Genomic DNA, 53,197 nt, shown 5'->3' on the forward strand with positions numbered 1-53,197 from the left:
AATGCGGAGATGGCAAGCTTGTTGGCAGCGTTAGAGCAAAGTGCATTAGCCACCGAGGTTGATATTGACACTGTGATCACCGAATCCGGATCGCAACGCGCCAACAAACGCTTCACGTTAAGCTTTCGCTTGACCGACTACGTCACACCGCAGCTACCGAAGCCCAAAGGAGTGCAGTCATGATCGCACCCTCTGAGTGGGATTGGCAAAAACTCCCCAGTGCGCCACTCGCCACCCGCGCTATCGTTTGGGCGGTGGTCGCGTTCGCGCTACTCGTTCTCGCAGCTTTGCTGATTTGGCTACCCAACCAAGAGGCGCTGAAGGCAGCGACACAGCGCGAAGCACAACTTAAAGCCGAGTATCGATTGTTGGCCAATCGTGTGGCGGCTCTGCCCGATGTGGAGGCACAAATGCGCGCGTTAAATCAGCAATATGCCACTTTGATTGCCCAATTGCCGGAAGAAGAAGAGCTTTCGGGATTACTCGCTGGGGTCAATGAAGTTGGGATCCGTCATCAGTTGCGCTTCAAAACACTGAAATGGCAACCAAGAAAGCATGGCAGCTGGCTCGATGCTATTCCGATGACGGTTGTGCTGAGCGGTGATTATGCCTCTATCGGTGCATTCAGCGCGGATATTGCTGCCATGACGCGCTTGGTGTCGCTGCAAGATTTTGTCTTAACCCGTACTGAAACCGATGACATTCATGCGCCCTTGCTGCTGTCTGTGTCTGCGACCACATATCGTTATACCGGTGAACGCATTGCCACCGACAAGGAGGCCTTACAGTGAAGCGTCTTTTGGTGTTGTTATTTGGGTTGAGTTTGGTCGGCTGTGATAGATACCACAGTGATATCGAACGCTTTATGCAACAAACCCAAGCCAGTGCGCAAGTCACGGCGACCCGCATTCCCCCTCCGCCAAGTTACCAATCGATAGCCTTTGTCGCTGATCAGCGGGATCCCTTTGTGCTGCCAGCCATCAATACAGGTGGACAGGCTTCAACGGGTGACTGTTGGCAGCCCAATTTACAACGGCCTTTAGAGCCACTTGAGCAATTTCCACTGGCAAGCCTTGCCATGAAAGGCAGCTTAACCAAAGGCGCAGAGCAACAAGCCTTAATTGCACGTCCTGATGGCACCATCACTCAAGTCAGTGAAGGTGCGCATTTAGGCGAGAACCGTGGCCGTGTAGTGGCCGTGAATGCACACCAGGTCGCCATTGAAGAAGCCCTGCCGGATGGCTTGGGGTGTTGGCAGCTTCGCACTGTTACCTTGTCGATGGAATCAACTTTGCCGTAGTTAGGATACCAATATGATGATACGCCCTTACCTTTCCCGCACGTTCTCGCAAAGCGTTCGCCCAGTCTGGTTCATACTGCTGGTACTGATGTTCAGCCTAGGTTCAGTGCAGGTTGCCGCAAAAAGTATGCTGACTGATATTGCAGTGAAGCGTTTAGATAATGGTGATGCTCAGGTCTCGCTGACGTTTTCCGATGCCGCGGTAACGGCTGACTTTCGTCAACCCATCCCTCAGCAAGTCACGTTACGCCTACCGAACGTGCAGCTTAAACAKGCATTACTTGCGGTTCTCGATACTCGCAGTCGTCAGACACCCGTGACTGAGATTGAAACCTTTCAGGCCCCTGAGAGTGCTCGCATCGTACTGCGTGCTGAGCAGGCTGTGGATTTTGATTATCAGCAGCAAGGAAAGGTGTTGACCATTCGCGTCTCTGCGGCAAAAAAAGCGCCTTCTGCGACGGCCTTAGCGCAAAAAGGGGCGGCGATCTCGATTAACTTCCAAGACATTCCGGTTCGTACCGTGTTGCAGCTGATTGCTGAGCAGAATGATTTTAACCTTGTGACTTCGGACTCGGTGCAAGGCAATATCACCATGCGCATTGATGGTGTGCCTTGGCAAGATGTATTGGATGTGATTTTGCGTGTTAAGGGACTGGATAAGCGCCAACGGGGACAAGTGATGCTCGTTGCCCCGAGCGTTGAGCTGATGGCACAAGAAAAGCAAGCACTCGAAATGCGTCAGCAGGCCGATGCCTTACTGCCTCTGACCTCAGAAGTCCTCACGGTGAACTATGCCAAAGCCAGTGATATCGCCGCACTGATTAAAGGTCAAGGCGAAGGGGTCAGCTTACTGTCTCCTCGCGGGGCGGTTTCCTTGGATGAGCGAACCAATGCATTGATCATTAAGGATAATCAAAAGAATCTAGCCCGCATTCGCACCTTGGTCCGCCACTTGGATGTGCCGGTGAAGCAAGTTGAAATTGAGGCGCGGATTGTCACGGTTGAAGAGGGGTCTGTCGATGAGCTGGGGGTGCGCTGGGGGATTTTAAATCGCAACGGCTCAACCAGTATCGGCTCTTCGATAGAAAGTAACCTGATGTGGGACCGTAACATGTACAATTCCGATGATGAGGCATTAACCGGATCGGGCAATGATTCTCTGCCGGTGGACAATTTTTTGAATGTGAATTTGGCCGCCTCCAACCCTGCCGCGTCAAGTCTGGCCCTGCAAGTGGCTAAATTGGGCAGTGATTTATTGCTCGATCTCGAGTTATCGGCGCTGGAAAGCGAAAACAAAGCAGAAATTGTATCGAGCCCGCGCTTAATCACCACCAATAAAAAAGCGGCGTATATTGAACAGGGTACAGAGTTACCTTATCTCGAAGCCTCCTCCAGCGGTGCCGTGGCGGTATCGTTTAAAAAAGCGGTACTCAGCCTTACCGTGACGCCCCAAATTACCCCAGATAACGAGTTAGTGCTGGATTTGAAAGTCACTCAAGATATGCCGGAGAAGTCGGTGGTGGCAGGCAAAGGGGAGGCCATGTCGATCAGCACCAAGCGCATTAATACGCAGGTATTGGCGCGAAATGGTGAAACGGTCGTGCTGGGAGGGATCTTCCAACACACCATGATTAACAAAGAAACCAAGGTGCCATTACTCGGAGATATTCCGCTGTTTGGAAATCTGTTCAAACACCGTCTGAAAGATCATGCAAAACGCGAGCTTCTGATCTTTGTGACCCCTAAAATCGTCACAGGGTAGGTTAGGTGTTGCCAAAGGGGCCACTGTCCTGAGATAATTTTTAGTCTGATCACGAATTATCTGTGAGGAATTGGCGCCTCGGGCTTTTCTACATCAAGCCTGCGGGCGGTGTTGTTTTATTTAACCGCGCGTAAAATTGCTTAAAATGGCTGAAAAACGAAATATCTTTTTGGTAGGCCCTATGGGGGCTGGTAAAAGCACAATTGGTCGTCATCTCGCTCAACAACTTCACATGGAATTTTATGATTCTGACTCAGTGATTGAAGATCGAACTGGAGCAGACATTGCATGGGTGTTCGACGTTGAGGGAGAAGAAGGTTTTCGTCAACGTGAAGAGAACGTGATTAACGACCTGACTGAGAAGCAAGGTATCGTGCTAGCGACCGGCGGCGGCTCTATCATGAGTAAAGAAAGCCGTAACCGTCTCTCTGCTCGTGGTGTAGTGGTGTACTTAGAAACCACTATCGAGAAGCAGCTGGCGCGTACACAACGCGATAAAAAACGTCCTTTGCTTCAAACCGATCAACCCCGTGAAGTGTTGGAATCACTCGCGCAAGAGCGCAACCCACTTTATGAAGAAATTGCTGATTATGTGGTGCGTACTGATGATCAAAGCGCCAAAGTGGTCGCGAATCAAATCATCGAGTTGTTAGAGCAGCACTAATCCCAGACACAGGACCCGACCATGGAACGGATAGATGTTCAGTTAGGGGCGCGTAGCTACCCTATCTCTATCGGCGAAGGGCTGCTGGCAGATGCCAGCTTGTTTGAAAACGTACGTTCGCGTCGGGTTGCTGTGATAAGCAACGAGACAGTGATGCCATTATATGGCGAGAAGCTGGTCTCGACGCTTAAGCAGGCAGGGGCACAAGATGTCGCCTGCCTTAGCTTACCCGACGGTGAAGCGTACAAATCGCTAGAAACCTTCAATACTATCAACACCTTCCTACTTGAAAATAACTACAATCGCGATGTGGTGCTGGTGGCACTGGGTGGTGGTGTGATTGGTGATATCGTTGGCTTTGCCAGCGCTTGTTATCAACGCGGGGTAGATTTTATTCAAGTTCCCACCACCTTATTGGCGCAGGTTGACTCGTCGGTTGGCGGGAAAACGGCCATCAATCATCCTTTGGGTAAAAATATGATTGGTGCGTTTTACCAACCCAAAGCGGTGGTGATTGACACTCAGGTACTCAGCACTCTCCCAGATCGAGAGTTTGCGGCGGGAATGGCTGAGGTAATCAAATACGGCATTATCGCCGACGCGCCCTTTTTTGACTGGCTCGATAGCGAAATGGCGGCCTTGACCGCCTTGTCACCCGACGCGTTAAGTTATGCGATTCGTCGCTGCTGTCAAATCAAGGCTGATGTGGTCGCGCAAGATGAAACCGAAGCCGGTGTACGTGCTCTGCTTAATCTGGGCCACACCTTTGGCCATGCGATCGAAGCGGAGATGGGCTATGGCAACTGGTTACATGGTGAAGCGGTTGCAACGGGCACCGTGCTTGCTGCCCACACGGCACAGCGTCATGGTTTGCTGGACGAACAAAGTGTGTCCCGCATCACTGCCTTGCTCGAAAAAGCGCAGCTTCCCGTGCACGTCCCTGCCCAGATGAACTACGATGCTTTTATTAAGCACATGATGCGTGATAAAAAAGTGCTTTCAGGACAGTTGCGTTTGGTACTGCCAACAGCGATCGGCCAAGCGCAAGTGGTTGCAGATGTTCCACATCAGCTATTAGCCGATGTGATTGATGCCGGTTAACCATTGAATGCATGACAAACACCTTTGATACCTTGGCCTTGGAGCTGGAAAGCCAAACCCAGCTCTTATCACGCCTGCAGTTTCTTACCCGCTTTAGCTCTAACCTTATCCAGGTCACCGGTCCGACTGGCGCGGGTAAAACCTGGCTCAGTGAGCGCTATATGGAGCAATGGGCCGACGCGTCGGTCCACTCCTTATTGGTGTGTCACACGGCACAAAATGATGCACAACGCCGTGCTATTTTGCTTCGTCAAATTGTCAAAGATGGCGTATTTAATGAGGCCGACCCGCTAGTCGATAGCCTGACGATGATGCTCGGCGACAGTGGGTGCGATGCATTAATTGTCATTGATGATGCCCACCGTCTTAGCCCGAATTTATTGTCTGAACTTTGGGCACTGGTTTTACAGGCACAAAACCAAGATCATTGGCGCATCAATGTGGTGCTTTTTGCGTTGCCCGGAGAGTTGAACAAGTGGCTTCGTCAGGTGTCATATGGCCAAGGCCAAAAGCCGTTAGAGTTAGAAGTCTCGCCCTTAAATGAGGGGGAGGAAGAAATGTTTATCGATGTGTTGGCGGTGACCCGACGCATTGATGCGACCAAGAAAAAACAATGGCTGGCCAAGTTGGCCAATCAAACCCTCTATCCGGGCATGATCATGGGCAAGGACAATCAGGAGACAGGCACAGTGAGTGACGAGAAGAAAAAGCCCTCGCGTAATAAACCCTTTACCATGCTGGTATTGGCCGTGGTGCTCATGGTCGTGGGTGCTGGTGTGATTTGGTGGTACTTCCCGAGCCAAAGTGATGATCAGTCCTCGGGCATGGTATTGCCAGAAGGGTTAAAGAATCTTGATGACTTACTCCGCGAACAGCAGGGCGAGCCAGAGAGCGCCGTGACTGCTGGCCAAAGCACCGAGAAAGGCATGGACCAAAACCCAGCCAGTACTTCAAACCGCACCAGCCAGTCAGGCTCGGTGACTGAAGATACAGTCTCATTGCCAGAAGAGGTTAATGGCGAAGGCTTGACGGTTGGCCGCGGAGATGAAGGCAAACGCGTTGTCGTGCCTGATGACGTGGTCGATGCCATGATTGAAGAGCAGGATGCGGGTGGTGATGGTACTGAGGCCGTTGACGAACCCTTGATCCCTGAGCTGGCACAAACACCGCCCACACCGGCGGCACCAGACAGCCGTCCAGAGCCTGCTGCTCCTCGCCAAACAGCGCAACCGGAAGCTGCATCTCAGCCAGCGTCCGCGAACCAGACCTTGCCGTTAGATGCCCAAGCTCTACTGGCGGTGCCTGCACAGCGCTATGCGTTACAGCTGGCCGCCTTACAATCGCGCCAAGATGCGGTTGATCTGATTGCGAACTATCAACTGGAGGGGCGTGTTCAGGTTTATCAAACTCGCCGTAATGGTGGCACTTGGTACATGGTATTGCTGGGCGATTATGAGAGTGTCACCGCGGCGCGTCGCGCAGAACTCACGCTGGCCGACAATGTCCGTGCGCTGCAGCCATTCGTGAAATCATTTAGCCAAATTCACCGTGAAATCAATCGTGCTAATGGGCAGTAAAATCCGCTGATTGATGAAACAAAATAAGGTACAATCCGCCCCCTTTCATATCGCGGAGAATGACAAGGGGCAATGAAAAAGCATCGCGCGTTTCTAAAGTGGGCTGGCGGGAAGTATTCGCTGGTCGATGATATTCGCCGTCATCTTCCCGAAGGGGACACGCTGATCGAGCCTTTTGTCGGCGCAGGGTCGGTGTTTTTAAACACCGACTACGACCGCTATATCTTGGCTGATATTAATCCCGACTTGATTAATCTCTATAACATTATCAAACAAACCCCAGCACGGTTTGTCGATGATGCACGCGCCTTTTTCTGTCAAGACTACAATCAAAAAGCGCAATATTTGCAAGTGCGGGAAGACTTTAATGCCACGCAAGATCCGTATCTTCGCTCGCTCTATTTCTTGTACATGAATCGTCACGGCTTCAATGGCCTGTGCCGTTACAACAAAAAAGGTGGATTTAATGTTCCCTTTGGGTCTTACAAGAAACCGTACTTCCCTGAAAAAGAGCTGTTCTTTTTTGCAGAAAAAGCACAACGGGCAGAGTTTGTGTGTGAAGGGTATGCGGAAAGTTTTGCCCGCGCGAAGCTGGGCGACGTGGTGTATTGCGATCCTCCTTATGCGCCTTTAACCGCGACAGCGAATTTTACCACTTATGCCACCAACGGCTTTACGCTGGATGATCAAGCGTTATTGGCAGAGCATGCAGAGCAGGCAGCGATGGCGGGTGGGATCCCGGTTCTTATTTCAAACCACGACACCCCTTATACCCGCCGTTTATATCGTGGTGCGACCTTCAACGTGGTACGAGTCAAACGTACCATTAGCCGTAATGGGAATGGGCGTAATAAAGTGGATGAGCTGTTGGCACTGTTTGCGCCTCAACCCTAACTGGAAAGCGGCATTAGGTAATCATGCCGACAATGGCAAGCAAGGTCGCGACAAATACACCAATCATCACCACGCCTATCACGATGTACGCAGCAGGTGAGTCTTGAGCAAAATCGCGTTGACGGTTTTGCTCGGACTGCACACCAAAAAGCGCGGCAATCACACTTTTGATGACGTCCCAAACGCCTAATTTTGTTGTCATGATGCCTCCTTTTTTGTCGCTCTTATCCAACCCTAGTTGGCGGTATGTATTTTGTCAGCTGTTCAGGTAGAAAAGCGGGATCGAATAAGACAGCGCGAGCGAGATCGGGTAGAATTGCGGCGACTTTTTGGCAAGTGAGGCGACAACTATGACGGATTTTTTGATCGCGCCATCGATTTTATCAGCAGATTTTGCGCGCTTGGGCGAGGATGTAGAAAAGGTACTCGCCGCGGGTGCAGATGTGATCCACTTTGATGTAATGGATAACCATTACGTGCCTAATCTCACCTTTGGCGCGCCGATTTGTCAGGCGCTGCGCGATTACGGCATTACCGCCCCGATTGACGTGCACCTCATGGTTAAGCCGGTTGACCGCATTATTCCCGACTTCGCCAAAGCTGGCGCCGATATGATAACCTTCCATGCTGAAGCCAGTGACCATATCGATCGCACCTTACAATTGATTAAAGATCACGGCATGAAAGCCGGGCTGGTATTTAATCCCGCCACACCACTGCATTATCTTGATTACGTGATGGACAAACTCGACATGATTTTGTTGATGTCCGTGAATCCCGGTTTTGGTGGCCAATCGTTTATTCCAAGCACCTTGGATAAACTGCGTGACGTGCGCGCACGTATTGATGCCAGCGGTCGAGACATCCGACTGGAAATTGATGGCGGTGTGAAAGCTGACAATATCGCCGAGATTGCCCAAGCAGGGGCAGATATGTTTGTTGCCGGTTCTGCGATTTTTGGGCAACCCGACTATAAAGCGGCCATTGATGAGATGCGAACCGCGCTTGCAACTGTAAATAGGTAAGTAGTATGAGCCTTCGTTATATTGCCTTCGACCTCGATGGTACCTTGGTCGACAGCGTACCGGACTTAACTCAAGCGTTACAGATGATGCTGGCTGACTTGGACATGCCCACCGTGACGGTGGAACAAGTTACAGGTTGGATTGGTAACGGTGCCGATATTATGATCCGTCGTGCGCTGTCGCGTCGTCATGATTTTGCCACTGACTTGGATGCCGATTTGGTCGCTCGTGCCCGCGAGCGTTTTAACTTCCACTACGACAATAACGGCCATGAAAAAACCGTGCTGTATCCGGGCGTGAAAGACACCTTGGTCGCGCTGCATCAGCAAGGTTATCAACTGGGTGTCGTGACAAACAAACCCGTGGCATTTGTGCCCGCCATCCTAGAAGATTTAGGATTAGCCACCTTGTTTACCGATGTGTTGGGAGGCGATAGCCTACCGACCAACAAGCCAAACCCAGAAGGGTTGCACCATTTGCGAGACAAGCATGGCTTAACCAATGCACAAATGTTGATGGTCGGTGATTCAAAAAATGACATTTTGGCAGCCCAGAATGCGGGCATCGCTTCTGTCGGGTTAACCTATGGCTACAACTACGGTGAACCGATTAGCGATAGCCGTCCTGACTATGTGCTGGATTCATTCAGTGAGCTACAAGCCGTGGTCGCCAGCCACCAAGCATAACGATTATATAGCAACATAACTACCGCCCGGTTGGGCAACGCGTAAAGGAACCTAATCATCATGAGTCAATCTTCAAAACCCATTGTACTGAGTGGTGTGCAGCCCTCGGGTGAACTAAGTATCGGTAACTATCTAGGCGCGCTGCGTCAGTGGGAACAGATGCAAGATGATTATGACTGCCAATACTGTGTGGTGGATTTGCATGCGATTACCGTTCATCAAGATGCGGATGCGTTACGCGAAGCAACCTTGGATGCGTTGGCGTTGTGCTTGGCGGTGGGCGTGAGCCCTGAGAAAAGTAACTTGTTTGTACAATCGCACGTGCCAGAGCATGCGCAATTGGGCTGGGTATTGAACTGTTACACCCAAATGGGTGAGCTGAACCGTATGACCCAGTTTAAAGACAAATCGCAGCGTCATGCTGAGAATATCAACGCCGGTCTATTTGGGTATCCAGTGCTGATGGCGGCAGATATTTTGCTGTATCAAACCAATCAAGTGCCTGTAGGTAATGATCAGAAGCAGCACCTAGAGCTTGCCCGTGATATTGCCACGCGCTTTAACAATCGTTACGGTGATGTCTTTACCATGCCTGAGCCTTACATTCCTGATGTGAATGCACGGGTGATGAGCCTGCAAGATCCAACCAAGAAAATGTCGAAGTCGGATGATAATCGTAATAACGTGATTGGTTTGCTCGAAGATCCCAAAGCCATTGCCAAGAAAATCAAACGTGCGGTTACCGACTCGGAAGAGCCACCGCGTGTCCATTTTGATATCGAGCAAAAGCCAGGTGTCTCTAACTTGCTTGGTTTGCTGTCCGGGGCGACCGGTGAGTCGATTGCCGCACTAGAAAAAGCCTACGAAGGCAAAATGTATGGCCATCTGAAAAAGGATACTGCTGAAGCGGTGGTGGCGATGCTCGAACCTCTCCAAGCGCGTTATCATGAGTACCGCGCTGATCGCGCGCTGCTCGACAGTGTGATGCAAAAAGGTGCTGAGCACGCATCGGCACGCGCACAGCAAACCTTGCGTAAAGTGTATGACGCAGTGGGTTTTGTTCCACGCGTGTAGCACACGAATATGACGGAATAAAAAAGCAGCGGCATAGACCGCTGCTTTTTTGATCAGACCGGAACCCAACTCTCACTTCTTATAAGTCCATCAATAGTAACTGTTTCTGATGCGAGCCAAATCACGCCATTCTGTGTATCCATCGTTAATAATGCGCGCGAAATTCGAGTAATCACTCAAACTACGTGAAGGAACAGGTATGAAAAAGCCACTGATGTGGTCGCCGCTAGCATTGATGATGGCGGGACTCGCCATGCCCGCGGCCGCCAAAGCCCCCCTCGAGCAAACCTACCAGTGCGGCATGACGCCCACCACGCCCATTTATGCGATCCAAGGTGACGGTGATCGCAGCCCATTGGTCCCAGCGGGCAAATACAGCTCCGATAAAACCTATGCGGTACAAGGTGTCGTCACTGCGGTGACCCAAGGCCTTTATAAAGGGGTTTGGATTCAAGATCCTCAAGGGGATGGCAATCGCGCCACGTCCGATGGCTTGTTTGTGTACTTGCGGGACGCTGATACCCTTAATTTGCAGCCCGGTGACACCTTATGTGCCAGTGGTAAGGTCAAAGAGTATTATGGTCATACGCAATTGGGTGTGACCGATAATCAAGTCGCTAAGGGCCCGTATTATGGTCCGTTGGCTCCGACTGCCATTCGTGTGGATCACGGTGAGTCGTTAAAGGATGCACTTGAGCGTTACGAAGGCATGTATGTGACCATGGACGCGGACAGTGAACTGGTGATCACCCGTAATTTTGGCTTTGACTACGACGCGTTTCGCAACAATATGGTGTTAACGCACCGCACCCCTTTATTTAAACCCACGCAACTTTATCCAGCGTTAACCGACGAAGCGAAAGCGCTTGCGGCGAACAATGCGGCGAATCAGCTTTATATCGAAAGTGATCAAAAAGCCAAAGACGGACAAATTCCCTATTTTCCGGGACTCGACGCTGAGCAAGGCTATTTGCGTATTGGCGATCGTATTGAGCATTTGTCTGGCGTGATGGGCTTTAGCTACGATCAGTACCGTTTAGTGGCGACTAACACCATTACCGCCGGTGATATTGTGCACCGTCACGATCGTCAAGATGCGCCCGCGACGGTACCGAATACCGACATTAAAGTGGCCAGCTTTAACGTACTCAACTATTTCACCAGTGCCAGCGCCATTGGTGGTCCCTTAAATGTCACCTGTAAAGATCGCGACCATGCGGACGCCAAGCGTGGTTGCAACCGAGGTGCTAAAACCGCCGCTGAGTTTGAGCTCCAACGTACCAAGATTGTCAATGCCCTCCGCGCGATGGATGCTGATATCGTTGGCTTGATGGAGCTTGAAAACAATGGGTTTGAAGCTGGAAGCGCCATTGCCGATTTGGTGACCCACCTCAACGCAGAGTTTGCGGATCCTGCAGACCATTATCAGTTTGTTGAACCTAGCGATGCGGTGAAAAATCAAGGCGCGTTTTTTGGCTCTGATGCGATCATGGTCGGCATGATTTACCGCCCTGCAAAAGTCTCGTTAGCCGGTGACGCACAAGCGGTTGCTATGCCCGAGCAGCATATAAGTGGTGAAAACCCTGAGGGCGAAACGCGTGAGCTTAACAAGTATCAACGCGACAGCTTGCTGCAAGCGTTTAGCATTAATGGCGAGCCGTTACACATTGTGGTTAACCACTTTAAGTCGAAAGGATCAGGCTGTTATGAAGATTGGATCGCGGGTGAATTCGAGACGGATACAGCAGATTTACAAGGACATTGTAATGCTTTCCGTGTCTCCGCGGCAGTGACATTACGCGATCGTCTGCAGCAGCTGGATGGAGACGTATTGATCCTTGGCGATCTCAATGCGTACGCGAAAGAAGATCCGGTCCGTGTATTAACCGACTACCAACGTCAGCCTAACCAGCGCGATATCATGACAGCCGCAGGAACGGAAATTCGCGGTGTACCTATGCATCCGACCGCACAAGCGGTAGAGAAAGGCCTGGGCTATATCAACCTCGCCACGGCGCGATTGGGGGATAAAGCCTATTCCTACTCGTACTCGGGTGAATTGGGGAGTCTCGACCATGCCATCGCCAGCGCTAGCTTGGCGGAAAAAGTCGTCGGTGTGGAAGACTGGCACATTAACTCGGTTGAAAGTACCTTGTTCGAATACAGTCGTCAGTACACTGGGGATTTGGTGAAATCGACCAACCCGTTCTCTTCGTCAGATCACGACCCTGTAATTGTGTCTTTGGCGTATCCGGATCCGGTTGTGCCTGTATCGGTTACCATTAATAACCGCAGTATTTTGCCGATTATTCCGATGCTGAATGGACAAAAAAGTCCTGATCACGCTTGGATGAAATGGCGCTCACAACGCACCTTTGATACGCAAAGCCCATTGGTAAAAGGGCTGAAGCTTGATAAAGATGATCGTATCGAGGTCACTGTGAAAGCGCTGGGTTTGATTCCCGTCCATTGTGGCAGTGCGCCGGCGAGTCAGCCTATGTCGGTCCGTTACACCGGCTTCCGTTGCCAACTACGTTAATTTAATCACTGCGGGCAGTGGCAACACCGCCCGCGGATGACGCTTGTCAGGCACTGTGTTAGCATCATTCCGGTTTTCAATCGGATGGCGCAGCACAGTGCTTCTTATCATCGATAATTACGACTCCTTTACCTACAACCTCTATCAGTACTTTTGCCAACTAGGCGTGGACGTGTGTGTTAAACGCAATGACGAGTTGGCTATCGCAGACATTGAGGCGATGGAGCCCTCCCATTTAGTGATCTCTCCTGGTCCTTGTACGCCGAATGAGGCGGGGATTTCTCTCGAGGTCATTCGCTATTTTGCCGGACAGATACCGATTTTAGGCGTATGTCTTGGCCATCAGTCCATTGCACAGGTCTTTGGTGCGTCGGTGATCCGCGCCAATACGGTGATGCACGGTAAGACGTCTTTGGTCGAACATGATCATCAAGGGGTATTTAACCGCTTACCCAGTCCGTTTACCGTCACACGGTATCACTCGTTGGTGGTTGACCCGCAAACCCTGCCTGATTGTTTGACCGTGACAGCGACCACCACTGAGCCCGATGGTCGCCAAATCATTATGGGATTGAAGCACCGAACCCTGCCAATTGAGGGGGTACAATTCCATCCGGAGAGCATTTTGACTGAACACGGCCATGACTTACTGGCGAATTTCTTACAGCAATAGTTACAAAAAATAGCGATCTTTATCACTATTTTCACATTTCGTTTTTTCTGACGTGATTATCAGTGGCTGCAACCTTATGCAGCCATCACCGTCATCCCGCACCACTCATGCCTTACAGTCATCTCAGCCTTGCTGATTAGGCGCTTCTCTCGCCTCACACTTTGTGCATAACTATATCTCTAATCTGCATGGTATTTGTTATTCTGCTGAAAAGAAAAAATAATCTGCTATTGCCGCGGTTAAAATAATGTAAATACTATGCGTCATGGAAAAAACACAGAAGGATTGAGTGATGACGATGGACAAAAAAGTAGAACGTAAACTCTTTGATGAAGTGATGGTACCTTGCTACAACCCGATGCCCATGATCCCAGATCACGGCAAAGGCTCCCGCATTTGGGACCAAGAAGGGCAAGAGTACGTCGACTTTGCGGGTGGGATTGCGGTGAGCTGTTTGGGCCATTGTCATCCCGTCATGGTGGATGCGTTGACTGAGCAAGCTCAAAAGCTTTGGCACTTAAGCAACGTCATGACGAATGCACCTGCATTGCGTCTCGCAAAGCGCCTCACTGAGTTGTCATTTGCGGATCGTGTTTTCTACGCAAACTCTGGCGCCGAAGCGAACGAAGCAGCACTAAAGTTGGCACGCCGCTGGGCAAAAGAAGAACACGGAGAGCACAAAAGCGAAATCATTGCGTTTAGCAAAGGTTTCCATGGTCGCACCTTCTTCACGGTCACCGTGGGCGGTCAACCTGCTTATTCTGACGGTTTTGGTCCTAAGCCGGGAGATATTACCCACCTGCCATACAATGATTTAGCCGCGCTGGCTGATCATATCTCTGATCGCACTTGTGCTGTGATGATGGAGCCACTGCAAGGTGAAGGCGGCATTATTCCACCGGAGCCGGGTTTCTTGGAAGGTGTACGTGAACTGTGTGACAAACACAATGCCTTGCTGATCTTCGATGAAGTGCAAACCGGTAACGGCCGTACGGGCACCTTCTATGCGTATCAACAATCGGGCGTCGCTCCCGATATCTTAGCCACCGCTAAATCACTGGGTGGGGGGATCCCGATCGGTGCCATGTTGACCACCGAAGCCCTGGCGGCACACATGAAACCGGGGACGCATGGCTCAACCTATGGCGGTAACCCCTTAGCATGTGCGGTCGCAGAAGCGGTGGTGGACGAAGTGACCAAACCTGAGGTCCTTGACGGTGTTATTGAGCGCGAACAGTGGTTCCGCGATGGCCTAGAAGCGATCAACGATAAATACGGCATCTTCAGTGAAGTGCGCGGTAAAGGTTTGTTGCTTGGCGCGGCACTAAACAAAGCATGGGAAGGGCGTGCGCGTGACATCTTAGTGGCGGCAGGTGAGGAAGGCTTGCTGGTGCTGGTCGCGGGCCCGAATGTGGTGCGTTTCACCCCATCATTGGTGATTACCAAAGCGGATATTGAAGAAGGTATGGCGCGCCTTGATCGTGCTATTGCGAAGGTCGTTGCTGCATAAGGCGGCCTTTACACTCGGAGGGATTTGAGATGTTAGTTATTCGGCCTATCCGTGCGTCAGATTTTGATGCACTGATGTTGTGTGCGGAAGAGTCCGGTCATGGATTTACCTCATTGCCGGTTGATGCCGATTTGCTACAAGGACGTATCAACAATTCGCTAGAAAGCTTTGCCAAGCAAGTCACTAGCCCTGGCATGGAAGGCTACCTGATGGTAGCCGAAGATACCGAAACGGGCGAGGTTGCAGGTACCACAGGGATCGAGGCGGCAATCGGTCTCGATAACCCCTTTTATAGTTATCACTTAACCAAAGTGGTGCATTCATCGCGCAAGCTCAATGTCCATAACATTGTTGAAGTGCTGACGTTTGGCAACAACTACACCGGAGCAACGGAAATTTGCACCCTGTTTTTGCGTCCTGAGTTTCGGGGTGGCCTCAACGGTAAACTGCTTTCCAAATGTCGCTTCTTGATGCTCGCCGAGTTTCCTGAGCGCTTTGCGGATGTGGTGTTTGCCGAAATGCGTGGCGTGTCTGATGATGATGGCAATTCGCCTTTCTGGCAGTGGCTTAAGGACAACTTCTTTTCGATTGACTTTACTTTGGCCGATTACCTAACCGGTATCGGTGCGAAAGGGTTTATTGCCGACTTAATGCCTAAGTTGCCGATTTACGTCAGTCTGTTGAGTGAAGAAGCGCGTGCCGTGATTGGACAAGTGCACCCGAAAACACGGCCGGCACTGCGTCTGTTGGAGAAAGAAGGCTTTTCGTGTCGAGGATATGTCGACATCTTTGATGCCGGTCCAACAGTCGAGTGTTTGCGCCACAATATTGAATCGGTCCGCCATTCATTTAATGCGACTGCTAGCGTGCGTGAGCACAGCAGTGCTCAGCACTACTTAATTTCGAATACCGATTTTGCGGGCTTCCGCGCGACTGCGGCGAAAGCGGCACTTGATCCGGAAACCAATCACGTTGTGATTGCGCCAGAGGTTGCCGAAGCGCTGCAAGTTAAAGACGGCGATCGACTCCGTTTGATCGCGATGGAGGAGTAAGGATGACACATCAAACCGCAGGCCATTTGATCAATGGTGAATGGACGCCGGGTGAAGGCGACGTCATGACTTCGCTAAACCCTTTTGATAGCCGTTGTATTTGGCAAGGCAATGAAGCCACGAAACCGCAGGTTGAACAAGCGGTAAGCGCGGCACGACAAGCCTTTCTTACTTGGCGGAATACCGATTTTGCCGAGCGCCAAGCCTTGGTAGAACGCTTCGCTGAAATTGTGAAAGCCAATACCGACGATCTGGCGCGTACCATCGCTGAAGAAACCGGTAAGCCGTTTTGGGAAACCAAAACCGAAGTGGGCGCCATGGTGGGTAAAATTGCCATTTCGCTGCGCGCTTACCATGAACGTACAGGATCGCGGGAAAAAGACGTCAATGGCACGCAAGCTGTACTGCGTCATCGTCCCCTTGGTGTGATGGCAGTGTTTGGGCCGTATAATTTCCCCGGTCACTTGCCTAATGGCCATATTGTCCCGGCACTATTGGCCGGAAACAGTGTGGTTTTCAAGCCGTCTGAACTGACGCCTAAAGTGGCTGAACAAACCCTTGGCTACTGGTTAGAAGCCGGTCTACCTGCTGGGCTGATTAACTTGGTGCAAGGGGGCCGTGATACCGGCGAAGCGCTAGCACAAGCTCGAGGTATTGATGGCCTTCTATTTACCGGGAGTGCCAACACCGGACACATCCTCCATCGCCAGTTTGCCGGCCAACCGGACAAAATGCTGGCATTGGAAATGGGGGGCAATAACCCACTGGTTATCAGTGATAAACACAGTGGTGTGGATGCCACGGTTTACACCATTATTCAATCGGCTTACCTCAGTGCCGGTCAGCGTTGTACGTGTGCACGTCGTCTGCTTCTTCCTGAAGGGGAGGCGGGTGACAAGATCTTGGCGCGCTTGGCTGCGTGGACTAAAACGATCCGTGTGGGCGGCCAATTCGATGATCCGGCGCCCTTTATGGGCGCACAGATCTCTGTGGCGGCGGCCGAAGGGATCTTAGCCACTCAGCAAAAACTGATCGATCTCGGTGGCAAGCCAGTCGTAGCTTGTGAACATCGTCATGATGCCGTGATCTCGCCGGGGATCATTGATGTTAGCGGGATCGCCGAGTTACCCGATGAAGAATACTTCGGTCCTTTGTTGCAGGTGCAGCGTTATACCGATATGGCCGACGCATTGACGAAAGCGAACGATACCCGTTATGGCTTATCGGCAGGCCTTATCAGTGACGACGATGGTGAATGGCAATACTTCCTTGACCATATTCGCGCCGGTATTGTGAACCGCAATCGTCAGTTGACCGGTGCCAGTGGGGATGCACCATTTGGTGGTCCGGGAGCGTCGGGTAACCTACGTCCTAGTGCTTATTATGCCGCCGATTATTGTGCCTACCCTATGGCATCGATGGAAGGCGAGCAGGTCACCTTGCCCGAGAGCTTTGCGCCGGGGATCACGCCTCTTGATTAAGGAGAACAACATGGATAGTTGCCAAGCGTTATTTGACAGATTGTGGCAAGACTACACCCAGCGTCTTTGCCCTTCTGCGCAGAAAGTGCACGGGTTGCTCGAAGAAGGCCAACCCCTGATCAATGATCACATTGCACTGCGCACCTTTGCACTGCCTAATGTAGGGCTGGACAAGCTTGCCCGTCCTTTTATTGCCTTGGGTTATGAGCCGAAAGGTGAGTACACCTTTGAAGCGAAGAAGCTCAACGCACGTCACTACGAGCATCCCGATCCCTTGATGCCGAAAGTGTTTATTAGTGAATTGATGGTGGGCCAATGCTCGACAAGATTGCAATCTATCGTGCGCGACTTAGTGGCGAATGTGGATGATGATGCGCTGAAAGGGAGCGATTTTCTTCATCAAGGACGTTTGTGGGAGTTGGATTGGCAAACCTACAAGACGTTAGCGGATGAAAGTGAATATGCAGCTTGGGTGGCAGCGCATGGCTATGGGGCGAACCACTTTACCGTCAGTGTGAATCAGCTGAATAACCATGATAACTGTCAAGCGGTCAACGATACCTTGCGCCAAAATGGGTTTACCATTAATGAATCTGGCGGGGAGGTCAAAGGGGATGCATCAGTCTTTTTGGAGCAATCCTCGACGATGGCTGATCGCGTGCCGGTGCAATTTAGCGATGCACGCCATGATATTCCGGGTGGTTTCTACGAGTTTGCAAAACGGTATCCGCTTCCGGACGGTGAACTTTATCAAGGTTTTGTCGCCGCCTCGGCTGATAAAATCTTTGAAAGTACGCATCAATAGTGGTGAGAGAAGAAAAGGAGAGCGATGCTCTCCTTTTTTGGTTGGCGGTGTTTAGCGACTTTCAATATCGAGCCAGAATTTATCGTCAATTGCCTGAGTCTCATTACTCAGATGTGGGTTGTCGACCCGAATAAATGTGCGCTCACCAATATTGGCTTTCTCAAAGGTCTCTTTTACCAGAGGGGCATTCTCAAAAAATTCGATGAAGGATCCGTCTTGATAGGCGGCCGCAAAGGCATCGTTGAGCATGCTCGCTACCTCTGGGTTTTGGGGCGATACAAACAAGAACATTGGGAAGCGGTAGATTAGCATTAAGTGCGGATCAACCAACAGATTTGTATATTGAGGTCGCTCTGCCAGCTCGCTAAAAGGTTCGATAAGCGCACGCGGGAAGAGGTCGGCCCGTCCGGTATCGACGGCTTTAAAGATATTCTCAAAGCTTGAAATTTCTCGAACCCGAAATCCCGCTGACTGCAAGACCTTCACATCGGCCCAGCCTTGCCCTTGGATCATGGTCAGATTATTGAGCCCTGCTTGGTCACTGATTTGTGCAAGCTTGGGTTCGGTGGCTTGATTAGTAATGAACAAGCGATGGCCTAATAGACCCCGAAAAACTGGATAACGGATGGGAAGTAACTCTGACTCAAGGGTACGGTCGGCCCCGAGCCAATCTACCGTCAGTCGTCCTTGTTTCAGCATTTCCACTTTACGAGATTGAGAGCCAATTTGGCCTTGAAAGGGCTGTAACGTGACAGACTCACCCGATTTTTCCGCTAAAAACTCAATCAAGTCGATAGCGTATAAATCGAGGGCAGAGCCAGCCCGTGGTTCTGGGTGGACAATGGTGATATTCGCCGCAGCAGTTGAAGAGACTGCCGCGAGTAGCAATGCAGCAAGGGTGTGACGTAAGCTTCTCATAAACGACATCCTGTTAATCAGTTGTTAGATGGGTCGTTTTTGAAGTGTAGAACTTAGGTAATGAGTTTCCAGTCAATAAAAATAAAAAAACCGACGCAAAAGCGCCGGTTTTGTCGCAACACGCGAGGATTAGCGTGTGCCGTAAACCACAATGGTTTTACCGTGAGCTGAGATAAGGTTCTGCTCTTCCAGCATTTTAAGGATACGCCCAACCGTCTCACGCGAACAGCCAACAATCTGACCAATCTCTTGACGCGTGATCTTGATTTGCATGCCATCAGGGTGAGTCATGGCGTCAGGTTGCTTCGCCAAGTTCAGTAGGGTTTGCGCAATGCGGCCGGTCACGTCCAGGAAGGCAAGGTCTCCCACTTTCTGGCTGGTCACTTGCAGGCGACGCGCCATCTGAGAGGATAGGCGCATCAAAATGTCTGGGTTAACTTGGATCAGCTGGCGGAATTTCTTGAATGAAATTTCTGCCACTTCGCAAGGTGATTTCGCACGTACCCATGCGGTGCGCTCTTGGTCCTCTTCGAACAGACCAAGTTCGCCGATGAAGTCACCTTGGTTAAGGTAAGACAGGATCATCTCCTTGCCTTCTTCATCTTTGATTAGTACGGCCACAGAACCTTTCACGATGTAGTACAAGGTCTCCGCCTTTTCCCCTGCATGGATCAGAGTACTTTTGGACGGGTACTTGTGAATATGACAATGTGAAAGGAACCACTCGAGTGTAGGGTCTGTTTGAGGTTTTCCTGGAACCATATAACTTATTTCCTCTGCATGTGTTGCCCGGCAACGACGTCCTGTCTTTGTCTGAATGGAAACCCATCAGTCCAATGCACAGAATACGAGGTCTTGGCGCAGGCTACAAGCTCACTGTATGTTAACAAGAGTGTATCTTTTTTCTATCTGGATTTCTTGATTTTGATCTAAGCCAACCGCCTAAAAATTCGGCAAAAATGTGGCTAAGATCACGACCTGAGAAGTAATACACGTTAAGTGCGCTACGGCGCTTAACCTATCTTGCCTTTCTCAATCAACTGTTGGATCAAGGGGCGAATAATCAGCTCCATCGCAAATCCCATTTTACCGCCGGGCACGACCAGCGTGTTGTGCCGAGACATAAAGGCGCCACTGATCATTTGCAGTAAATAAGGAAAATCGACGTTCTTCATGCCACGAAAGCGGATCACGACAAAACTTTCGTCGAGTGACGGGATCCCTTTTGCATTCAGTGGGTTAGATGTATCTACGGTTGGGACGCGTTGGAAGTTAATATGCGTGCGAGAAAACTGCGGCGTAATATAGTGCAAGTAATCGTCCATGGAACGCACAATGGAGTCCGTAACGGCCTCGCGGGAATGGCCTCGGTCGCGCGTATCGCGGACAAACTTTTGAATCCACTCCAAGTTAACGATAGGCACCATGCCGATCAGTAAATCAACATGCTGGGCGACATTGACGTCACCATCCACCACCCCGCCATGCAAGCCTTCATAAAATAATACGTCGGTATTTTCAGGCAGATCTTGCCAGGGGGTGAAGGTGCCCGGCATTTGGTTATAAGGCACGGCTTCATCAAAGGTGTGTAGATAACGACGGTATTTACCTGTGCCTTGTTCGCCATATTCTTTAAAAAATTGCTCAAGGCGTGGGAAGTCGTTGGCCGTGGGGCCAAAGTAGCTAATATGACGACCTTGTTCACGGGCTTTACGGATCTCAACATCCATTTCTGGCCGCGTGAAGCGGTGAAAGCTATCGCCCTCTAACCAAGAGGCTTTGATGTTCATCATATTGAACATCTTACGAAACGCTTCGGAGGTCGTGGTTGTGCCTGCGCCGGATGAACCGGTCACAGCGATGATTGGGTGTTTAGCCGACATGACGAGCCCTGTCATTGATCAGTCTGAATTTACACCGCAGCCCACAAGGGGAGGCGGTGTTACGGTCTGAGATCGCGCTGACGACGAATATCCACTGTCTCATGCAGCTCAGAGTATACAATCACGGCGTCGCCGGATTTTAATTGTTCACGCACTTGTTCAACTTTCTCAGCAAAGCTGACTTCCTGCTCACCGTAATCTGTCCCTTCCCGCAACACAAAGTGTTCAATTAAATTGGTCAAGGTCTCGGCTGGCACAGATTGCCATGGAACCATCATACTACATCACCTTTTGCTGACATCGGGATGGCACGGACGCCATCTCCATGCTTAGGTTGTGAATTAGCTCCCATTTTACCGAATTATGCGTGTAGGTGCAGTGTATCTATGTCGATTTAATCACAATTTATCGTGAGGATTGGGGCATCAGGTGTCGAGTTGCTCAGCTATCCACGCGGGCACTGCCTCTTCCAACCATAAACGCGGTGCACGCCAACGGCCAGTGACAAACCCAACATGCCCGCCATGGTCAGTGAGTTGATAGCGTATATTGGCCGGTAATGGCGTGGTTGGGATCACCGCGTCGGTCATAAAAGGATCGTCTTTGGCATGAATGATGGTCAAAGGGGCGCGGATCGCAGGCAACACGGATAAGCCACTGCATTGCTGGTAGTAATGATGTGCGTCCTCAAATCCATGCAGTGGTGCGGTGACGGTTTGATCAAACTCGAATAAGGTCGAAATACGGGGCTGCTCGCCAGCTTGCCAGCGACCTACTTGGGCGTGTCGCGTAAGCTTATCTGACAGGGTTTGCCGCATTGAGCGAAGCAGGTACGCTTGGTAGACACGTGAGAACCCTTGTTGAATGCGTAACGAGCAGGCGGCAAGGTCTAAGGGGGGTGACACTGCGCAGCCACTGGAGACAATCGGATCGTCCGCATACTCTGCCAAATAGCGCACCAGCATGTTGCCGCCTAGCGATACGCCCACGGCATGAATAGGATGGTGAGGATAACGCATGCGTAATGTGGTCAAAAAATAGCGCGCATCCTGTGTCTCGCCTGAGTGATAAGTGCGCGGGACACGATTTAAGCGGCCACTGCAACTACGAAAGTGCATCACCACACCGCACCAGCCTTGGCGCTGAAAAGCAGCCAGTAATCCATTCGCGTACGGGCTATGAAAACTGCCAGCGAGGCCATGAAAAAGGACCACTATCGGTTGACCGGGTTGAGGCGTCTGCGTCCAAGCGAGATCGACGAAATCACCATCCGGTAAATCCAGCTGCTGCCATAAAGGAGAGATCACGGGTTGCCGCCGCATCAGCCGTGGCATGATGGTTTGTAGATGAGGATTACGGGCGCTGGGAATCGGTTCAAAGGGCGTCATCAGCGTCTCCTTGCTCATCGTCTTTGACCACACCAGCGCGAAGGGCGGGATAGAGCGATTTGGCTGAGGGCGAGAGCTGACGGCAATAATACGCCAACGGCGAGGGCGACTCGGTCAGCCATGTTTGTTGATTCAAAGCGTGGATGAGGTCTTGTTGTTGAAACTTCTCGAGGCTGAGCTCGAAATTCAGCATTTTTTTATATTGTCCCGCGCCAACGCGCGGTTTGATATCGCGACGTAGGTTGCGGTAGGCAATCAGCAAATGCTCAGAGCGGCTGAGCGATTGTTTAAGTTGGCTGAGGCTCTCTGGGGCAAGGCCATAGCCATGGCTTTCCAACCAAGCCAGCAACAAGGCAAGGTTGACGTTGCCCTGATGCTGATCTTGCAATTTAAGACACGCCTGTTTGACGTCTTGCTTGCCATAGTGTTGCAAACAAAACTGCCACAGGTCGGCTGCATTCGCTTGGCCGGGAATTAGGCTTGATTGAATGCCGCCTCCATGGCTTCCAGTTCTTCCTGTCGCTCCATCCATTCTTGCTCTACCTCTTCCATCGCTGATTTGGCATCAGCCTGGCGTTGTAATTGTTCCGCGAGTTGGGCTTTTTGGTCTGCGCCATAAATTGTTGGGTCGGCCAGTTTGGTCTCTGCATCGGCAATAATGGCAGAGAGCTGTTCGATTTTTGTGTCTAGCCTGTCAATTTTTTTACGAAGTGGCGCGGTTTTTTGGCGAAGTTCGGCCTCGCGACGCTTTTGTGCCTTACGATCGACCTGACGTTGCTGGGGGGCGGCTTTGTCATCGGCGTTTTGTTTTTTACTTTCCGCGCGGTCGGCACGCTGTTGCTCGCCAAGCCAGCGATGGTAGTCGTGTAAGTCACCGTCAAAGGGTTGCACCGCGCCGTTGTCGACAAGATAAAGATCGTCGGTGGTCGCGCGCAGCAGAAAGCGATCATGGCTTACGATCACCATCGCCCCTTCAAACGATTGTAGGGCAAGCGTCAAGGCTTGGCGCATATCTAAATCAAGGTGGTTAGTCGGTTCGTCAAGCAGCAGCAGGTTAGGCTTTTGCCACACCAATAACGCTAATACCAAGCGTGCCTTCTCGCCTCCCGAAAAGGGACCAATGGTCTCAAGCGCTTTATCACCCTGAAAGCCAAAGCGCCCTAAGAAGTCACGTAGCGTTTGCTCGGCTGTGGTGGGCGCAAGGCGATTCATATGCTGCAGTGGGGTCTCGTCAATACGCAAGGTATCAAGTTGATGCTGCGCAAAATAGCCAATTTTTACTCCTTGGGAGTAACTGAGCTCACCGGCCATGGCTGGTAAGGTGCCAGCAAGGAGTTTGATCAGCGTAGACTTCCCCGCACCATTGCGGCCTAACAAACCAATACGCGCGCCAGGGACTAGATTGAGGCGGATGTTTTCCACAATCGGCGTCTTGTCGTACCCCGCTGCGACCTTGTCCATCATCAAGATAGGATTTGGGAGCGCATCTGGGTTGAAGAAGGTAAAGCTAAACGGATTATCGTATTGCGCTGGCAACACCTTTTCCATCCGCTCCAGTGCCTTAATCCGGCTTTGCGCTTGGCGCGCCTTCGAGGCTTTATAACGAAAGCGGTCGATGTAAGATTGCATGTGGGCAATTTGCTTTTTTTGCTTTTCAAACTGCGCTTGTTGTTGCGCCAGCTTCTGCGCCCGCATCTGCTCGAAGTCGGAATAATTGCCCGTGTATTCATTCAGCTGTTGATGCTCAATATGAATAATGCGGTTGACCACAGGGTCAAGAAAGTCACGGTCGTGGGAAATCAGCACCAAGGTACCAGGGTATTGCTGTAGCCATTTTTCCAGCCACATCACGGCATCTAAATCGAGGTGGTTGGTTGGTTCATCAAGTAGCAAGAGGTCGGAACGACACAGCAGTGCTTGGGCAAGGTTTAAGCGCATCCGCCAGCCGCCCGAAAATTGCGTGAGGGACCATTGCATTTGCGCCTGACTAAAGCCCAAACCATCGAGCAAGCTGGCGGCGCGCGCCTCAATACTGTAGCCACCAATGGCATCCAGTTTATCGTGTAAGGTCGCCACGGCATGACCGTCATCACGTTGTTCGGCATCCGCTAAGGCCATCTGCAGTTCACGGTATTCAGCATCGCCATCAATGACATACTCGAGCGCACTTTTTTCCAGTGCGGGTGTTTCTTGTGCCACCCATGCTACTTGCCATTGGCTAGGATAATGATAGCTGCCCGCATCTAACGTCAGCTGGTGGCGAAGCAGCGCAAACAAGCTAGATTTGCCACAGCCGTTTTTTCCGACCAATCCGACTTTGTCGCCGGGATGGATGGTGGCTGAGGTGTGATCGAGCAGTGGCTTGCCACCGCGCAGTAATTGGATGTCAGAAAAGCTAATCATGATTATTCAGTGCGCTAGTGTGGTTTGGGTGCGTCGTCGTTATACCAGCTTGGTGCGGGGATTGCCAAATTTCCCCGTTAGTAGGCCTAACTGGCGCGATCTGTGTTGTGTGTTTTGTGTGTTAAGGTTAAAAACAAGCATGAAAACTGACTCTTGCCGTGATAACAAGGATGCCTATGCCCAATGACAAGGATGCACACCAAGACCCCGCGTCGGTGTTGGTGATCTTTGCCCATCCCGACCCTGATCAGTCGGTGGCGAACCGACGTCTGCTTGCCGCTATCTCTTCTTTTCCGCACGTGACCGTTCACGATATTTACGCAACCTATCCCGACTTTGTGGTTGATGTGCACGATGAGCGCCGACGGGTACAACAAGCTGATGTGATTGTTTTTCAGCACCCGCTACAAATGTATTCCTGTCCGGCGTTGTTGAAAGAATGGATTGATGTGGTGCTAGGCAAAGGTTTTGCACATGGCGAGGGAGGGGATGCGCTAGCAGGAAAAACCTGCCGTTTTGTCGTCACTACTGGAGGGGCGGCTGAGGCGTTCACCAAAAGCGGATACAACAAGTACTCGATGCAAGAGCTTCTCCAGCCGTTTGAGCTGACCGCAGCTCTTTGCCGTATGGAGTGGCTTCCGCCGTTGGTCTTGCATTGGGCACGCCGTGTTAGTGATGCTGATCGGGATGCGTTTGCGGAATTGTATGCCGATTGGATTCGTGATCCGCTCGCCCATGCGGGAGGTGAGCATGGAGCATAACTTGCTGTCTGCGGCCTTTATTTTTCTGCTCGCGGCGGTCATTGCCGTCCCACTCGCGCAGCGGTTAGGAATGGGCTCGGTATTAGGCTATCTGATGGCTGGCATCGTGATTGGCCCTTGGGGACTCGGGCTTATCAGCGATGTGGAGTCTATTCTCCATTTTTCTGAATTCGGGGTGGTATTGCTGCTATTTCTGATTGGCTTGGAACTGAACCCTAAAAAACTGCTGCAAATGCGCCGCCCGATACTGGGGCTGGGTGGTAGCCAAGTGGTGGTGACCACCTTGGTAATAGGTGCTGTTGGGGTGATGTTTGGCCTGACGGAACGGCAGGGCTTTATTGTGGGCATGGCCATGGCGCTTTCCTCCACTGCCATTGCGATGAAAATTATGGAGGATCAGCGCCTTATGCGCAGTGAATCCGGTCAAGCAGGGTTTGCGATTCTGTTATTCCAAGATATCGCGGTGATCCCCATGTTGGCTGTGATGCCTGCACTGGCAGGAGGCAGTCTCGGCAGCTGGTTAGATGTGCTATGGATGTTTGTGGGGATTGGCGCGCTGTTGGTCGGCGGGCATTTCTTGCTTCGGCCTCTATTCCGTTTGGTGGTCATGAGCGGGGTCAGCGAGCTGTTTAACGTGGCGGCACTGGCCTTGGTGATTGGTATTGCGCTTGCGATGCAGCAGTTGGGTCTCTCGATGGCGTTAGGTGCGTTCCTTGCGGGTGTGCTGCTTGCGGAGAGTGAGTATCGCCACGAGCTCGAAACCGCCATCGATCCCTTTAAAGGATTGTTGCTGGGGCTGTTTTTTATTGCGGTTGGGATGGCGGTGGATCTCGGTCTATTGCTGGAATATCCGCTGACCTTGCTCGGTGCGGTACTTGCACTGGTGTGTGGTAAGGCGTTACTTATCTATCTGCTCGCGCGTCTATTTGGTGTGGCACCTAAAGCGCGCAGTCAAATGGCGGTGTTGCTTAGCCAAGGCGGTGAGTTTGCTTTCGTGATCTTTACGGCGGCACGCGCAGAAGGGTTACTCAGCCAAGAATTGAATGCCTTCTTGCTGGTGGTGGTGAGTCTGTCGATGATGACCACGCCTTTGATGCTTACCTTGCAGCAACGCTGGTTTGAACGCACCTTTAATGAACCCGAGGAGTTACCGACACAGACGCAATTTGATCAACATGATGCGCGCGTCATCATCGCGGGCTTCGGTCGGTTTGGTCAAGTGGTTGGTCGATTGATGTTTGCCAACAAAATTGGTGTCACCATCTTGGAACGTGATCCCACCCAAATCAAACTGTTACGCAAATTCGGGTATGATGTGTATTACGGTGATGCGACGCAGCTTGATTTGCTTCGGGCGGCAGGGGCGCAAAGCGCAGAGGCGATTGTGATTTGCACCGACTCGCCGGATGAAGTGATGGAGATTGTTGATCTTTGTCAGCGGCATTTCCCTAACTTAAAGATATTAGCGCGAGCACGAAGTCGGGTGGAGGCTTATCAGCTCATGGGCTTAGGCGTCGAAACCTTGTCGCGGGAGACATTTCTTGGCGCGCTTGATTTAGGCCGACAGACGTTAGAGTCCTTAGGCATGCATCCTTACAAGGCAAAACGTGCCGAGGTGTTGTTCCGAAAATTGGATATGCGGGTATTGCAAGACCTCTTACCCCAGCATAATGAAGATGTGGCCGCCGCTTCACGCGTGAAAGAGGCGCGTAAAGAATTGGAAGAGATCTTTGATCGGGAAATGCGTGGTGATATTGAGCGCCACCAGAGTTGGAACCGAGATGAATAGGATGGAATTGTGAAAAAGCGCTTTATTGCTGGGGCGGCGTGCCCCAAATGTCAGCGCCAAGATACCTTGCGGGTCTGGCGTGAAAACAATATTGACAAAGTGGAATGTGTCAGCTGCGATTACCATGAGAGTCGGCTTCCGGATTCGGCACAGCAGTCACAGTCTGAAACCCCGCCGGCAGAGAATGTCATTGGGATCTTTAAACCGGAGTAGGGAATCCGTTATCATCGGCAGTCCATTAACCTTCCGGTCTCGGAGCGAGCATGAAAATTGCAAATGATGTGGTGGTCAGCCTGGCCTACCAAGTAAAAAATGAAGACGGTGCGTTAGTTGATGAATCAACAGCGCAAGAACCCCTCCAGTACCTACACGGTCACCGTAACCTGATCGTTGGTCTGGAAAAGGCACTGGAAGGTCGTGAGAAAGGCGACGCGTTTGAAGTGACTGTAGGTCCTGACGACGCATACGGTGAGTATCAAGAAGCCATGGTACAACGTGTACCGGCGAACGTATTCCAAGGCGTAGACCAAGTGGAAGTCGGCATGCGCTTTATGGCGGAAACTGACCAAGGTCAGATCCCGGTTGAAGTCACCGAAGTTGACGGTGACGAAGTTGTTGTTGATGCCAATCACATGCTGGCAGGCCAAACTCTGTCATTCTCTGTGGAAGTGGTTGATCTACGTGCAGCAACCGAAGACGAAATTGCTCATGGCCACATTCACCAAGAAGGTGGCTGCGGTCACGATCACTAATCAGTGATTAGCAACGAGAAAAGGCGCCGGTTTGGCGCCTTTTTTTATTTCATATCCACCGTCTTCAGGTGTGTATCGACACCAGCGCTTGGCAATTAATAATGCGGCGGTGGGGTTTCTTCCGATTGGCTGGCGATGTTGGCCGGCGCGACGTCTTTCAGTTTGCCGACCAAATACTGAATTTGCACTGTCATACGCTCAATATCGCCTTGCTGCTGGGTGAGAGCGTCATTGAGCTGTTCTATTGTGTCTTCTTGAAACGCGACCTTGCACTCTAGATCGTCAATTTGTTGCTGTAATTTGCCAATCTCACTCATTTTTGTTTCTCACTGCATTAAGGGGTGTCGGTTAACCAAGCTTGGGCGATGCCCGCCGAGGTGCCGGAAATCACACGGCCGGTTGGGTCGATAGCGACATCATACACGACCGCGCTGGGAGGGCGAGTATTGGGTTGAGCCAATGCCTCCCAACGCCCTAGATTCTCACCGGTCTTAACATCCCAAAGCTCGACCCGCTGTGAGGGAGTACCGGTTGCGAGTCGACGGCCGTCATCGGAAAAGCGTGCACTGGCATAAATCGCTTGGCGCGCAAAGATATCCAGTTGACTGACCTTCTCACCGCTGGGTAAGGCCCAGATAATTGCTTGATTGCTGCCATCCGAGACAAAGGCATACTTCCCTTCCCGTTGCAGCGCCACTTGCTTCACCCGTTGGTCATAAGGAAAGTCGTTGATAATTTGCCCGGAACTGGTGTCCCAAAAATAGGCATGATGATCATTGCCCCCTGAGAGGACGTAAGCGCCGTTCGGGGAAATGGCGACCGCATTGACTTTATCGCGATGGGCAAGGAACTCTAAGCGTCTTCCTGTGCCTAAGTCGATGAATAGCGCTTTGCCGTCCGACATCGCGAGGACCACTTTTTGGCCGTTGTTGCTGATAGCCGCATCACGGATAATGCCTTCAGAGACCGACCACAAGCCCTCGGCTTGGCTCCAGGCAAGATCCCAGACAGCAAAATTTTGCGCGGTCGCGGTGATGGCATAGCGTTTATTGTCGGAGATATGGCTGACCACCACAGGGTTTGCATTCGGATCTTGGGGCCCTAGATCCGCCAGTTTTTGGTTGGTGACCAGATCCCACAGCACAATGTCGGTTTCTTCGGAGGCGAGCAGCGCAAATCGCCCGTCTCGACTCAGGCTAAAGCTGGTGGCGCCTTCAGGATGGATTGACCAACGCTGGGCTTCTTTGCCAGACTGCCAACAGCCAGTTAGCGTGATGGCGATGAGAAAAATGCAAACAATGTGGCGAATTTTGGGCATGATGCTTGAGTTCCGAAACGTGCAGCCATATAACCACGAGTATATTGATAGAATCAGGCTTTCGCATTGTTGATGCGTCAGTGACAACCATACGAGGATTTATCCTTACCATCAACGGAGTACCCAATGAAATCAGTAATGAAGATGTCGCTACTCGCGGCAACTGTTGCCCTTGCCGTCGGCTGTCAACAAGACGACGCCAACGTCGAGCAGACGAACCAAGCCGCTGAGCAGGCGCAAGCGGAAGCGTCGTTTGCTAATGATGACGACAAGGCAGCCTACGCGATTGGTGCGTCTTTAGCGCAATACCTCAACGCCAACCTAGAGCAACAAGCCGACATCGGTTTGGATTTAGATAAAGAGTTGGTATTGCAAGGGGTGCAGGACGTCTTTAATGGCGAATCCAAGCTGACCGACGAGCAAGCGCAAGCGGCACTGCAGTCACTCGATCAACGCGTGACTGAGCTGGCTCAGCAACAAGCTAAAGAGAAAGCAGAAGCTGCGCTGGCAGACGGTGAAAAGTATCGCACTGAATTTGCGAGCCAAGAGGGCGTGAAAGAAACCGAATCTGGCTTGTTATACAAAGTGGATAGCTTAGGTGACGGTAAAAAGCCCGCGGCGGAAGACACTGTGGTGGTGCACTACAAAGGCACGCTAACGGATGGTACCCAATTTGATAGCTCTTACGATCGTGGCGAGCCAGCAACCTTCCCGCTTAATCGTGTGATCCCAGGTTGGACCGAAGGGGTGCAGCTGATGCCGGTTGGATCTAAATTTACCTTCGTGATCCCGCCAGAGCTGGCTTACGGTGACCAAGATACGGCGTCCATTCCTGCTAACTCAACGCTCGTGTTTGATGTTGAGCTACTGGAAATCAAAGATGATGCCAACAAAGAGAAGGCGAGTGAAGGGTAAACCTGACGCTTGTTTTCGCGCCAAAATGCCTCGGCTTTGCCGGGGCTTTTGCTTTTTTAGGGCTGGATTCTGTTAAACTTGGCTGAGATAAACACAGATTCACTGTCGAATAAGGATAGGCGTACGTGGTACCGACAGAGCATTTTGGCGCAGAAATCATGACAGAAAGCGAGCTCATTGAGCCGAATCCATTTACTGCGCAAGACAGTGTGATTTTACACTCTTATGCCGCGGTCGTAGACGGCTTGGCTGCGCTAATTGGCGAGCATTGTGAAATCGTACTGCACTCGCTAGAAGACTTGAACAAGTCAGCAATCAAAATTGCCAATGGTGAAAACACCGGTCGCCAAGTGGGGTCTCCCATCACGGATTTGGCCTTACGGATGTTGCGGGACATTGAAGGGTCTGAGCGTAATTTTTCTCGCGCCTACTTTACACGCGCGAAAAGTGGCACCTTAATGAAATCGATCACGGTTGCCATCCGCAATGGTGAAAGCCGCATTATCGGGCTGTTATGTATCAATATAAACTTGGATGCCCCTTTCTCTCAGGTGCTGCAAGCGTTTATGCCTGATGATCAAGCCAAGCAAGCTGCGTCATCGGTTAACTTTGCCAGTGATGTAGAAGAGCTGGTGGATCAAACCGTTGAGCGTACCATTGAAGAAGTCAACGCGGATAAAAGCGTGTCTAATAACACCAAAAACCGCCAAATAGTGATGGCGCTTTATGATAAAGGGATCTTTGATATCAAAGATGCTATTCATCGTGTCGCTGATAGGCTCAACATATCGAAGCACACTGTGTACCTTTACGTGCGCCAACGCAAAACGGGAGACGGGGAAAAATGAGCCTCAATTACGTACTCGTGGTCTCAGAGCCGGCTTATGGGACGCAACTTGCGCGTACGGCCTATCAATTTGCGTGTGCGGCCATTGCCAAAGGACACAGTGTCAGCAAAGTGTTTTTCTACCAAGATGGCGTATTAAACGGGGCTGCGACAACGGTGCCTGCGAATGACGAATTTGACTTGGTTAATGCATGGCAGACCTTAGCCAATGAACATCAGGTACAACTCGAAACCTGTGTGGCTGCCGCATTACGTCGAGGTATTGTGAGTGAGCAAGAAGCGATGCAGCATGGCTTGTCACAAGCTAACCTGGCTGATGGGTATCAACAAGCTGGTCTCGGTGCCTTGGCAGAAGCCTTGTTGACAGCCGATCGTGTACTGCAATTTTAAGAGGACGTATGCAACTCGGGTTTGTTTTTTCAACTGCACCGCATGGCTCAGCGAGCGGACGTGAGGGGTTAGATGCGCTGTTGGCGGCATCCGCTTTTTGCGAAACGATTAGCGTGTTCTTCATTGGCGATGGAGTGATGCAATTGATTGATGGGCAGCGCCCAAGCACAGTGCTGAGTCGCGATTATATTGCCAGCTTTAAAATGCTACCGCTGTGTGATGTCGAAGATATCTATATTTGCCAAGCGTCACTGACGGCAAGAGGCATGGGTGATGCGGCGCGCGTGTTGACGGGCGAAGTACTGAAACGTGAACACATTCAGGCACAGCTCGCTCGCTGTGATCGCATCCTGCATTTTTAAGAGAGTCAGATGCTACATATTATCAAATCGTCCCCTTATGCAACGCATGCGCTGTCGCACTGTTTGGCGTATGCCACTACTGACAGTGTCATCGTCTTGATCAATGATGCAGTCCTCGGCGCACTGGCTGAGAGTCCTTTGGATGCGGCGCTTTTTACAGATAACCGTTCGGTTTATGTGCTCGAAGAAGATGTGATGGCCCGTGGGGTACAAGCGCATCTACATCCGCAAGTTAAACAGATTGATATGCAAGGGTTGGTTCAACTCACCGAGGATCACGTCACGCAAATGACATGGTGATCGACTAGGCTATCGAAGGATAAAAATGCCTTCCTTGCTATCGGTGAAAAAACAGACGATGCAAAGATCTCTGTATAAATCTTGACACCCTATAAGTCGGCGCCTAAAATTTCGCGTCCCCGTTTTATTGGGGATAGATTTTTCACACTTATACGTTAAGTAATATCAGGAGCTATTTAATGGCAACTATTAACCAGCTGGTACGCAAACCACGCCTGAAGCAAGTTGCGAAAAGCAACGTGCCTGCGCTGGAAGCGTGTCCGCAAAAACGTGGTGTTTGTACTCGTGTTTACACCACTACGCCAAAAAAACCAAACTCAGCACTGCGTAAAGTATGCCGTGTGCGTTTGACTAACGGTTACGAAGTAACCTCATACATCGGTGGTGAAGGCCACAACCTGCAAGAGCACAGCGTTGTGCTTATCCGCGGCGGTCGTGTAAAAGACTTGCCGGGTGTGCGTTACCACACTGTTCGTGGCGCACTTGACTGTGCAGGCGTTAACGGCCGTAAACAAGGTCGTTCTAAGTACGGTGTGAAGCGTCCTAAGTCTTAATGGATTCCGTTAAGTAAGGCCAAACACTCAAACAATTGAATTTTGAAAAAACTGAAAAGTTTTGGATAAAACCTGAAGAAGACAACGGAGATAATCCATGCCACGTCGTCGCGTAATTGGTCAGCGTAAAATTCTTCCAGATCCTAAGTTCGGATCAGAATTGCTGGCAAAATTTGTGAACATCCTGATGGTTGACGGTAAGAAGTCAACTGCTGAAAAAATCGTTTACGGTGCACTAGACATCATGGCTGAGCGTTCTGGTAAAGAGCACTTGGCTGTATTCGAACAAGCTCTTGAAAACGTACGCCCAGCGGTCGAGGTTAAATCTCGCCGTGTAGGTGGTTCAACTTACCAAGTACCAGTAGAAGTACGTCCTGTGCGTCGTAACGCGCTGGCTATGCGTTGGTTGGTTGAAGCTGCTCGTAAGCGTGGTGAAAAATCTATGGCTCAGCGCCTGGCCAACGAGATGCTTGATGCGTCTGAAAACAAAGGTACTGCTGTTAAGAAACGTGAAGACGTTCACCGTATGGCAGACGCGAACAAAGCGTTCGCACATTACCGCTGGTAATGCCTTCATGGCGCGTCACTTCGGTGGCGCGCCGAACCCATTTTCTAAGGTTAACCTTAGTAAGAGGATACTATTGTGGCTCGTAAAACCCCTATCGAGCGCTACCGTAACATCGGTATTTGTGCTCACGTAGACGCCGGTAAAACCACGACTACCGAGCGGATCCTGTTCTACACAGGTCTGTCACACAAAATCGGTGAGGTTCATGACGGCGCAGCAACCATGGACTGGATGTCGCAGGAGCAAGAGCGCGGCATTACTATCACCTCTGCAGCAACTACCACTTTCTGGGCAGGTTCTGATCAACAATTTGAACAGCACCGTGTCAACATCATCGATACTCCAGGACACGTTGACTTCACTATCGAAGTAGAGCGTTCACTGCGTGTTCTTGATGGTGCGGTTGTTGTTTTCTGTGGTTCTTCTGGTGTTGAGCCTCAGTCTGAAACCGTATGGCGTCAGGCTGACAAATACGAAGTTCCACGCATGGTTTTCGTCAACAAGATGGACCGTGCGGGCGCAGACTTCCTACGCGTTGTTGATCAAATCAAAAACCGCCTTGGCGCGACTCCTGTGCCAATTCACTTGAACATTGGCGCAGAAGACCAGTTCAAGGGCGTTATTGATCTGATCAAAATGAAAGCGATCAACTGGAATGAAGAAGACATGGGTATGACTTATACCTATGAAGAGATTCCAGCTGAGCTTCAAGAGCAAGCAGAAGAGTGGCACAACTTCTTGGTTGAGTCTGCTGCAGAAGCGTCTGAAGAGCTGATGGACAAGTACCTTGAAGAAGGTGAGCTGTCTGAAGAAGAAATCAAGAAGGCGCTGCGTCAGCGTACTCTAGATAACGAAATCGTACTGGCAACCTGTGGTTCTGCATTTAAGAACAAAGGTGTTCAGGCAGTACTGGATGCGGTTATTGAATACTTGCCTTCACCAATCGACGTTAAGTCAATTAAAGGTGAAGACGAAGCTGGTAACCCAATTGAGCGTCACGCGGACGACAAAGAACCGTTCTCAGCGTTGGCATTCAAAATTGCAACTGACCCATTCGTAGGTACGCTGACCTTTATGCGTGTTTACTCGGGCGTTGTTAACTCAGGCGACACTGTTTACAACTCTGTTAAGCAGAAGCGTGAGCGTCTAGGCCGTATCGTACAGATGCACTCGAACAAGCGTGAAGAAATCAAAGAAATTCGCGCCGGTGACATTGCAGCTGCAATCGGTCTAAAAGACGTGACCACGGGTGATACTCTGTGTGCGATGGATTCAAAAGTAATCCTAGAGCGTATGGAATTCCCTGATCCAGTTATTCAGATCGCGGTTGAGCCTAAGTCTAAAGCAGACCAAGAGAAAATGGGTATCGCACTAGGTAAACTAGCAGCAGAAGATCCATCTTTCCGCGTTGAGTCTGACGAAGAGTCTGGCCAGACCCTGATCTCTGGTATGGGTGAACTTCACCTAGACATCATCGTTGACCGTATGCGTCGTGAGTTTAACGTTGAATGTAACGTTGGTAAGCCTCAGGTAGCGTACCGTGAAACTATCCGTGGTAGCACGGAAGTTGAAGGCAAGTTCGTTAAGCAATCAGGTGGTCGTGGTCAGTTTGGTCACGTATGGCTGAAGCTTGAGCCATCTGAGCCAAACGAAGGCTTTGTCTTTGTCGACGAAATCGTTGGTGGTGTGGTTCCACGTGAATACATCGGCGCGGTAGCGAAAGGCGTTGAAGAGCAAATGGCAAACGGTGTACTTGCCGGTTACCCTGTGCTTGACGTTAAAGCAACCCTGTACGATGGTTCTTACCACGATGTTGACTCCAACGAAATGGCGTTTAAGATCGCTGCATCAATGGCATTCAAGAAAGGTGCACTGCAAGCGCAACCTGTTATGCTTGAGCCAATGATGAAAGTAGAAGTAACTACGCCAGAAGAGTGGATGGGTGACGTTGTTGGTGACTTGAACCGTCGCCGTGGCCTGATTGGCGGTATGGACGAGGGCCCAGCGGGTCTGAAGATCGTACGTGCTCAGGTACCACTGTCTGAAATGTTCGGTTACGCCACTGACCTGCGTAGTGCAACTCAGGGTCGTGCTTCATACTCAATGGAATTCAGCGAGTATGGCGAAGTGCCTAAGAACATTGCCGACGCCCTGATTGCAGAGCGTAGCTAATTTTTATTAGTCTCGATGCCGGCGTGTTGTCGGCATCCAATACTGACTTCTGAGCTAGTTAGGTGTTGATACCTTTAGCTCACAACTAGGAAGGAAGACGATCGTGTCTAAAGAAAAATTTGAACGTACGAAACCGCACGTTAACGTTGGTACTATCGGCCACGTTGACCACGGTAAAACTACTCTGACTGCCGCTATCTGTACTGTACTTGCAAAAGTACACGGTGGTGCAGCGCGTGACTTCGCATCAATCGATAACGCACCAGAAGAGCGTGAGCGTGGTATCACCATCGCGACTTCGCNTGTCTAAAGAAAAATTTGAACGTACGAAACCGCACGTTAACGTTGGTACTATCGGCCACGTTGACCACGGTAAAACTACTCTGACTGCCGCTATCTGTACTGTACTTGCAAAAGTACACGGTGGTGCAGCGCGTGACTTCGCATCAATCGATAACGCACCAGAAGAGCGTGAGCGTGGTATCACCATCGCGACTTCGCACGTAGAATACGATACGCCAACTCGCCACTACGCGCACGTTGACTGCCCAGGGCACGCCGACTACGTGAAAAACATGATCACCGGTGCAGCGCAAATGGACGGTGGTATCCTAGTAGTAGCAGCGACTGATGGCCCAATGCCACAGACTCGTGAGCACATCCTGCTAGGCCGTCAGGTAGGCATCCCATACATCATCGTATTCATGAACAAATGTGACATGGTTGATGATGAAGAGCTACTTGAGCTAGTTGAAATGGAAGTACGTGAGCTGCTTTCAGAGTATGACTTCCCAGGTGACGACTGCCCAGTTATCCAAGGTTCAGCGCTAGGCGCTCTGAACGGTGAAGAGCAGTGGGAACAGAAAATTGTTGAGCTAGCGGAAGCACTGGATTCTTACATCCCAGAGCCAGAGCGTGCAATCGACAAGCCGTTCATCCTGCCAATCGAAGACGTATTCTCAATCCAAGGCCGTGGTACCGTAGTAACTGGTCGTGTTGAGCAAGGCATCATCACCGTTGGTGACGAAGTAGAAATCGTGGGCATGAAAGACACCACCAAGACCACTTGTACTGGTGTTGAAATGTTCCGTAAGCTTCTAGACGAAGGCCGTGCAGGTGAGAACGTTGGTGTTCTTCTGCGTGGTACTAAGCGTGACGAAGTTGAGCGTGGTCAAGTACTGGCGAAGCCTGGTTCAATCACCCCGCACACCAAGTTCGAGTCAGAAGTATACGTACTGTCTAAAGACGAAGGCGGCCGTCATACTCCGTTCTTCAAAGGCTACCGTCCACAGTTCTACTTCCGTACAACTGACGTGACCGGTACTATCGAACTGCCAGAAGGCGTTGAGATGGTAATGCCTGGCGACAACATCAAGATGGCTGTTGAGTTGATCGCGCCAATCGCGATGGACGAAGGTCTACGTNGCGTGGTCAAGTACTGGCGAAGCCTGGTTCAATCACCCCGCACACCAAGTTCGAGTCAGAAGTATACGTACTGTCTAAAGACGAAGGCGGCCGTCATACTCCGTTCTTCAAAGGCTACCGTCCACAGTTCTACTTCCGTACAACTGACGTGACCGGTACTATCGAACTGCCAGAAGGCGTTGAGATGGTAATGCCTGGCGACAACATCAAGATGGTTGTTGAGTTGATCGCGCCAATCGCGATGGACGAAGGTCTACGTTTCGCTATCCGTGAAGGTGGCCGTACCGTAGGTGCTGGTGTTGTTGCTAACATCATCGCGTAATGCGTTGAGTTAAAAACATACCACTGAAAAGGAGCGCATTGCGCTCCTTTTTTTATGTCAGTATCCCAGGTATGGCGCTTTGGCTTTATGCGACCTTTTTGTTTGTGTAGCTATTGCGTAAATAATCAATTGTTATATGAAAACCCTTTACCTGAAGCGCAATGCAAACTATTCTCGTTATAGTTTATGTTGTAGGGTGAGAATGATGTTTGTATGTATTTGCCATGCTGTATCGGATAAAACCATTAAGCAACTTGTGAATCAACAAGGCGTGACCAGCATTCGCGAATTGCGTCGGCTCACTCCGCTGGGTTCACAGTGTGGTAAATGTGTGCGTCAGGCAAAAGAGGTGATTCACGATCAGGTGCAAGTGATTACATTACAGCAAGCCAGCTAACTCAGCAGTACTGAGTAAAATTTGACAGCCTCCTTATGGGTTCTACAGTTGATAAATAGAACCCATAAGGAGGCTTTTGCCATGAAAGGCGACCCAAAATCGATTGCGTTTTTAAATACCGTGCTCGGCAATGAACTTATTGCCATCAACCAGTACTTCCTTCATGCACGTATGTTCAAAGACTGGGGCTTAAAAGTTATTGCCCATAAAGAGTATGAAGAGTCGATCGATGAGATGAAGCACGCGGACAAGTTGATTGAACGCATCTTGTTCTTAGAAGGGATACCGAACTTACAAGACTTAGGTAAATTACGCATCGGTGAAGATACGCAAGAAATTTTTGAGTGTGACCTCGCGCTAGAGATGCAAGCGCACGAAGACTTGAAAGAAGCGATTGCCTACACCGAAAGCATACGTGATTACGTCTCGCGAGATTTGTTCCAGTATATTCTCGATGATGAGGAAGAGCACATTGATTGGCTGGAGACTCAGCTAGGTCTGATTGATAAAGTGGGACTTGAAAATTATAACCAAGCGCAGATGATTGAAGATGTGAGCGATAAAGACTAAGGCGAGGCTTACGCTATCGCGGTAGATGAACGCACCCAATGGGTGCGTTTTTGTTTGGGCTTATTTTTTAACCAAGACTTGCAATAGGGCGCGGCATCGGTATAATGCTGCGCACTGCTTAAGTCTTCGGACTTCCGACGCAGTTGTGAACCAATGAGCATCGAGGAATGGAACAGTAAACTGTTCGTTTAATGTATACTCCGCTTATGTTCGCAGTCATAATATAATGGCTGACAATGTGCCTAATTTTGGCACTACGGTTTCACATAAATTAATCGGCATTCCCTCGCTCTAGTGAGGCGGAATGGCGATATTGTTTGTGTAAAAATTTTTGAATTTGGAGCTCTGTCTCATGCAGAACCAACGTATCCGTATCCGCCTAAAGGCGTTCGATCATCGTTTGATCGATCAGTCTACCGCGGAAATCGTTGAAACCGCTAAGCGCACTGGCGCACAGGTTAAGGGTCCAATCCCTCTACCTACTCGTAAAGAGCGCTTCACCGTTCTTATTTCTCCGCACGTAAACAAAGACGCACGTGACCAGTACGAGATTCGTACTCACAAACGTCTGATCGACATCGTTGAGCCAACAGACAAGACTGTTGACGCTCTGATGCGTCTTGACCTTGCTGCGGGCGTTGATGTTCAAATCAGCCTGGGCTAAGGGGGAGTAGATAATGATTGGTCTAGTCGGTCGTAAAGTCGGTATGACTCGTATCTTCAACGAAGATGGCGTATCTATTCCGGTAACCGTAGTTGAAGTTGAAGCGAACCGTGTTGCTCAGGTGCGTAAGCCTGAAGTTGACGGTTATGCCGCAATTCAAGTTACTACAGGCGCGAAGAAAGCAAACCGTGTAAACAAGGCACAAGCTGGCCACTTTGCGAAAGCAGGTGTTGAAGCGGGCCGCGGTCTGTGGGAATTCCGTCTGGAAAATGGTGAAGAGTTCGAAGTTGGCGCTGAGCTAAACGTTGATCTATTCGCTGAAATCAAAAAAGTAGACGTTACTGGCACGTCAAAAGGTAAGGGCTTCCAAGGCGGCGTTAAGCGTTGGAATTTCCGTACTCAAGACATGAGCCACGGTAACTCTTTGTCTCACCGTGCTCCTGGTTCTATCGGTCAATGTCAGACTCCAGGTCGCGTATTCAAAGGCAAAAAAATGGCAGGTCACATGGGTGCTGAGCGTGTAACGACTCAAAACCTAGAGATCGTACGTGTTGACGCTGAGCGCAATCTGCTTCTTATTAAAGGTGCAGTACCAGGTGCTACAGGTGGCAACGTGATCGTTAAACCAGCCGTTAAAGCGTAACGTCGAGGAGATAGTAATGGAATTGGTAGTCAAAGGCGCCGACGCGCTAACTGTTTCCGAAACTACCTTCGGGCGTGAATTCAACGAAGCCCTGGTTCACCAGGTAGTCGTTGCATACGCAGCTGGTGCCCGTCAAGGTACTCGCGCTCAGAAAACTCGTTCAGACGTATCTGGTGGCGGTGCTAAGCCATGGCGTCAGAAGGGTACTGGTCGCGCCCGTGCAGGTACAATCCGCAGCCCAATCTGGCGCAGCGGTGGTGTCACTTTCGCAGCTCGTCCTCAGGACCACAGCCAGAAAGTTAACAAAAAGATGTACCGTGGTGCTCTGAAGAGCATTCTGTCAGAGCTAGTTCGTCAAGAGCGTTTGATCGTTGTTGATAACTTCTCTGTTGAAGCACCAAAAACTAAAGAGCTTGTCGCTAAGCTGAAAGAGCTTGAGCTGAACGACGCTCTGATCGTAACTGCAGAAGTTGATGAGAATCTGTTCCTTGCTGCACGTAACCTGTACAAGGTTGACGTACGCGATGCAGGTACCATCGACCCAGTTAGCTTGATCGCTTTCGACAAAGTCGTGATGACTGCTGAAGCAGTTAAACAAGTTGAGGAGATGCTGGCATGATCACTGAAGAGCGTATCCTAAAAGTTCTGCGTGCTCCGCACATCTCTGAAAAAGCAACTATGGCTGCTGAAAGCGCGAACACTATCGTGTTTAAAGTAGCTAAAGAAGCAACTAAGAAAGAGATCAAAGCGGCAGTTGAAAAACTGTTCGAAGTTGAAGTTAAGTCTGTTCGTACCCTAGTAGTTAAGGGTAAGACCAAACGTCAAGGTATGCGCGAAGGTCGCCGTAGCGATTGGAAAAAAGCGTACGTTATCTTGAAAGAAGGTCAGGACATCGACTTCGTTGGCGGCGCAGAGTAAGACGGAGGAGTAACAGCAAATGGCTATTATCAAATGTAAGCCGACTTCACCGGGTCGTCGTCACCTTGTTAAAGTGGTTAACCCAGATCTTTATAAGGGTAAACCATACGCACCACTACTAGAGAAAAACTCTAAGTCTGGTGGTCGTAATAACAACGGTCGAATCACAGTGCGTCATATCGGTGGTGGTCACAAACATCATTACCGTGTAATTGACTTCAAACGTACTAAAGACGGCATCCCAGCGAAAGTTGAGCGTCTTGAATACGATCCAAACCGCAGTGCAAACATCGCGCTTGTACTTTATGCGGATGGTGAACGTCGTTACATCATTGCACCTAAAGGCCTAAAAGCCGGTGATCAGATCCAATCTGGTGCAGATGCAGCTATCAAGGTAGGTAACACCCTGCCAATGCGTAACATCCCAGTGGGTTCTACTATCCACAACATCGAGCTGAAACCTGGTAAAGGCGCTCAGCTTGCACGTTCTGCGGGTGCTTATGCTCAGATCGTTGCTCGTGACGGTGCATATGTCACACTCCGCCTGCGCAGCGGTGAAATGCGTAAAGTTCTTGCTGAAGGTCGTGCGACCCTAGGCGAAGTGGGTAATTCAGAGCACATGCTACGCGAACTGGGTAAAGCCGGTGCGTCACGCTGGAAAGGCGTACGTCCAAGCGTACGTGGTGTTGCAATGAACCCAGTTGACCACCCACACGGTGGTGGTGAAGGCCGTACCTCAGGTGGTCGTCACCCAGTATCACCTTGGGGTATGCCAACTAAAGGCTTCAAGACCCGTAAGAACAAACGTACCGACAAGTACATCGTACGTCGTCGTAACAAGTAATTATTATCAGAGGATAAGCCATGCCACGTTCTCTCAAGAAAGGTCCTTTTATTGACCTGCACTTGCTGAAGAAGGTAGAGAAAGCGGTGGAAAGCGGTGACAAGAAGCCTTTAAAGACTTGGTCCCGTCGTTCAATGATCATCCCACAGATGATCGGATTGACCATCGCTGTCCATAATGGTCGTCAGCATGTACCCGTTTTCGTTTCTGAAGAAATGATCGGTCACAAGCTGGGCGAGTTTGCACCAACACGTACTTATCGCGGCCACGCTGCTGATAAGAAAGCTAAGAAGCGTTAAGGGGTAAGAAATGGAAGCTATTGCTAAACATCGCTTTGCTCGTATCTCGCCTCAAAAAGCACGTTTGGTTGCGGATCAAGTGCGCGGTAAAGACGTAGCACAAGCACTAGAAATTCTAACCTTCAGCAACAAAAAAGCGGCTGATCTGGTTAAGAAAGTGTTGGAATCTGCTATTGCAAACGCCGAGCATAACGAAGGTGCGGATATCGACGATCTAAGCGTCGCCAAAGTCTTCGTTGATGAAGGCCCAATCATGAAGCGTATTATGCCTCGTGCAAAAGGCCGTGCCGATCGCATCTTGAAGCGTTCTAGCCACATCACTGTTGTTGTAGCAGACCGCTAAGAGACGAGGAGATAAAGCAATGGGTCAAAAAGTACATCCTAATGGTATTCGTCTAGGCATCGTTAAGCCTTGGAATTCCACTTGGTTTGCTAATAACCAAGATTTCGCTGACAACCTAGACGGCGACTTTAAGGTACGTCAGTTCTTGACTAACGAACTGAAAAAAGCGTCAGTATCTCGCATCGTTATCGAGCGCCCTGCCAAGAGCATCCGTGTGACCATTCACACTGCACGCCCTGGTGTGGTTATCGGTAAGAAAGGCGAAGACGTTGAGAAGCTACGCGCACATGTTGCGAAACTAGCCGGTGTACCAGCGCAAATCAACATCGCTGAAGTACGTAAGCCAGAGCTGGACGCGCAACTTGTTGGCGACAGCATCGCTTCTCAGCTAGAGCGCCGTGTTATGTTCCGTCGTGCGATGAAGCGCGCGGTACAAAACGCAATGCGTCTAGGTGCCAAAGGTATCAAAGTAGAAGTAAGCGGCCGTCTAGGCGGTGCTGAAATTGCTCGTACCGAGTGGTACCGTGAAGGCCGTGTGCCACTGCACACACTTCGTGCTGACATTGATTACGCAACTTCTTCTGCTCACACCACTTACGGTGTTATCGGCATTAAAACCTGGATCTTCAAAGGTGAAGTTCTAGGCGGAATGGCTGAAGTGGAGCAAAAGGCTGACAAGCCGAAGAAGCAGCGTAAAGGCCGTAAGTAAGGAGTCTATCGATGCTTCAACCAAAACGTACTAAGTTCCGCAAGACTTTTAAAGGTCGTAACCGCGGTCTGGCGCACGGTACTGACGTAAGCTTCGGTACCTATGGCCTGAAAGCTGTTGGTCGCGGTCGTATCACTGCGCGTCAAATTGAGGCGGCTCGTCGTGCGATGACTCGTCACATTAAACGTCAGGGTCAAATCTGGATCCGTATCTTCCCAGACAAACCAATTACTGGTAAGCCGTTGGAAGTTCGTATGGGTAAGGGTAAAGGTTCAGTAGATTACTGGGTTGCCCAAATCCAACCAGGTAAAGTCCTGTACGAAATGGATGGTGTTCCTGAATCACTGGCTCGCGAAGCGTTTGAACTGGCTTCACGTAAGCTACCGATCAAAACCACTTTCGTAACTAAGGCGGTGATGTGATGAAAGCACAAGAACTACGTGAAAAGACTGTTGAGCAGCTGAACGAAGAGCTGATGGGTCTGCTGCGTGAGCAGTTTAACCTGCGCATGCAAGCGGCTACTGGCCAGCTTCAGCAAACTCACACTCTTAAAGCTGTTCGTCGCGATATCGCACGTGTTAAAACCGTATTGACTGAGAAGGCTAGCGCATAATGAGCGAGAACATCCGCACTCAGCAAGGTCGCGTTGTCAGCGACAAAGGCGATAAGACTATCGTTGTTGCTATCGAGCGTTTTGTGAAACACCCTATCTACGGTAAGTACATCAAGCGCACGACCAAGCTGCACGTTCACGATGAATCTAACGAGTGTAACCAAGGTGACACTGTAGAAGTTCGTGAGTGTCGTCCAATCTCTAAGACTAAGTCTTGGACATTGGTTCGCGTTGTTGAAAAAGCGCGCATCTAAGCGATTTTTCAAACAATATAAGTCAAACGGCTCTCATTTGGGGGGCCGTTTATTTTTTTATCTACCCATCCGGTCAAAATAGTGTTATTATTCGCCGCCCTTGTAATAAGGCAGCCCGACCCGAGATGGGTCTAGATGTAATAACAGCGGAGCACTAACAATGATCCAAATGCAAAGTATGCTGGACGCAGCCGATAACTCCGGCGCTCGCAGTGTAATGTGTATTAAGGTTCTGGGTGGCTCTCACCGTCGTTACGCCCATGTTGGCGACATCATCAAAGTTACCGTTAAGGAAGCAATTCCACGCGGTAAAGTGAAAAAAGGTGATGTGCTTAAGGCGGTGGTAGTTCGCACCCGTAAAGGCGTACGTCGTCCAGACGGCTCTGTCATTCGCTTCGACCGTAATGCTTGCGTGTTGTTGAACAACACGAACGAGCAACCAGTCGGCACACGTATCTTTGGCCCTGTGACACGCGAACTTCGTACTGAAAAGTTCATGAAGATTGTGTCTCTGGCGCCTGAAGTTCTGTAAGGAGCGATCTCATGGCAGCTAAAATCCGTCGTAACGACGAAGTTATCGTTCTTGTCGGTAAAGACAAAGGCAAGAAAGGTAAAGTATCTAAGGTTCTACCGACCGGTAAAGTTATCGTTGAAGGTATTAACCTCGTTAAGAAACACCAGAAGCCTGTTCCGGCTCTGGGCGTTCAAGGTGGCATCGTAGAAAAAGAAGCCGCTATTGACGTTTCAAACGTGGCAATCTTTAACGCAGCAGCTGGTAAAGGTGACCGTGTAGGCTTCCGATTTGAAGACGGCAAAAAAGTACGTTTTTTCAAATCGACTGGCGAAACTATTAAGTAATTCTGGAGTAGTACAATGGCGAAACTGCATGATTACTACAAAGAGACCGTTGTAGCTGAGCTTTCTAAGCAATTTGGCTACAAGAGCATCATGCAAGTCCCAAGGATCGAAAAGATCACCCTTAACATGGGTGTGGGCGAAGCTCTGAACGACAAAAAACTGCTTGAAAATGCAGCTGCTGATATGACCGCTATCGCTGGTCAAAAGCCGCTGATCACCAAAGCACGTAAGTCAGTTGCAGGCTTTAAGATCCGTGAGGGCTACCCGATTGGTTGTAAAGTAACCCTACGTGGCGAGCGTATGTGGGACTTCTTTGAGCGTCTAATCGCAATCGCAGTTCCTCGTATCCGTGACTTCCGTGGTCTGAACCCGAAAGCGTTCGACGGTCGCGGTAACTACAGCATGGGCGTTCGCGAGCAAATCATCTTCCCTGAGATTGACTACGATAAAGTCGATCGTATCCGTGGTCTTGATATTACTATCACTACCACTGCAGGTACTGATGAGGAAGGTCGAGCTCTGCTGGCTGCCTTTAACTTCCCATTCCGTAAGTAAGGTGAAGGGTTACTGTTATGGCTAAAAAATCCATGAAAGCACGTGATGTAAAGCGTGCGAAGCTCGCAGCCCGTTACGCTGAAAAGCGTGATAACCTGCGTGCGATCATCAAGAATGTAAACACGTCAGACGAAGAGCGTTGGGACGCAGTCCTGAAGCTTCAGTCGCTACCGCGTGATTCTGCGAAGTCTCGTCAGCGTAACCGCTGTAACCAGACTGGTCGTCCACATGGCTACCTACGCAAATTCGGTCTAAGCCGAATCAAGGTTCGTGAAGCTTGCATGAAAGGCGAGATTCCGGGTCTGCGTAAGGCAAGCTGGTAATTGAATCACGGGAGTAAAGACTTATGAGCATGCAAGATCCGATCTCGGATATGCTGACCCGCCTTCGCAACGGTCAGGCAGCAAAAAAAGTTGCTGTAAAAATGCCTTCGTCAAAGCTGAAAGTGGCAATTGCTGAGCTACTAAAAGCAGAAGGTTACGTGGCTGAGTACGCTGTAAGTGGCGAAGCGAAGCCTGAACTGGAAGTGACGTTGAAATACTTCGAATCTAAACCAGTTATCGAGCAAATCCAACGTGTTAGCCGTCCAGGTCTGCGCATCTACAAAAAGAAAGATGAGCTTCCTTCTGTGATGGGTGGCCTTGGTATTGCAGTTGTTTCAACTTCGAAAGGTTTGATGACCGATCGCGCAGCTCGCAAAGCGGGTCTGGGCGGTGAAATCATCTGCTACGTAGCTTAATAAGGAGTAGGAAATGTCTCGTGTTGCAAAAGCACCTGTCGTAGTTCCTGCCGGCGTAGAGGTGAAACTTAACGGTCAGGACATCACTGTAAAAGGAAGCAAAGGCGAACTTAGCCGTACGCTTCACAATATGGTGGCAGTAAACCAAGAAGACAACACCATTACCTTCGCACCAAGTGTAGAGCACGCCAAAGCATGGGCTCATGCTGGTACTGCTCGCGCACTGGTTAACAGCATGGTTGTTGGTGTGACAGAAGGCTTTACCAAGAAGCTAATCCTGAAGGGTGTTGGTTACCGTGCAACTGTTGCGGGTAACAAACTTAACCTGACACTTGGCTTCTCTCACCCAGTAGAACACGTTCTACCTGAGGGTATTAAGGCAGAGTGCCCAAGCCAAACTGAAATTGTTATCAGCGGTGCTGATAAACAAGCTGTTGGCCAGGTCGCTGCTGAAATCCGCGCATACCGCAAGCCAGAGCCTTACAAAGGCAAAGGCGTTCGTTACTCTGACGAAGTTGTGCGTACTAAAGAAGCTAAGAAGAAGTAAGGTAACACTATGGATAAGAAAGCATCTCGTATCCGTCGTGCGACCAAAGCACGACGCAAGATCGCGGAAATGGGTGCGACTCGCCTGGTGGTACACCGTACTCCACGTCATGTGTACGCACAGGTTATCGCTGGTAACGGCGCGGAAGTCATCGCCGCCGCTTCTACCGTAGAAAAAGCGATCCGTGAACAAGTTAAGAGCACCGGTAACAAAGACGCCGCAGCAGCAGTAGGTAAAATCATTGCTGAGCGTGCGAAGGAAAAAGGCATCGAAACTGTTGCTTTTGACCGTTCCGGTTTCCAATACCACGGCCGTGTGGCTGCACTGGCAGATGCTGCCCGTGAAGCTGGTCTGAAATTCTAAGGTAGGTGGAAGATGGCTAACGATAAACAACAAAGTGATTTGCATGAAAAGCTGATCGCTGTAAACCGTGTTTCTAAAACGGTTAAAGGTGGTCGCATCTTTACCTTCACCGCCCTGACTGTGGTTGGTGATGGTAACGGTCGCGTTGGTTTCGGTTACGGTAAAGCCCGTGAAGTACCAGCAGCGATTCAGAAATCAATGGAAAAAGCGCGCCGTAACATGATTACTGTTGCGCTGAATGAAGGTACTCTTCACCACGCTGTTAAAGGCCGCCACACTGGTTCTAAAGTGTACATGCAGCCAGCATCAGAAGGTACGGGTATCATCGCCGGTGGTGCGATGCGTGCTGTGCTTGAGGTTGCGGGCGTTCAAGACGTTCTGGCCAAAGCATACGGTTCTACCAACCCAATCAACATCGTTCGTGCAACGATTGATGGTCTGGGTGGTATGAAGTCTCCAGAGATGGTAGCTGCTAAGCGTGGCATGCCTGTTAACGAAATTCTGGGGTAATACGACATGGCTAAGACAATTAAAGTAACACAGACTCGTAGCGCTATCGGCCGTTTGCCGAAGCACAAAGCGACCCTGCGTGGCTTGGGCCTACGTCGCATCAACCACACTGTTGAACTTGAAGATACTCCGTGCGTGCGCGGTATGATCAATCAAGTCAACTACATGGTTAAAGTGGAGGAGTAATCACATGCGTTTGAATACTCTATCTCCGGCTGCAGGCTCAAAGCCTTCTGCTAAGCGTGTAGGCCGTGGTATTGGTTCAGGTCTGGGTAAAACTGGTGGCCGTGGTCACAAAGGTCAGAAATCACGTTCAGGTGGTTCTGTACGCCCAGGTTTCGAAGGCGGTCAAATGCCTTTGAAACAGCGTCTGCCAAAATTTGGTTTTACATCGCGCAAGAGCCTAACTTCTGCTGAAGTTCGCCTAAGTGAACTAGCAAAAGTTGAAGGTGACGTGGTAAGCCTAGAGTCACTAAAAGCAGCGAACGTTGTTGCACAAGACACCCGTACGGCGAAAATCGTACTGTCTGGTGAAATCGCTCGCGCTGTGACTGTTAAAGGTGTTCGTGTCACTAAAGGCGCTAAAGCGGCAATCGAAGCTGCAGGCGGTAAAATCGAGGAATAATTAGCTCGAGGACGAGGTACAGATGGCAAAACAACCAGGACAAAACTTCAGTAGTGCAAAAGGCGGGATCGCGGAGCTGAAAAGCCGTCTACTTTTTGTAGCTATGGCATTATTGGTATTCCGTGCCGGCTCTTTTGTGCCAATTCCTGGTATTGACGCTGCTGTACTTGCCGATCTGTTCGAACAGCAACAAGGGACCATCATTGACTTGGTAAACATGTTCTCTGGTGGTGCCCTTGAGCGTGCTTCGATACTGGCACTGGGGATCATGCCGTACATCTCGGCATCGATCATTGTCCAGTTACTGTCAGTGGTTCACCCCGCGTTAGCGGAGTTGAAGAAAGAGGGCGAATCTGGCCGTCGTAAGATAAGCCAGTACACCCGCTACGGCACGCTTGTGTTGGCAACCTTCCAAGCAATTGGAATTGCGACCGGGTTACCAAGTATGATGCCAGGTCTGGTGATTAATCCAGGTCCTGCTTTTTACTTTACTGCGGTAGTCAGTTTGGTCACAGGCACCATGTTCCTGATGTGGTTGGGTGAACAAATTACCGAACGCGGTATTGGTAATGGTATCTCGCTGATTATTTTCACCGGGATTGTCGCAGGTCTGCCACCGGCAATTGGACAGACAATAGAGCAAGCGCGTCAAGGCGACATGTCTCCGCTTCTCTTGCTAGGTATTGCTGTTATCGCGTTGGCGGTAATCTACTTTGTGGTCTTCATGGAGCGTGGTCAACGTCGTATCGTCGTTAACTATGCGAAGCGCCAACAAGGTCGTCGTGTCTTTGCAGCGCAAAGCACGCACTTGCCACTGAAAATTAACATGGCAGGGGTTATCCCAGCGATCTTTGCATCAAGTATTATTTTGTTCCCTGGCACACTTGCTAACTGGTTTGGTAAGGGTGATCAGACAAGCTGGCTGACCGATGTGTCTTTGGCACTAAGTCCCGGCCAACCGGCTTACGTAATACTTTATGCGGCGGCGATTATCTTCTTCTGCTTTTTCTATACAGCGTTGGTGTTCAACCCACGTGAAACAGCAGATAACTTGAAGAAGTCAGGAGCGTTCGTACCTGGTATTCGCCCGGGTGAGCAGACTGCTAAATACATTGATAAAGTGATGACACGTTTGACCCTTGCGGGCGCCATGTACATTACCTTTATCTGTCTGATCCCCGAGTTCATGATGATTGCGTGGGATGTCCACTTCTACTTTGGTGGTACATCACTACTTATCGTAGTAGTCGTAATCATGGACTTTATGGCTCAAGTTCAGACTCATTTGATGTCTCAACAATATGAGTCCGTGTTGAAAAAAGCCAACCTTAAAGGCTACGGCCGCTAATAGGTTGTCTATTTACGGAGTTTAGCAATGAAAGTTCGTGCTTCCGTTAAGAAAATCTGCCGTAACTGTAAAGTGATCAAGCGTAACGGTGTCGTTCGCGTGATCTGCAGTGAGCCTAAGCACAAGCAGCGCCAAGGCTAATAGCAGAATATTTTTCTTGCAAAATGAGGTCAGGCTGGCTACATTAGCCAGCCCACCTTTTGTATGTGCAAAAGAAGTGGTTATGCCGCTGCGTATCCTCAACGGGCTCTGCAGCGGTTCTACTTGAAAAGTACTAGGAGTGAATAGTGGCCCGTATAGCAGGCATTAACATTCCTGATCAAAAGCACGCTGTAATCGCACTGACTGCGATTTACGGTGTCGGCAAAACTACCTCTCAGGCTATCCTAGCCGAAGTGGGTATTGCTGAAAGCACTAAGATCAGTGAACTATCAGAAGAGCAGATCGACCAGTTGCGTGACGGTGTAGCCAAGTACACTGTAGAAGGCGATCTACGTCGTGAAATTTCCATGAACATCAAGCGTCTTATGGACCTTGGCTGTTACCGCGGTTTGCGTCATCGTCGCAGCTTGCCACTTCGTGGCCAGCGTACGAAGACCAACGCACGTACCCGTAAGGGTCCGCGCAAACCGATCAAGAAATAATCGGGGTAGGTAAGTACTATGGCTAAACAACCAACTCGCGCACGTAAACGCGTACGCAAGCAAGTTGCTGATGGCGTTGCGCACATTCATGCGTCTTTCAACAACACAATCGTTACGATCACTGACCGTCAAGGCAACGCTCTAGCATGGGCTACTGCCGGTGGTTCAGGTTTCCGTGGTTCTCGTAAGTCGACTCCATATGCTGCACAGGTTGCTGCAGAGCGTTGTGGTGAGATGGCGAAAGAATACGGCCTGAAAAACCTCGAAGTGATGGTTAAAGGTCCAGGTCCAGGTCGCGAATCCACTATCCGTGCCCTGAACGCGGCGGGCTACCGCATCACTAACATTGTTGATGCGACTCCGATCCCGCACAACGGTTGTCGTCCACCTAAGAAACGCCGCGTTTAATCACGCTTAGTGCTGTTTCTTAGAATATTGGAGAAAGATCATGGCAAGATATTTGGGTCCTAAGCTGAAGCTTAGCCGTCGCGAAGGTACTGACTTGTTCCTTAAGTCAGGCGTACGCGCGATTGATACCAAGTGTAAAATTGATAACGTCCCAGGCGTTCACGGTCAGCGTCGCGGCCGTCTGTCTGACTATGGCGTTCAGCTTCGCGAGAAGCAAAAAGTACGTCGTATCTACGGCGTAATGGAAAAGCAGTTCCGTAACTACTACAAAGATGCTGCCCGTATTAAAGGTAACACAGGTGAAAACCTGCTTCAGCTTCTTGAAGGTCGCCTAGACAACGTAGTTTACCGCATGGGATTTGGTGCAACTCGCGCCGAAGCTCGCCAGCTGGTAAGCCACAAAGCGATCCTAGTTAACGGCAAAGTTGTTAACGTACCTTCTTTCAAGGTTTCGGCAAACGACGTTGTTAGCATTCGTGAGAAAGCTAAGAACCAAGCGCGCATCAAAGCAGCACTAGAAATCGCTGCACAGCGCGAGCTGCCAACTTGGATCGAAGTAGACAGCAAGAAGATGGAAGGCACATTCAAGCGCCTACCAGAGCGTTCTGATTTGTCTGCTGACATCAACGAACACCTGATCGTCGAGCTTTACTCTAAGTAAGGCTAAACTAAAGAGAGGACATAATGCAGGGTTCTGTAACAGAATTTCTTAAGCCGCGTCTGGTTGATATCGAACAAGTCAGCTCTACGCACGCAAAAGTAACTCTTGAACCTCTAGAGCGTGGCTTTGGCCATACTCTGGGGAATGCGCTACGTCGTATCCTACTTTCATCAATGCCAGGCTGTGCGGTGACGGAAGTTGAAATTGACGGCGTACTGCACGAGTACAGCACCAAAGAAGGGGTTCAGGAAGATATCCTGGAAATCCTACTTAACCTTAAAGGCCTAGCCGTTAAGGTTGAGGGTAAAGATGAAGTTATCCTTACTCTGACCAAGTCTGGTGCAGGCCCTGTTGTTGCAGGCGACATCACCCATGATGGTGGTGTTGAGATTGCGAACCCAGAACACGTTATCTGCCACCTGACTGATGCAAACGCTGAAATTAGCATGCGTATCAAGGTAGAACGTGGTCGTGGCTATGTACCAGCGTCTGCGCGCATTCACAGCGAAGACGACGAGCGTCCAATCGGTCGCTTGCTTGTTGATGCAACGTTCAGCCCAGTAGACCGTATTGCTTACAACGTTGAAGCAGCACGTGTTGAACAGCGTACTGACCTCGACAAGCTCGTTATCGATATGGAAACTAACGGTACACTGGATCCTGAGGAAGCGATTCGCCGTGCAGCAACCATTCTAGCTGAACAGCTAGATGCGTTTGTTGACCTGCGAGACGTGCGCGTCCCTGAGGAGAAAGAAGAGAAGCCAGAGTTCGATCCGATCCTACTGCGTCCTGTAGACGATCTTGAACTAACTGTTCGCTCTGCCAACTGTTTGAAAGCAGAAGCGATTCACTATATCGGTGATCTGGTACAGCGTACTGAGGTTGAGCTTCTGAAAACGCCAAACCTTGGTAAGAAGTCTTTGACTGAAATTAAAGACGTGCTGGCTTCACGTGGTCTGTCTCTAGGTATGCGCCTAGAAAACTGGCCGCCAGCATCAATCGCTGAAGATTAATCAGATACTGATTATTTAGTTAGAAGGATTAGGTCATGCGCCATCGTAAGAGTGGTCGTCAACTCAATCGCAACAGCAGCCATCGTAAAGCGATGTTCAGCAACATGGCTAGCTCGCTGGTAACTCACGAAGTTATCAAAACAACTCTGCCTAAGGCAAAAGAGCTGCGTCGCGTTATTGAACCGTTGATTACCCTAGCTAAGAACGACAGTGTTGCTAACCGTCGTCTTGCATTCGCTCGCACTCGTAACGACGAAGTTGTAGCGAAGCTTTTCAATGAACTCGGCCCACGTTTTGCTTCACGTGCTGGCGGTTACACTCGCATTCTTAAATGCGGTGTTCGCTCAGGTGATAAAGCCCCTATGGCTTACATCGAGCTCGTTGATCGCCCAGAGCAAAAAGCTGAGGAAGCTGCAGAGTAATTCTTTACTCTTGTAGATAAGCTAGAAAAGCCAGGCCTAGTGCCTGGCTTTTTCTTTATCTATTAGGCGTTTCGTCAAACCTTTAGCGCAACCCAGCTTAATATAGGTATTAAAAGTGTCATTTTAACCATTTTCGTCGGTTATTCGCGCAAAGTGCTTAAAAAGAGCACACTCGATAAAAAAGATGTGATTTAGTGTTGACGGGGGTCACGATTTCTATAGAATGCCGCCCTACTTAACGCCGACAACGCGTTAGGGGAGTCAAGAAGAGGTTTTGTTTTCGCCGGTTGGCATCAACAAAAAGATAAAATTTCTTCTTGACTTCATCGGCAAGGCGAGTAATATACGCAGCCCTGACCGAGCGAAGCAACGCTTCGCAAGTCAACGCTCTTTAACAATTTGACCTATGCAATCTGTGTGGGCACTCGNCTCAGCGGCCATGGCGGGGCAAAAAATCAAATAAAAATAAACGCTTGACGTCAGTTTTTAAATGAGTAAGAGAGCCCAGCTACTTAACGCCGACAACGCGTTAGGGGAGTCAAGAAGAGGTTTTGTTTTCGCCGGTTGGCATCAACAAAAAGATAAAATTTCTTCTTGACTTCATCGGCAAGGCGAGTAATATACGCAGCCCTGACCGAGCGAAGCAACGCTTCGCAAGTCAACGCTCTTTAACAATTTGACCTATGCAATCTGTGTGGGCACTCGTTGAGAATAGACAAAAAGATTTATTCGATGAACTGAGTGACCAAACGATAACTTTTAGTTATTCGGCACAGTCAATTCGTTTTTCTCTTCGGAGAGAAACAGTAATCAGTATTCATTGAGCTGAAACTTCGGTTTCGAAAAACTTTAATTGAAGAGTTTGATCATGGCTCAGATTGAACGCTGGCGGCAGGCCTAACACATGCAAGTCGAGCGGAAACGGCAGTATTGAAGCTTCGGTGGATTTACTGGACGTCGAGCGGCGGACGGGTGAGTAACGGCTGGGAACCTGCCCTGACGAGGGGGATAACCGTTGGAAACGACGGCTAATACCGCAT

Annotated in this window: 70 protein-coding genes, 1 rRNA gene and 2 pseudogenes (1 of these 73 only partly in view); 63 read left to right on the forward strand and 10 right to left on the reverse strand. The window is 50.2% G+C overall.

The annotated features are described in order from the left end of the window. From BZJ19_RS03105 to dam, 8 genes are all read left to right on the forward strand, one after another. Positions 1-183, forward strand: partial view of a PilN domain-containing protein gene (locus tag BZJ19_RS03105; RefSeq protein ID WP_077674581.1) — the final stretch only. It extends 396 nt beyond the left edge of the window; the window shows 183 of its 579 coding nt (coding positions 397-579); its start codon lies beyond the left edge, outside the window; its stop codon occupies positions 181-183. Beyond that, positions 180-791 (forward strand): type IV pilus inner membrane component PilO, encoded by a 612-nt coding sequence (locus BZJ19_RS03110; RefSeq protein ID WP_077674582.1) that lies wholly within the window; start codon positions 180-182, stop codon positions 789-791. Before BZJ19_RS03105 ends, BZJ19_RS03110 begins: the two co-directional genes overlap by 4 nt. Beyond that, on the forward strand, positions 788-1,300 hold the full coding sequence (locus tag BZJ19_RS03115; protein ID WP_077674583.1) for a pilus assembly protein PilP: 513 nt from the start codon (positions 788-790) through the stop codon (positions 1,298-1,300). Before BZJ19_RS03110 ends, BZJ19_RS03115 begins: the two co-directional genes overlap by 4 nt. A gap of 13 nt (positions 1,301-1,313) precedes the next feature. Further along, positions 1,314-3,062 (forward strand): type IV pilus secretin PilQ, encoded by a 1,749-nt coding sequence (locus tag BZJ19_RS03120; protein WP_235608134.1) that lies wholly within the window; start codon positions 1,314-1,316, stop codon positions 3,060-3,062. 145 nt (positions 3,063-3,207) lie between these two features. Next, positions 3,208-3,726, forward strand: coding sequence for a shikimate kinase AroK (gene aroK, locus BZJ19_RS03125; protein ID WP_069589875.1), 519 nt, complete (start codon positions 3,208-3,210; stop codon positions 3,724-3,726). A gap of 21 nt (positions 3,727-3,747) precedes the next feature. Next, on the forward strand, positions 3,748-4,827 hold the full coding sequence (gene aroB / locus BZJ19_RS03130; protein ID WP_069589877.1) for a 3-dehydroquinate synthase: 1,080 nt from the start codon (positions 3,748-3,750) through the stop codon (positions 4,825-4,827). An 11-nt stretch (positions 4,828-4,838) separates the two neighbouring features. Then, the gene (locus tag BZJ19_RS03135) at positions 4,839-6,404 is read left to right on the forward strand and encodes an AAA family ATPase (RefSeq protein WP_077674584.1); all 1,566 of its coding nucleotides are present in this window, start codon (positions 4,839-4,841) and stop codon (positions 6,402-6,404) included. Positions 6,405-6,476: 72 nt separating this feature from the next. After that, entirely contained in the window at positions 6,477-7,298 is an 822-nt protein-coding gene (gene dam / locus BZJ19_RS03140) for an adenine-specific DNA-methyltransferase (protein WP_069589882.1), read from the forward strand. A gap of 13 nt (positions 7,299-7,311) precedes the next feature. Here the strand turns inward: dam and BZJ19_RS03145 are convergent, their stop codons facing one another. Next, positions 7,312-7,500: a DUF2970 domain-containing protein gene (locus BZJ19_RS03145; RefSeq protein WP_069589884.1), complete on the reverse strand. Its 189-nt coding sequence runs from the start codon at positions 7,498-7,500 to the stop codon at positions 7,312-7,314. Positions 7,501-7,648: 148 nt separating this feature from the next. Between BZJ19_RS03145 and rpe the strand changes: the two genes are divergently transcribed. The 9 genes from rpe to BZJ19_RS03190 all read left to right on the forward strand — a co-directional run bounded on the left by rpe (position 7,649) and on the right by BZJ19_RS03190 (position 18,143). Next, on the forward strand, positions 7,649-8,323 hold the full coding sequence (rpe, locus tag BZJ19_RS03150) for a ribulose-phosphate 3-epimerase (RefSeq protein ID WP_069589885.1): 675 nt from the start codon (positions 7,649-7,651) through the stop codon (positions 8,321-8,323). A 5-nt stretch (positions 8,324-8,328) separates the two neighbouring features. Then, positions 8,329-9,009 (forward strand): phosphoglycolate phosphatase, encoded by a 681-nt coding sequence (locus BZJ19_RS03155; RefSeq protein WP_077674585.1) that lies wholly within the window; start codon positions 8,329-8,331, stop codon positions 9,007-9,009. Between the two features lie 60 nt (positions 9,010-9,069). Then, the gene (trpS, locus tag BZJ19_RS03160) at positions 9,070-10,083 is read left to right on the forward strand and encodes a tryptophan--tRNA ligase (RefSeq protein ID WP_101494755.1); all 1,014 of its coding nucleotides are present in this window, start codon (positions 9,070-9,072) and stop codon (positions 10,081-10,083) included. 199 nt (positions 10,084-10,282) lie between these two features. Then, on the forward strand, positions 10,283-12,622 hold the full coding sequence (locus BZJ19_RS03165; protein ID WP_077674586.1) for an ExeM/NucH family extracellular endonuclease: 2,340 nt from the start codon (positions 10,283-10,285) through the stop codon (positions 12,620-12,622). A 97-nt stretch (positions 12,623-12,719) separates the two neighbouring features. After that, on the forward strand, positions 12,720-13,295 hold the full coding sequence (locus BZJ19_RS03170) for an anthranilate synthase component II (protein ID WP_077674587.1): 576 nt from the start codon (positions 12,720-12,722) through the stop codon (positions 13,293-13,295). Positions 13,296-13,587: 292 nt separating this feature from the next. Further along, positions 13,588-14,805 carry an aspartate aminotransferase family protein gene (locus BZJ19_RS03175; RefSeq protein ID WP_077455124.1) on the forward strand — a complete coding sequence of 406 codons (1,218 nt, stop codon included), beginning with the start codon at positions 13,588-13,590 and terminating at the stop codon, positions 14,803-14,805. Between the two features lie 29 nt (positions 14,806-14,834). After that, the gene (astA, locus tag BZJ19_RS03180) at positions 14,835-15,857 is read left to right on the forward strand and encodes an arginine N-succinyltransferase (protein ID WP_077674588.1); all 1,023 of its coding nucleotides are present in this window, start codon (positions 14,835-14,837) and stop codon (positions 15,855-15,857) included. 2 nt (positions 15,858-15,859) lie between these two features. Beyond that, positions 15,860-17,338: a succinylglutamate-semialdehyde dehydrogenase gene (gene astD / locus BZJ19_RS03185; protein ID WP_077674589.1), complete on the forward strand. Its 1,479-nt coding sequence runs from the start codon at positions 15,860-15,862 to the stop codon at positions 17,336-17,338. A gap of 10 nt (positions 17,339-17,348) precedes the next feature. Beyond that, entirely contained in the window at positions 17,349-18,143 is a 795-nt protein-coding gene (locus BZJ19_RS03190; protein WP_077455127.1) for a DUF1338 domain-containing protein, read from the forward strand. A gap of 51 nt (positions 18,144-18,194) precedes the next feature. Here BZJ19_RS03190 and BZJ19_RS03195 read toward each other — a convergent pair whose 3' ends face one another. From BZJ19_RS03195 to BZJ19_RS03225, 7 genes are all read right to left on the reverse strand, one after another. Further along, positions 18,195-19,061 (reverse strand): type 2 periplasmic-binding domain-containing protein, encoded by an 867-nt coding sequence (locus BZJ19_RS03195; protein WP_077674590.1) that lies wholly within the window; start codon positions 19,059-19,061, stop codon positions 18,195-18,197. Between the two features lie 129 nt (positions 19,062-19,190). After that, the gene (gene crp, locus BZJ19_RS03200) at positions 19,191-19,823 is read right to left on the reverse strand and encodes a cAMP-activated global transcriptional regulator CRP (protein WP_002535199.1); all 633 of its coding nucleotides are present in this window, start codon (positions 19,821-19,823) and stop codon (positions 19,191-19,193) included. 251 nt (positions 19,824-20,074) lie between these two features. Then, positions 20,075-20,944, reverse strand: coding sequence for a phosphoribulokinase (locus tag BZJ19_RS03205; RefSeq protein ID WP_069589567.1), 870 nt, complete (start codon positions 20,942-20,944; stop codon positions 20,075-20,077). Between the two features lie 59 nt (positions 20,945-21,003). Further along, positions 21,004-21,222 carry a YheU family protein gene (locus BZJ19_RS03210; protein WP_069589565.1) on the reverse strand — a complete coding sequence of 73 codons (219 nt, stop codon included), beginning with the start codon at positions 21,220-21,222 and terminating at the stop codon, positions 21,004-21,006. A 147-nt stretch (positions 21,223-21,369) separates the two neighbouring features. Beyond that, on the reverse strand, positions 21,370-22,332 hold the full coding sequence (locus tag BZJ19_RS03215) for a hydrolase (RefSeq protein ID WP_077674591.1): 963 nt from the start codon (positions 22,330-22,332) through the stop codon (positions 21,370-21,372). Next, positions 22,319-22,864 carry a TIGR02444 family protein gene (locus BZJ19_RS03220; protein ID WP_077674592.1) on the reverse strand — a complete coding sequence of 182 codons (546 nt, stop codon included), beginning with the start codon at positions 22,862-22,864 and terminating at the stop codon, positions 22,319-22,321. Before BZJ19_RS03220 ends, BZJ19_RS03215 begins: the two co-directional genes overlap by 14 nt. Then, positions 22,807-24,735 carry an ABC transporter ATP-binding protein gene (locus BZJ19_RS03225; RefSeq protein ID WP_077674593.1) on the reverse strand — a complete coding sequence of 643 codons (1,929 nt, stop codon included), beginning with the start codon at positions 24,733-24,735 and terminating at the stop codon, positions 22,807-22,809. The genes BZJ19_RS03220 and BZJ19_RS03225 overlap by 58 nt, the downstream gene beginning before the upstream one ends. 176 nt (positions 24,736-24,911) lie before the next feature. On the opposite strand from BZJ19_RS03225, the gene kefG reads away from it, so the two are divergent. Genes kefG through slyD form a run of 4 tightly spaced genes read left to right on the forward strand, consistent with a single transcriptional unit; the run spans position 24,912 to position 28,037 of the window. Beyond that, entirely contained in the window at positions 24,912-25,496 is a 585-nt protein-coding gene (gene kefG / locus BZJ19_RS03230) for a glutathione-regulated potassium-efflux system ancillary protein KefG (RefSeq protein WP_077674594.1), read from the forward strand. Next, on the forward strand, positions 25,486-27,285 hold the full coding sequence (gene kefB, locus BZJ19_RS03235) for a glutathione-regulated potassium-efflux system protein KefB (RefSeq protein ID WP_077674595.1): 1,800 nt from the start codon (positions 25,486-25,488) through the stop codon (positions 27,283-27,285). Before kefG ends, kefB begins: the two co-directional genes overlap by 11 nt. A 9-nt stretch (positions 27,286-27,294) precedes the next feature. After that, the gene (locus tag BZJ19_RS03240) at positions 27,295-27,498 is read left to right on the forward strand and encodes a YheV family putative zinc ribbon protein (protein ID WP_077455134.1); all 204 of its coding nucleotides are present in this window, start codon (positions 27,295-27,297) and stop codon (positions 27,496-27,498) included. Positions 27,499-27,548: 50 nt separating this feature from the next. Further along, positions 27,549-28,037 (forward strand): peptidylprolyl isomerase, encoded by a 489-nt coding sequence (gene slyD, locus BZJ19_RS03245; protein ID WP_077455135.1) that lies wholly within the window; start codon positions 27,549-27,551, stop codon positions 28,035-28,037. Positions 28,038-28,132: 95 nt separating this feature from the next. Here the strand turns inward: slyD and BZJ19_RS03250 are convergent, their stop codons facing one another. After that, on the reverse strand, positions 28,133-28,354 hold the full coding sequence (locus BZJ19_RS03250; protein WP_069589556.1) for a SlyX family protein: 222 nt from the start codon (positions 28,352-28,354) through the stop codon (positions 28,133-28,135). Between the two features lie 17 nt (positions 28,355-28,371). After that, complete coding sequence (locus BZJ19_RS03255) at positions 28,372-29,355, reverse strand: WD40 repeat domain-containing protein (protein WP_077674596.1); 984 nt, start codon at positions 29,353-29,355, stop codon at positions 28,372-28,374. Between the two features lie 126 nt (positions 29,356-29,481). Here BZJ19_RS03255 and fkpA point away from each other — a divergent pair, with 126 nt between their 5' ends. The 42 genes and pseudogenes from fkpA to BZJ19_RS03465 form a co-directional block, all read left to right on the forward strand. Beyond that, the gene (gene fkpA / locus BZJ19_RS03260; protein ID WP_069589552.1) at positions 29,482-30,270 is read left to right on the forward strand and encodes an FKBP-type peptidyl-prolyl cis-trans isomerase; all 789 of its coding nucleotides are present in this window, start codon (positions 29,482-29,484) and stop codon (positions 30,268-30,270) included. 125 nt (positions 30,271-30,395) lie between these two features. Next, complete coding sequence (locus tag BZJ19_RS03265) at positions 30,396-31,118, forward strand: helix-turn-helix transcriptional regulator (protein ID WP_069589551.1); 723 nt, start codon at positions 30,396-30,398, stop codon at positions 31,116-31,118. After that, positions 31,115-31,507, forward strand: coding sequence for a sulfurtransferase complex subunit TusD (gene tusD / locus BZJ19_RS03270; RefSeq protein WP_069589550.1), 393 nt, complete (start codon positions 31,115-31,117; stop codon positions 31,505-31,507). The genes BZJ19_RS03265 and tusD overlap by 4 nt, the downstream gene beginning before the upstream one ends. Before the next feature lie 8 nt (positions 31,508-31,515). Next, on the forward strand, positions 31,516-31,869 hold the full coding sequence (gene tusC, locus BZJ19_RS03275) for a sulfurtransferase complex subunit TusC (RefSeq protein ID WP_077674597.1): 354 nt from the start codon (positions 31,516-31,518) through the stop codon (positions 31,867-31,869). Between the two features lie 9 nt (positions 31,870-31,878). Further along, positions 31,879-32,169 carry a sulfurtransferase complex subunit TusB gene (gene tusB, locus BZJ19_RS03280; RefSeq protein WP_077674598.1) on the forward strand — a complete coding sequence of 97 codons (291 nt, stop codon included), beginning with the start codon at positions 31,879-31,881 and terminating at the stop codon, positions 32,167-32,169. A 179-nt stretch (positions 32,170-32,348) separates the two neighbouring features. Beyond that, the gene (gene rpsL, locus BZJ19_RS03285; protein WP_069589545.1) at positions 32,349-32,723 is read left to right on the forward strand and encodes a 30S ribosomal protein S12; all 375 of its coding nucleotides are present in this window, start codon (positions 32,349-32,351) and stop codon (positions 32,721-32,723) included. A 97-nt stretch (positions 32,724-32,820) separates the two neighbouring features. Beyond that, positions 32,821-33,291 carry a 30S ribosomal protein S7 gene (rpsG, locus tag BZJ19_RS03290; RefSeq protein WP_069589544.1) on the forward strand — a complete coding sequence of 157 codons (471 nt, stop codon included), beginning with the start codon at positions 32,821-32,823 and terminating at the stop codon, positions 33,289-33,291. Positions 33,292-33,366: 75 nt separating this feature from the next. After that, a complete protein-coding gene (fusA, locus tag BZJ19_RS03295) occupies positions 33,367-35,463 on the forward strand; it encodes an elongation factor G (protein ID WP_069589542.1) in 2,097 nt (698 codons plus the stop codon). A gap of 103 nt (positions 35,464-35,566) precedes the next feature. Then, positions 35,567-35,770: pseudogene (locus tag BZJ19_RS17490) on the forward strand (GTP-binding protein); the annotation flags it as partial. Continuing rightward, positions 35,766-36,899, forward strand: a pseudogene (gene tuf / locus BZJ19_RS03305) (elongation factor Tu); the annotation flags it as partial. The pseudogenes BZJ19_RS17490 and tuf, both read left to right, overlap by 5 nt. Positions 36,900-36,958: 59 nt before the next feature. Next, a complete protein-coding gene (locus BZJ19_RS03310; protein ID WP_420876427.1) occupies positions 36,959-37,210 on the forward strand; it encodes an EF-Tu C-terminal domain-related protein in 252 nt (83 codons plus the stop codon). A 205-nt stretch (positions 37,211-37,415) separates the two neighbouring features. Beyond that, positions 37,416-37,607 (forward strand): bacterioferritin-associated ferredoxin, encoded by a 192-nt coding sequence (gene bfd, locus BZJ19_RS03315; protein WP_069590747.1) that lies wholly within the window; start codon positions 37,416-37,418, stop codon positions 37,605-37,607. Positions 37,608-37,688: 81 nt separating this feature from the next. Further along, on the forward strand, positions 37,689-38,177 hold the full coding sequence (gene bfr, locus BZJ19_RS03320) for a bacterioferritin (RefSeq protein WP_077674600.1): 489 nt from the start codon (positions 37,689-37,691) through the stop codon (positions 38,175-38,177). A gap of 352 nt (positions 38,178-38,529) precedes the next feature. Then, on the forward strand, positions 38,530-38,841 hold the full coding sequence (rpsJ, locus tag BZJ19_RS03325; protein WP_002541412.1) for a 30S ribosomal protein S10: 312 nt from the start codon (positions 38,530-38,532) through the stop codon (positions 38,839-38,841). Between the two features lie 13 nt (positions 38,842-38,854). Then, positions 38,855-39,484, forward strand: a complete 630-nt coding sequence (rplC, locus tag BZJ19_RS03330; RefSeq protein ID WP_077674601.1) for a 50S ribosomal protein L3 — start codon at positions 38,855-38,857, stop codon at positions 39,482-39,484. Between the two features lie 16 nt (positions 39,485-39,500). Then, entirely contained in the window at positions 39,501-40,103 is a 603-nt protein-coding gene (rplD, locus tag BZJ19_RS03335) for a 50S ribosomal protein L4 (RefSeq protein ID WP_069590755.1), read from the forward strand. Next, positions 40,100-40,402 carry a 50S ribosomal protein L23 gene (rplW, locus tag BZJ19_RS03340; protein WP_069590756.1) on the forward strand — a complete coding sequence of 101 codons (303 nt, stop codon included), beginning with the start codon at positions 40,100-40,102 and terminating at the stop codon, positions 40,400-40,402. The genes rplD and rplW overlap by 4 nt, the downstream gene beginning before the upstream one ends. A gap of 19 nt (positions 40,403-40,421) precedes the next feature. Continuing rightward, positions 40,422-41,246: a 50S ribosomal protein L2 gene (rplB, locus tag BZJ19_RS03345; protein WP_069590757.1), complete on the forward strand. Its 825-nt coding sequence runs from the start codon at positions 40,422-40,424 to the stop codon at positions 41,244-41,246. 20 nt (positions 41,247-41,266) lie between these two features. Continuing rightward, entirely contained in the window at positions 41,267-41,545 is a 279-nt protein-coding gene (gene rpsS / locus BZJ19_RS03350; RefSeq protein WP_021024467.1) for a 30S ribosomal protein S19, read from the forward strand. Positions 41,546-41,555: 10 nt separating this feature from the next. Next, the gene (rplV, locus tag BZJ19_RS03355) at positions 41,556-41,888 is read left to right on the forward strand and encodes a 50S ribosomal protein L22 (protein WP_069590759.1); all 333 of its coding nucleotides are present in this window, start codon (positions 41,556-41,558) and stop codon (positions 41,886-41,888) included. Positions 41,889-41,907: 19 nt separating this feature from the next. Beyond that, a complete protein-coding gene (gene rpsC / locus BZJ19_RS03360; protein ID WP_069590761.1) occupies positions 41,908-42,597 on the forward strand; it encodes a 30S ribosomal protein S3 in 690 nt (229 codons plus the stop codon). An 11-nt stretch (positions 42,598-42,608) separates the two neighbouring features. Then, positions 42,609-43,019, forward strand: a complete 411-nt coding sequence (gene rplP / locus BZJ19_RS03365; RefSeq protein WP_069590764.1) for a 50S ribosomal protein L16 — start codon at positions 42,609-42,611, stop codon at positions 43,017-43,019. Next, complete coding sequence (rpmC, locus tag BZJ19_RS03370) at positions 43,019-43,210, forward strand: 50S ribosomal protein L29 (RefSeq protein ID WP_069590766.1); 192 nt, start codon at positions 43,019-43,021, stop codon at positions 43,208-43,210. Before rplP ends, rpmC begins: the two co-directional genes overlap by 1 nt. Beyond that, entirely contained in the window at positions 43,210-43,464 is a 255-nt protein-coding gene (gene rpsQ, locus BZJ19_RS03375) for a 30S ribosomal protein S17 (protein ID WP_069590768.1), read from the forward strand. Before rpmC ends, rpsQ begins: the two co-directional genes overlap by 1 nt. 160 nt (positions 43,465-43,624) lie before the next feature. After that, complete coding sequence (rplN, locus tag BZJ19_RS03380; protein WP_069590770.1) at positions 43,625-43,996, forward strand: 50S ribosomal protein L14; 372 nt, start codon at positions 43,625-43,627, stop codon at positions 43,994-43,996. 11 nt (positions 43,997-44,007) lie between these two features. Next, positions 44,008-44,322: a 50S ribosomal protein L24 gene (rplX, locus tag BZJ19_RS03385; RefSeq protein ID WP_069590772.1), complete on the forward strand. Its 315-nt coding sequence runs from the start codon at positions 44,008-44,010 to the stop codon at positions 44,320-44,322. Between the two features lie 15 nt (positions 44,323-44,337). After that, positions 44,338-44,877, forward strand: a complete 540-nt coding sequence (gene rplE / locus BZJ19_RS03390; RefSeq protein WP_077458125.1) for a 50S ribosomal protein L5 — start codon at positions 44,338-44,340, stop codon at positions 44,875-44,877. 17 nt (positions 44,878-44,894) lie between these two features. Next, the gene (gene rpsN / locus BZJ19_RS03395) at positions 44,895-45,200 is read left to right on the forward strand and encodes a 30S ribosomal protein S14 (RefSeq protein ID WP_069590785.1); all 306 of its coding nucleotides are present in this window, start codon (positions 44,895-44,897) and stop codon (positions 45,198-45,200) included. Positions 45,201-45,223: 23 nt separating this feature from the next. Further along, positions 45,224-45,616: a 30S ribosomal protein S8 gene (rpsH, locus tag BZJ19_RS03400; RefSeq protein WP_077458127.1), complete on the forward strand. Its 393-nt coding sequence runs from the start codon at positions 45,224-45,226 to the stop codon at positions 45,614-45,616. A gap of 13 nt (positions 45,617-45,629) precedes the next feature. Further along, positions 45,630-46,163: a 50S ribosomal protein L6 gene (gene rplF / locus BZJ19_RS03405; RefSeq protein WP_077674602.1), complete on the forward strand. Its 534-nt coding sequence runs from the start codon at positions 45,630-45,632 to the stop codon at positions 46,161-46,163. A 9-nt stretch (positions 46,164-46,172) separates the two neighbouring features. Beyond that, positions 46,173-46,526, forward strand: a complete 354-nt coding sequence (gene rplR / locus BZJ19_RS03410) for a 50S ribosomal protein L18 (protein WP_077674603.1) — start codon at positions 46,173-46,175, stop codon at positions 46,524-46,526. Positions 46,527-46,538: 12 nt separating this feature from the next. Then, the gene (rpsE, locus tag BZJ19_RS03415) at positions 46,539-47,036 is read left to right on the forward strand and encodes a 30S ribosomal protein S5 (protein ID WP_077458131.1); all 498 of its coding nucleotides are present in this window, start codon (positions 46,539-46,541) and stop codon (positions 47,034-47,036) included. 6 nt (positions 47,037-47,042) lie between these two features. Then, on the forward strand, positions 47,043-47,222 hold the full coding sequence (gene rpmD / locus BZJ19_RS03420) for a 50S ribosomal protein L30 (protein WP_069590791.1): 180 nt from the start codon (positions 47,043-47,045) through the stop codon (positions 47,220-47,222). A gap of 4 nt (positions 47,223-47,226) precedes the next feature. Continuing rightward, the gene (gene rplO, locus BZJ19_RS03425) at positions 47,227-47,661 is read left to right on the forward strand and encodes a 50S ribosomal protein L15 (protein ID WP_077458133.1); all 435 of its coding nucleotides are present in this window, start codon (positions 47,227-47,229) and stop codon (positions 47,659-47,661) included. A 22-nt stretch (positions 47,662-47,683) separates the two neighbouring features. Next, positions 47,684-49,009 (forward strand): preprotein translocase subunit SecY, encoded by a 1,326-nt coding sequence (gene secY, locus BZJ19_RS03430; protein ID WP_069590794.1) that lies wholly within the window; start codon positions 47,684-47,686, stop codon positions 49,007-49,009. Positions 49,010-49,036: 27 nt separating this feature from the next. After that, positions 49,037-49,150, forward strand: a complete 114-nt coding sequence (gene rpmJ, locus BZJ19_RS03435) for a 50S ribosomal protein L36 (RefSeq protein ID WP_000868186.1) — start codon at positions 49,037-49,039, stop codon at positions 49,148-49,150. 146 nt (positions 49,151-49,296) lie between these two features. Continuing rightward, positions 49,297-49,653 (forward strand): 30S ribosomal protein S13, encoded by a 357-nt coding sequence (gene rpsM, locus BZJ19_RS03440; RefSeq protein ID WP_077458135.1) that lies wholly within the window; start codon positions 49,297-49,299, stop codon positions 49,651-49,653. A gap of 18 nt (positions 49,654-49,671) precedes the next feature. Next, positions 49,672-50,061, forward strand: a complete 390-nt coding sequence (gene rpsK, locus BZJ19_RS03445) for a 30S ribosomal protein S11 (RefSeq protein WP_077458138.1) — start codon at positions 49,672-49,674, stop codon at positions 50,059-50,061. A 40-nt stretch (positions 50,062-50,101) separates the two neighbouring features. Next, on the forward strand, positions 50,102-50,722 hold the full coding sequence (rpsD, locus tag BZJ19_RS03450; protein WP_069590800.1) for a 30S ribosomal protein S4: 621 nt from the start codon (positions 50,102-50,104) through the stop codon (positions 50,720-50,722). Positions 50,723-50,745: 23 nt separating this feature from the next. Continuing rightward, positions 50,746-51,735, forward strand: a complete 990-nt coding sequence (locus BZJ19_RS03455) for a DNA-directed RNA polymerase subunit alpha (protein WP_077663516.1) — start codon at positions 50,746-50,748, stop codon at positions 51,733-51,735. 35 nt (positions 51,736-51,770) lie between these two features. Next, positions 51,771-52,157 carry a 50S ribosomal protein L17 gene (rplQ, locus tag BZJ19_RS03460; protein ID WP_069590805.1) on the forward strand — a complete coding sequence of 129 codons (387 nt, stop codon included), beginning with the start codon at positions 51,771-51,773 and terminating at the stop codon, positions 52,155-52,157. An 850-nt stretch (positions 52,158-53,007) separates the two neighbouring features. Next, positions 53,008-53,197: ribosomal RNA gene (locus BZJ19_RS03465) — 16S ribosomal RNA — on the forward strand; the annotation flags it as partial.

Origin of the sequence: Salinivibrio proteolyticus (genome assembly GCF_001996165.1) — a bacterium.
GTDB lineage: Bacteria > Pseudomonadota > Gammaproteobacteria > Enterobacterales > Vibrionaceae > Salinivibrio > Salinivibrio proteolyticus.

What these genes read in the sequence shown, in the direction of transcription:
- BZJ19_RS03110 (WP_077674582.1), top strand. Translation starts at nt 180, where the DNA reads ATGATCGCACCCTCTGAGTGGGATTGGCAAAAACTCCCCAGTGCGCCA.
- aroK (WP_069589875.1), top strand. Translation starts at nt 3,208, where the DNA reads ATGGCTGAAAAACGAAATATCTTTTTGGTAGGCCCTATGGGGGCTGGT.
- aroB (WP_069589877.1), top strand. Translation starts at nt 3,748, where the DNA reads ATGGAACGGATAGATGTTCAGTTAGGGGCGCGTAGCTACCCTATCTCT.
- BZJ19_RS03135 (WP_077674584.1), top strand. Translation starts at nt 4,839, where the DNA reads ATGACAAACACCTTTGATACCTTGGCCTTGGAGCTGGAAAGCCAAACC.
- dam (WP_069589882.1), top strand. Translation starts at nt 6,477, where the DNA reads ATGAAAAAGCATCGCGCGTTTCTAAAGTGGGCTGGCGGGAAGTATTCG.
- BZJ19_RS03145 (WP_069589884.1), bottom strand. Translation starts at nt 7,500, where the DNA reads ATGACAACAAAATTAGGCGTTTGGGACGTCATCAAAAGTGTGATTGCC.
- rpe (WP_069589885.1), top strand. Translation starts at nt 7,649, where the DNA reads ATGACGGATTTTTTGATCGCGCCATCGATTTTATCAGCAGATTTTGCG.
- BZJ19_RS03155 (WP_077674585.1), top strand. Translation starts at nt 8,329, where the DNA reads ATGAGCCTTCGTTATATTGCCTTCGACCTCGATGGTACCTTGGTCGAC.
- trpS (WP_101494755.1), top strand. Translation starts at nt 9,070, where the DNA reads ATGAGTCAATCTTCAAAACCCATTGTACTGAGTGGTGTGCAGCCCTCG.
- BZJ19_RS03165 (WP_077674586.1), top strand. Translation starts at nt 10,283, where the DNA reads ATGAAAAAGCCACTGATGTGGTCGCCGCTAGCATTGATGATGGCGGGA.
- BZJ19_RS03175 (WP_077455124.1), top strand. Translation starts at nt 13,588, where the DNA reads ATGACGATGGACAAAAAAGTAGAACGTAAACTCTTTGATGAAGTGATG.
- astA (WP_077674588.1), top strand. Translation starts at nt 14,835, where the DNA reads ATGTTAGTTATTCGGCCTATCCGTGCGTCAGATTTTGATGCACTGATG.
- astD (WP_077674589.1), top strand. Translation starts at nt 15,860, where the DNA reads ATGACACATCAAACCGCAGGCCATTTGATCAATGGTGAATGGACGCCG.
- BZJ19_RS03190 (WP_077455127.1), top strand. Translation starts at nt 17,349, where the DNA reads ATGGATAGTTGCCAAGCGTTATTTGACAGATTGTGGCAAGACTACACC.
- BZJ19_RS03195 (WP_077674590.1), bottom strand. Translation starts at nt 19,061, where the DNA reads ATGAGAAGCTTACGTCACACCCTTGCTGCATTGCTACTCGCGGCAGTC.
- crp (WP_002535199.1), bottom strand. Translation starts at nt 19,823, where the DNA reads ATGGTTCCAGGAAAACCTCAAACAGACCCTACACTCGAGTGGTTCCTT.
- BZJ19_RS03205 (WP_069589567.1), bottom strand. Translation starts at nt 20,944, where the DNA reads ATGTCGGCTAAACACCCAATCATCGCTGTGACCGGTTCATCCGGCGCA.
- BZJ19_RS03210 (WP_069589565.1), bottom strand. Translation starts at nt 21,222, where the DNA reads ATGATGGTTCCATGGCAATCTGTGCCAGCCGAGACCTTGACCAATTTA.
- BZJ19_RS03215 (WP_077674591.1), bottom strand. Translation starts at nt 22,332, where the DNA reads ATGACGCCCTTTGAACCGATTCCCAGCGCCCGTAATCCTCATCTACAA.
- BZJ19_RS03220 (WP_077674592.1), bottom strand. Translation starts at nt 22,864, where the DNA reads ATGGATGGAGCGACAGGAAGAACTGGAAGCCATGGAGGCGGCATTCAA.
- BZJ19_RS03225 (WP_077674593.1), bottom strand. Translation starts at nt 24,735, where the DNA reads ATGATTAGCTTTTCTGACATCCAATTACTGCGCGGTGGCAAGCCACTG.
- kefG (WP_077674594.1), top strand. Translation starts at nt 24,912, where the DNA reads ATGCCCAATGACAAGGATGCACACCAAGACCCCGCGTCGGTGTTGGTG.
- kefB (WP_077674595.1), top strand. Translation starts at nt 25,486, where the DNA reads ATGGAGCATAACTTGCTGTCTGCGGCCTTTATTTTTCTGCTCGCGGCG.
- slyD (WP_077455135.1), top strand. Translation starts at nt 27,549, where the DNA reads ATGAAAATTGCAAATGATGTGGTGGTCAGCCTGGCCTACCAAGTAAAA.
- BZJ19_RS03250 (WP_069589556.1), bottom strand. Translation starts at nt 28,354, where the DNA reads ATGAGTGAGATTGGCAAATTACAGCAACAAATTGACGATCTAGAGTGC.
- BZJ19_RS03255 (WP_077674596.1), bottom strand. Translation starts at nt 29,355, where the DNA reads ATGCCCAAAATTCGCCACATTGTTTGCATTTTTCTCATCGCCATCACG.
- fkpA (WP_069589552.1), top strand. Translation starts at nt 29,482, where the DNA reads ATGAAATCAGTAATGAAGATGTCGCTACTCGCGGCAACTGTTGCCCTT.
- tusD (WP_069589550.1), top strand. Translation starts at nt 31,115, where the DNA reads ATGAGCCTCAATTACGTACTCGTGGTCTCAGAGCCGGCTTATGGGACG.
- tusC (WP_077674597.1), top strand. Translation starts at nt 31,516, where the DNA reads ATGCAACTCGGGTTTGTTTTTTCAACTGCACCGCATGGCTCAGCGAGC.
- tusB (WP_077674598.1), top strand. Translation starts at nt 31,879, where the DNA reads ATGCTACATATTATCAAATCGTCCCCTTATGCAACGCATGCGCTGTCG.
- rpsL (WP_069589545.1), top strand. Translation starts at nt 32,349, where the DNA reads ATGGCAACTATTAACCAGCTGGTACGCAAACCACGCCTGAAGCAAGTT.
- rpsG (WP_069589544.1), top strand. Translation starts at nt 32,821, where the DNA reads ATGCCACGTCGTCGCGTAATTGGTCAGCGTAAAATTCTTCCAGATCCT.
- bfd (WP_069590747.1), top strand. Translation starts at nt 37,416, where the DNA reads ATGTTTGTATGTATTTGCCATGCTGTATCGGATAAAACCATTAAGCAA.
- bfr (WP_077674600.1), top strand. Translation starts at nt 37,689, where the DNA reads ATGAAAGGCGACCCAAAATCGATTGCGTTTTTAAATACCGTGCTCGGC.
- rpsJ (WP_002541412.1), top strand. Translation starts at nt 38,530, where the DNA reads ATGCAGAACCAACGTATCCGTATCCGCCTAAAGGCGTTCGATCATCGT.
- rplC (WP_077674601.1), top strand. Translation starts at nt 38,855, where the DNA reads ATGATTGGTCTAGTCGGTCGTAAAGTCGGTATGACTCGTATCTTCAAC.
- rplD (WP_069590755.1), top strand. Translation starts at nt 39,501, where the DNA reads ATGGAATTGGTAGTCAAAGGCGCCGACGCGCTAACTGTTTCCGAAACT.
- rplW (WP_069590756.1), top strand. Translation starts at nt 40,100, where the DNA reads ATGATCACTGAAGAGCGTATCCTAAAAGTTCTGCGTGCTCCGCACATC.
- rplB (WP_069590757.1), top strand. Translation starts at nt 40,422, where the DNA reads ATGGCTATTATCAAATGTAAGCCGACTTCACCGGGTCGTCGTCACCTT.
- rpsS (WP_021024467.1), top strand. Translation starts at nt 41,267, where the DNA reads ATGCCACGTTCTCTCAAGAAAGGTCCTTTTATTGACCTGCACTTGCTG.
- rplV (WP_069590759.1), top strand. Translation starts at nt 41,556, where the DNA reads ATGGAAGCTATTGCTAAACATCGCTTTGCTCGTATCTCGCCTCAAAAA.
- rpsC (WP_069590761.1), top strand. Translation starts at nt 41,908, where the DNA reads ATGGGTCAAAAAGTACATCCTAATGGTATTCGTCTAGGCATCGTTAAG.
- rplP (WP_069590764.1), top strand. Translation starts at nt 42,609, where the DNA reads ATGCTTCAACCAAAACGTACTAAGTTCCGCAAGACTTTTAAAGGTCGT.
- rpmC (WP_069590766.1), top strand. Translation starts at nt 43,019, where the DNA reads ATGAAAGCACAAGAACTACGTGAAAAGACTGTTGAGCAGCTGAACGAA.
- rpsQ (WP_069590768.1), top strand. Translation starts at nt 43,210, where the DNA reads ATGAGCGAGAACATCCGCACTCAGCAAGGTCGCGTTGTCAGCGACAAA.
- rplN (WP_069590770.1), top strand. Translation starts at nt 43,625, where the DNA reads ATGATCCAAATGCAAAGTATGCTGGACGCAGCCGATAACTCCGGCGCT.
- rplX (WP_069590772.1), top strand. Translation starts at nt 44,008, where the DNA reads ATGGCAGCTAAAATCCGTCGTAACGACGAAGTTATCGTTCTTGTCGGT.
- rplE (WP_077458125.1), top strand. Translation starts at nt 44,338, where the DNA reads ATGGCGAAACTGCATGATTACTACAAAGAGACCGTTGTAGCTGAGCTT.
- rpsN (WP_069590785.1), top strand. Translation starts at nt 44,895, where the DNA reads ATGGCTAAAAAATCCATGAAAGCACGTGATGTAAAGCGTGCGAAGCTC.
- rpsH (WP_077458127.1), top strand. Translation starts at nt 45,224, where the DNA reads ATGAGCATGCAAGATCCGATCTCGGATATGCTGACCCGCCTTCGCAAC.
- rplF (WP_077674602.1), top strand. Translation starts at nt 45,630, where the DNA reads ATGTCTCGTGTTGCAAAAGCACCTGTCGTAGTTCCTGCCGGCGTAGAG.
- rplR (WP_077674603.1), top strand. Translation starts at nt 46,173, where the DNA reads ATGGATAAGAAAGCATCTCGTATCCGTCGTGCGACCAAAGCACGACGC.
- rpsE (WP_077458131.1), top strand. Translation starts at nt 46,539, where the DNA reads ATGGCTAACGATAAACAACAAAGTGATTTGCATGAAAAGCTGATCGCT.
- rpmD (WP_069590791.1), top strand. Translation starts at nt 47,043, where the DNA reads ATGGCTAAGACAATTAAAGTAACACAGACTCGTAGCGCTATCGGCCGT.
- rplO (WP_077458133.1), top strand. Translation starts at nt 47,227, where the DNA reads ATGCGTTTGAATACTCTATCTCCGGCTGCAGGCTCAAAGCCTTCTGCT.
- secY (WP_069590794.1), top strand. Translation starts at nt 47,684, where the DNA reads ATGGCAAAACAACCAGGACAAAACTTCAGTAGTGCAAAAGGCGGGATC.
- rpmJ (WP_000868186.1), top strand. Translation starts at nt 49,037, where the DNA reads ATGAAAGTTCGTGCTTCCGTTAAGAAAATCTGCCGTAACTGTAAAGTG.
- rpsK (WP_077458138.1), top strand. Translation starts at nt 49,672, where the DNA reads ATGGCTAAACAACCAACTCGCGCACGTAAACGCGTACGCAAGCAAGTT.
- rpsD (WP_069590800.1), top strand. Translation starts at nt 50,102, where the DNA reads ATGGCAAGATATTTGGGTCCTAAGCTGAAGCTTAGCCGTCGCGAAGGT.
- BZJ19_RS03455 (WP_077663516.1), top strand. Translation starts at nt 50,746, where the DNA reads ATGCAGGGTTCTGTAACAGAATTTCTTAAGCCGCGTCTGGTTGATATC.
- rplQ (WP_069590805.1), top strand. Translation starts at nt 51,771, where the DNA reads ATGCGCCATCGTAAGAGTGGTCGTCAACTCAATCGCAACAGCAGCCAT.